The 57,671-nt window shown below is 40.3% G+C and carries 55 protein-coding genes, 5 pseudogenes and 3 riboswitches (2 of these 63 cut by a window edge); of the genes and pseudogenes, 32 read left to right on the top strand and 28 right to left on the bottom strand.

Annotated elements, in window-relative coordinates; genetic code table 11:
* From EDD69_RS07665 to EDD69_RS07645, 5 genes are all read right to left on the bottom strand, one after another.
* Positions 1 to 573, bottom strand: partial view of a DUF4179 domain-containing protein gene (locus EDD69_RS07665; RefSeq protein WP_132948361.1) — the 5' end (the start) only. It extends 981 nt beyond the left edge of the window; 573 of the gene's 1,554 nt are visible here — the first part of the coding sequence; it begins with the start codon at positions 571 to 573; its stop codon lies beyond the left edge, outside the window.
* The gene (locus EDD69_RS07660; protein WP_132948360.1) at positions 570 to 1,130 is read right to left on the bottom strand and encodes an RNA polymerase sigma factor; all 561 of its coding nucleotides are present in this window, start codon (positions 1,128 to 1,130) and stop codon (positions 570 to 572) included. The genes EDD69_RS07665 and EDD69_RS07660 overlap by 4 nt, the downstream gene beginning before the upstream one ends.
* A gap of 124 nt (positions 1,131 to 1,254) precedes the next feature.
* Positions 1,255 to 1,734 carry a DUF6141 family protein gene (locus EDD69_RS07655; RefSeq protein WP_243643063.1) on the bottom strand — a complete coding sequence of 160 codons (480 nt, stop codon included), beginning with the start codon at positions 1,732 to 1,734 and terminating at the stop codon, positions 1,255 to 1,257.
* 152 nt (positions 1,735 to 1,886) lie between these two features.
* Positions 1,887 to 2,777, bottom strand: a complete 891-nt coding sequence (locus EDD69_RS07650) for a DMT family transporter (protein ID WP_132948359.1) — start codon at positions 2,775 to 2,777, stop codon at positions 1,887 to 1,889.
* 135 nt (positions 2,778 to 2,912) lie between these two features.
* Complete coding sequence (locus EDD69_RS07645) at positions 2,913 to 3,131, bottom strand: hypothetical protein (protein WP_132948358.1); 219 nt, start codon at positions 3,129 to 3,131, stop codon at positions 2,913 to 2,915.
* 133 nt (positions 3,132 to 3,264) lie between these two features.
* Here EDD69_RS07645 and EDD69_RS07640 point away from each other — a divergent pair, with 133 nt between their 5' ends.
* The 4 genes and pseudogenes from EDD69_RS07640 (at position 3,265) to EDD69_RS07625 (ending at position 5,617) form a co-directional block, all read left to right on the top strand.
* On the top strand, positions 3,265 to 3,777 hold the full coding sequence (locus EDD69_RS07640) for a GNAT family N-acetyltransferase (protein ID WP_132948357.1): 513 nt from the start codon (positions 3,265 to 3,267) through the stop codon (positions 3,775 to 3,777).
* A 49-nt stretch (positions 3,778 to 3,826) separates the two neighbouring features.
* Positions 3,827 to 4,273, top strand: a complete 447-nt coding sequence (locus EDD69_RS07635; protein WP_132948356.1) for a DMT family transporter — start codon at positions 3,827 to 3,829, stop codon at positions 4,271 to 4,273.
* 179 nt (positions 4,274 to 4,452) lie between these two features.
* Positions 4,453 to 4,692 (top strand): transposase, encoded by a 240-nt coding sequence (locus EDD69_RS07630; RefSeq protein WP_132948355.1) that lies wholly within the window; start codon positions 4,453 to 4,455, stop codon positions 4,690 to 4,692.
* 34 nt (positions 4,693 to 4,726) lie between these two features.
* A pseudogene (locus EDD69_RS07625) lies at positions 4,727 to 5,617 on the top strand (transposase).
* Here EDD69_RS07625 and EDD69_RS07620 read toward each other — a convergent pair.
* From EDD69_RS07620 to EDD69_RS07590, 7 genes are all read right to left on the bottom strand, one after another.
* The gene (locus EDD69_RS07620; protein WP_132948354.1) at positions 5,609 to 5,791 is read right to left on the bottom strand and encodes a hypothetical protein; all 183 of its coding nucleotides are present in this window, start codon (positions 5,789 to 5,791) and stop codon (positions 5,609 to 5,611) included. The pseudogene EDD69_RS07625 and the gene EDD69_RS07620 sit on opposite strands and share 9 nt — an antisense overlap.
* Positions 5,792 to 5,872: 81 nt before the next feature.
* Positions 5,873 to 6,823, bottom strand: coding sequence for a response regulator (locus EDD69_RS07615; protein ID WP_132948353.1), 951 nt, complete (start codon positions 6,821 to 6,823; stop codon positions 5,873 to 5,875).
* Complete coding sequence (locus tag EDD69_RS07610; RefSeq protein ID WP_132948352.1) at positions 6,823 to 8,091, bottom strand: sensor histidine kinase; 1,269 nt, start codon at positions 8,089 to 8,091, stop codon at positions 6,823 to 6,825. Before EDD69_RS07610 ends, EDD69_RS07615 begins: the two co-directional genes overlap by 1 nt.
* 91 nt (positions 8,092 to 8,182) lie before the next feature.
* Entirely contained in the window at positions 8,183 to 8,833 is a 651-nt protein-coding gene (locus EDD69_RS07605; protein ID WP_132948351.1) for an amino acid ABC transporter permease, read from the bottom strand.
* A gap of 14 nt (positions 8,834 to 8,847) precedes the next feature.
* Positions 8,848 to 9,501, bottom strand: a complete 654-nt coding sequence (locus tag EDD69_RS07600) for an amino acid ABC transporter permease (RefSeq protein ID WP_132948350.1) — start codon at positions 9,499 to 9,501, stop codon at positions 8,848 to 8,850.
* A gap of 82 nt (positions 9,502 to 9,583) precedes the next feature.
* Entirely contained in the window at positions 9,584 to 10,432 is an 849-nt protein-coding gene (locus EDD69_RS07595) for a transporter substrate-binding domain-containing protein (protein ID WP_132948399.1), read from the bottom strand.
* Positions 10,433 to 10,467: 35 nt separating this feature from the next.
* On the bottom strand, positions 10,468 to 11,196 hold the full coding sequence (locus EDD69_RS07590) for an amino acid ABC transporter ATP-binding protein (RefSeq protein WP_132948349.1): 729 nt from the start codon (positions 11,194 to 11,196) through the stop codon (positions 10,468 to 10,470).
* Positions 11,197 to 11,744: 548 nt separating this feature from the next.
* On the opposite strand from EDD69_RS07590, the gene EDD69_RS07585 reads away from it, so the two are divergent.
* A complete protein-coding gene (locus EDD69_RS07585) occupies positions 11,745 to 12,074 on the top strand; it encodes a PTS sugar transporter subunit IIB (protein ID WP_132948398.1) in 330 nt (109 codons plus the stop codon).
* 47 nt (positions 12,075 to 12,121) lie between these two features.
* Positions 12,122 to 12,889: pseudogene (locus EDD69_RS07580) on the top strand (polysaccharide deacetylase family protein).
* A gap of 69 nt (positions 12,890 to 12,958) precedes the next feature.
* Here the strand turns inward: EDD69_RS07580 and EDD69_RS07575 are convergent.
* The 6 genes and pseudogenes from EDD69_RS07575 to EDD69_RS07550 all read right to left on the bottom strand — a co-directional run bounded on the left by EDD69_RS07575 (position 12,959) and on the right by EDD69_RS07550 (position 18,572).
* A complete protein-coding gene (locus tag EDD69_RS07575) occupies positions 12,959 to 14,038 on the bottom strand; it encodes an iron-containing alcohol dehydrogenase family protein (RefSeq protein WP_132948348.1) in 1,080 nt (359 codons plus the stop codon).
* Between the two features lie 63 nt (positions 14,039 to 14,101).
* Positions 14,102 to 14,935 (bottom strand): MetQ/NlpA family ABC transporter substrate-binding protein, encoded by an 834-nt coding sequence (locus EDD69_RS07570; RefSeq protein WP_132948347.1) that lies wholly within the window; start codon positions 14,933 to 14,935, stop codon positions 14,102 to 14,104.
* A 41-nt stretch (positions 14,936 to 14,976) separates the two neighbouring features.
* The gene (locus EDD69_RS07565) at positions 14,977 to 15,642 is read right to left on the bottom strand and encodes a methionine ABC transporter permease (RefSeq protein ID WP_132948346.1); all 666 of its coding nucleotides are present in this window, start codon (positions 15,640 to 15,642) and stop codon (positions 14,977 to 14,979) included.
* On the bottom strand, positions 15,632 to 16,645 hold the full coding sequence (locus EDD69_RS07560; protein ID WP_132948345.1) for a methionine ABC transporter ATP-binding protein: 1,014 nt from the start codon (positions 16,643 to 16,645) through the stop codon (positions 15,632 to 15,634). The genes EDD69_RS07565 and EDD69_RS07560 overlap by 11 nt, the downstream gene beginning before the upstream one ends.
* A 115-nt stretch (positions 16,646 to 16,760) precedes the next feature.
* Positions 16,761 to 16,869: riboswitch (SAM riboswitch) on the bottom strand.
* A gap of 161 nt (positions 16,870 to 17,030) precedes the next feature.
* Positions 17,031 to 17,625 (bottom strand): annotated as a pseudogene (locus tag EDD69_RS07555) (sulfite exporter TauE/SafE family protein); the annotation flags it as partial.
* Positions 17,626 to 17,684: 59 nt separating this feature from the next.
* Positions 17,685 to 18,572 carry a DMT family transporter gene (locus tag EDD69_RS07550; RefSeq protein ID WP_132948344.1) on the bottom strand — a complete coding sequence of 296 codons (888 nt, stop codon included), beginning with the start codon at positions 18,570 to 18,572 and terminating at the stop codon, positions 17,685 to 17,687.
* Between EDD69_RS07550 and pdxR the strand changes: the two genes are divergently transcribed.
* From pdxR to EDD69_RS07535, 3 genes are all read left to right on the top strand, one after another.
* On the top strand, positions 18,548 to 20,053 hold the full coding sequence (gene pdxR, locus EDD69_RS07545; RefSeq protein ID WP_165871748.1) for a MocR-like pyridoxine biosynthesis transcription factor PdxR: 1,506 nt from the start codon (positions 18,548 to 18,550) through the stop codon (positions 20,051 to 20,053). The genes EDD69_RS07550 and pdxR overlap by 25 nt on opposite strands.
* A gap of 194 nt (positions 20,054 to 20,247) precedes the next feature.
* Positions 20,248 to 21,768: an aldehyde dehydrogenase gene (adh, locus tag EDD69_RS07540; RefSeq protein ID WP_132948342.1), complete on the top strand. Its 1,521-nt coding sequence runs from the start codon at positions 20,248 to 20,250 to the stop codon at positions 21,766 to 21,768.
* A gap of 58 nt (positions 21,769 to 21,826) precedes the next feature.
* Positions 21,827 to 22,165 (top strand): DUF779 domain-containing protein, encoded by a 339-nt coding sequence (locus EDD69_RS07535; protein WP_132948341.1) that lies wholly within the window; start codon positions 21,827 to 21,829, stop codon positions 22,163 to 22,165.
* A gap of 5 nt (positions 22,166 to 22,170) precedes the next feature.
* On the opposite strand, the gene EDD69_RS07530 is transcribed toward EDD69_RS07535, so the two are convergent.
* Positions 22,171 to 23,379, bottom strand: a complete 1,209-nt coding sequence (locus EDD69_RS07530; protein ID WP_132948340.1) for an MFS transporter — start codon at positions 23,377 to 23,379, stop codon at positions 22,171 to 22,173.
* 111 nt (positions 23,380 to 23,490) lie between these two features.
* Complete coding sequence (locus tag EDD69_RS15670; protein ID WP_279388138.1) at positions 23,491 to 23,616, bottom strand: hypothetical protein; 126 nt, start codon at positions 23,614 to 23,616, stop codon at positions 23,491 to 23,493.
* Between the two features lie 292 nt (positions 23,617 to 23,908).
* On the opposite strand from EDD69_RS15670, the gene EDD69_RS07525 reads away from it, so the two are divergent.
* The 3 genes from EDD69_RS07525 to EDD69_RS07515 all read left to right on the top strand — a co-directional run bounded on the left by EDD69_RS07525 (position 23,909) and on the right by EDD69_RS07515 (position 28,253).
* Entirely contained in the window at positions 23,909 to 25,663 is a 1,755-nt protein-coding gene (locus EDD69_RS07525) for an ABC transporter transmembrane domain-containing protein (protein WP_132948339.1), read from the top strand.
* The gene (locus EDD69_RS07520; protein WP_132948338.1) at positions 25,660 to 27,438 is read left to right on the top strand and encodes an ABC transporter ATP-binding protein; all 1,779 of its coding nucleotides are present in this window, start codon (positions 25,660 to 25,662) and stop codon (positions 27,436 to 27,438) included. Before EDD69_RS07525 ends, EDD69_RS07520 begins: the two co-directional genes overlap by 4 nt.
* A gap of 167 nt (positions 27,439 to 27,605) precedes the next feature.
* Positions 27,606 to 28,253, top strand: coding sequence for an AEC family transporter (locus EDD69_RS07515; protein WP_132948337.1), 648 nt, complete (start codon positions 27,606 to 27,608; stop codon positions 28,251 to 28,253).
* Between the two features lie 38 nt (positions 28,254 to 28,291).
* On the opposite strand, the gene EDD69_RS07510 is transcribed toward EDD69_RS07515, so the two are convergent.
* Entirely contained in the window at positions 28,292 to 29,215 is a 924-nt protein-coding gene (locus EDD69_RS07510) for an MBL fold metallo-hydrolase (RefSeq protein ID WP_132948397.1), read from the bottom strand.
* A gap of 296 nt (positions 29,216 to 29,511) precedes the next feature.
* Here EDD69_RS07510 and EDD69_RS07505 point away from each other — a divergent pair, with 296 nt between their 5' ends.
* Positions 29,512 to 30,525: a 2-oxoacid:acceptor oxidoreductase family protein gene (locus EDD69_RS07505; protein WP_132948336.1), complete on the top strand. Its 1,014-nt coding sequence runs from the start codon at positions 29,512 to 29,514 to the stop codon at positions 30,523 to 30,525.
* Positions 30,525 to 32,813 carry a thiamine pyrophosphate-dependent enzyme gene (locus EDD69_RS07500; RefSeq protein WP_132948335.1) on the top strand — a complete coding sequence of 763 codons (2,289 nt, stop codon included), beginning with the start codon at positions 30,525 to 30,527 and terminating at the stop codon, positions 32,811 to 32,813. Before EDD69_RS07505 ends, EDD69_RS07500 begins: the two co-directional genes overlap by 1 nt.
* A 24-nt stretch (positions 32,814 to 32,837) precedes the next feature.
* Here EDD69_RS07500 and EDD69_RS07495 read toward each other — a convergent pair whose 3' ends face one another.
* On the bottom strand, positions 32,838 to 33,494 hold the full coding sequence (locus EDD69_RS07495) for an MOSC domain-containing protein (RefSeq protein WP_132948334.1): 657 nt from the start codon (positions 33,492 to 33,494) through the stop codon (positions 32,838 to 32,840).
* 277 nt (positions 33,495 to 33,771) lie between these two features.
* Here EDD69_RS07495 and EDD69_RS07490 point away from each other — a divergent pair, with 277 nt between their 5' ends.
* On the top strand, positions 33,772 to 34,707 hold the full coding sequence (locus EDD69_RS07490; protein ID WP_132948333.1) for an endonuclease I family protein: 936 nt from the start codon (positions 33,772 to 33,774) through the stop codon (positions 34,705 to 34,707).
* A gap of 20 nt (positions 34,708 to 34,727) precedes the next feature.
* Here the strand turns inward: EDD69_RS07490 and EDD69_RS07485 are convergent, their stop codons facing one another.
* Positions 34,728 to 35,387: a peroxiredoxin gene (locus tag EDD69_RS07485; protein WP_132948332.1), complete on the bottom strand. Its 660-nt coding sequence runs from the start codon at positions 35,385 to 35,387 to the stop codon at positions 34,728 to 34,730.
* A gap of 113 nt (positions 35,388 to 35,500) precedes the next feature.
* Here EDD69_RS07485 and EDD69_RS15535 point away from each other — a divergent pair.
* From EDD69_RS15535 to EDD69_RS07415, 14 genes and pseudogenes are all read left to right on the top strand, one after another.
* A pseudogene (locus EDD69_RS15535) lies at positions 35,501 to 35,647 on the top strand (GNAT family N-acetyltransferase); the annotation flags it as partial.
* 1,028 nt (positions 35,648 to 36,675) lie between these two features.
* Positions 36,676 to 36,871: pseudogene (locus EDD69_RS07475) on the top strand (YgaP family membrane protein).
* A 225-nt stretch (positions 36,872 to 37,096) separates the two neighbouring features.
* Positions 37,097 to 38,485: a hypothetical protein gene (locus EDD69_RS07470; protein WP_132948331.1), complete on the top strand. Its 1,389-nt coding sequence runs from the start codon at positions 37,097 to 37,099 to the stop codon at positions 38,483 to 38,485.
* A gap of 176 nt (positions 38,486 to 38,661) precedes the next feature.
* Positions 38,662 to 38,967 (top strand): ArsR/SmtB family transcription factor, encoded by a 306-nt coding sequence (locus EDD69_RS07465; protein ID WP_132948330.1) that lies wholly within the window; start codon positions 38,662 to 38,664, stop codon positions 38,965 to 38,967.
* A gap of 11 nt (positions 38,968 to 38,978) precedes the next feature.
* On the top strand, positions 38,979 to 41,045 hold the full coding sequence (locus EDD69_RS07460) for a heavy metal translocating P-type ATPase (protein ID WP_132948329.1): 2,067 nt from the start codon (positions 38,979 to 38,981) through the stop codon (positions 41,043 to 41,045).
* A 64-nt stretch (positions 41,046 to 41,109) separates the two neighbouring features.
* Positions 41,110 to 41,418 (top strand): metal-sensing transcriptional repressor, encoded by a 309-nt coding sequence (locus EDD69_RS07455; RefSeq protein ID WP_132948328.1) that lies wholly within the window; start codon positions 41,110 to 41,112, stop codon positions 41,416 to 41,418.
* A gap of 12 nt (positions 41,419 to 41,430) precedes the next feature.
* Positions 41,431 to 43,812, top strand: coding sequence for a heavy metal translocating P-type ATPase (locus EDD69_RS07450; RefSeq protein ID WP_132948327.1), 2,382 nt, complete (start codon positions 41,431 to 41,433; stop codon positions 43,810 to 43,812).
* Positions 43,813 to 43,865: 53 nt separating this feature from the next.
* Positions 43,866 to 44,072, top strand: a complete 207-nt coding sequence (gene copZ, locus EDD69_RS07445) for a copper chaperone CopZ (RefSeq protein WP_132948326.1) — start codon at positions 43,866 to 43,868, stop codon at positions 44,070 to 44,072.
* Between the two features lie 225 nt (positions 44,073 to 44,297).
* On the top strand, positions 44,298 to 45,620 hold the full coding sequence (locus EDD69_RS07440; RefSeq protein WP_243643061.1) for a right-handed parallel beta-helix repeat-containing protein: 1,323 nt from the start codon (positions 44,298 to 44,300) through the stop codon (positions 45,618 to 45,620).
* Complete coding sequence (locus tag EDD69_RS07435) at positions 45,617 to 46,069, top strand: nitrous oxide reductase accessory protein NosL (RefSeq protein WP_132948324.1); 453 nt, start codon at positions 45,617 to 45,619, stop codon at positions 46,067 to 46,069. The genes EDD69_RS07440 and EDD69_RS07435 overlap by 4 nt, the downstream gene beginning before the upstream one ends.
* Positions 46,066 to 46,875 carry an ABC transporter permease gene (locus EDD69_RS07430; RefSeq protein WP_132948323.1) on the top strand — a complete coding sequence of 270 codons (810 nt, stop codon included), beginning with the start codon at positions 46,066 to 46,068 and terminating at the stop codon, positions 46,873 to 46,875. Before EDD69_RS07435 ends, EDD69_RS07430 begins: the two co-directional genes overlap by 4 nt.
* The gene (locus EDD69_RS07425; RefSeq protein WP_132948322.1) at positions 46,868 to 47,569 is read left to right on the top strand and encodes an ABC transporter ATP-binding protein; all 702 of its coding nucleotides are present in this window, start codon (positions 46,868 to 46,870) and stop codon (positions 47,567 to 47,569) included. The genes EDD69_RS07430 and EDD69_RS07425 overlap by 8 nt, the downstream gene beginning before the upstream one ends.
* A 53-nt stretch (positions 47,570 to 47,622) precedes the next feature.
* Positions 47,623 to 48,246, top strand: coding sequence for a histidine phosphatase family protein (locus tag EDD69_RS07420; RefSeq protein ID WP_132948321.1), 624 nt, complete (start codon positions 47,623 to 47,625; stop codon positions 48,244 to 48,246).
* Complete coding sequence (locus tag EDD69_RS07415) at positions 48,243 to 48,779, top strand: thermonuclease family protein (RefSeq protein WP_132948320.1); 537 nt, start codon at positions 48,243 to 48,245, stop codon at positions 48,777 to 48,779. The genes EDD69_RS07420 and EDD69_RS07415 overlap by 4 nt, the downstream gene beginning before the upstream one ends.
* Before the next feature lie 30 nt (positions 48,780 to 48,809).
* On the opposite strand, the gene hcp is transcribed toward EDD69_RS07415, so the two are convergent.
* Both hcp and EDD69_RS07405 read right to left on the bottom strand, forming a co-directional pair.
* Positions 48,810 to 50,099, bottom strand: a complete 1,290-nt coding sequence (hcp, locus tag EDD69_RS07410) for a hydroxylamine reductase (protein ID WP_132948319.1) — start codon at positions 50,097 to 50,099, stop codon at positions 48,810 to 48,812.
* A gap of 138 nt (positions 50,100 to 50,237) precedes the next feature.
* Complete coding sequence (locus EDD69_RS07405; protein WP_132948318.1) at positions 50,238 to 51,704, bottom strand: amino acid permease; 1,467 nt, start codon at positions 51,702 to 51,704, stop codon at positions 50,238 to 50,240.
* 94 nt (positions 51,705 to 51,798) lie between these two features.
* Positions 51,799 to 51,982, bottom strand: a riboswitch (Lysine riboswitch).
* A 130-nt stretch (positions 51,983 to 52,112) separates the two neighbouring features.
* A riboswitch (TPP riboswitch) is annotated at positions 52,113 to 52,229 on the top strand.
* A 62-nt stretch (positions 52,230 to 52,291) separates the two neighbouring features.
* Here EDD69_RS07405 and thiM point away from each other — a divergent pair.
* Positions 52,292 to 53,098 carry a hydroxyethylthiazole kinase gene (thiM, locus tag EDD69_RS07400; RefSeq protein WP_132948396.1) on the top strand — a complete coding sequence of 269 codons (807 nt, stop codon included), beginning with the start codon at positions 52,292 to 52,294 and terminating at the stop codon, positions 53,096 to 53,098.
* Between the two features lie 3 nt (positions 53,099 to 53,101).
* A complete protein-coding gene (thiE, locus tag EDD69_RS07395; RefSeq protein ID WP_132948317.1) occupies positions 53,102 to 53,755 on the top strand; it encodes a thiamine phosphate synthase in 654 nt (217 codons plus the stop codon).
* Here the strand turns inward: thiE and EDD69_RS07390 are convergent.
* Positions 53,730 to 54,671 carry an LCP family protein gene (locus EDD69_RS07390; RefSeq protein WP_132948316.1) on the bottom strand — a complete coding sequence of 314 codons (942 nt, stop codon included), beginning with the start codon at positions 54,669 to 54,671 and terminating at the stop codon, positions 53,730 to 53,732. The two genes, thiE and EDD69_RS07390, sit on opposite strands and share 26 nt — an antisense overlap.
* Before the next feature lie 100 nt (positions 54,672 to 54,771).
* Positions 54,772 to 56,160: a peptide MFS transporter gene (locus EDD69_RS07385; protein WP_132948315.1), complete on the bottom strand. Its 1,389-nt coding sequence runs from the start codon at positions 56,158 to 56,160 to the stop codon at positions 54,772 to 54,774.
* 254 nt (positions 56,161 to 56,414) lie between these two features.
* Between EDD69_RS07385 and EDD69_RS07380 the strand changes: the two genes are divergently transcribed.
* Complete coding sequence (locus EDD69_RS07380; protein ID WP_132948314.1) at positions 56,415 to 57,176, top strand: enoyl-CoA hydratase; 762 nt, start codon at positions 56,415 to 56,417, stop codon at positions 57,174 to 57,176.
* A gap of 29 nt (positions 57,177 to 57,205) precedes the next feature.
* On the opposite strand, the gene alaP is transcribed toward EDD69_RS07380, so the two are convergent.
* On the bottom strand, positions 57,206 to 57,671 hold the 3' end of the coding sequence (alaP, locus tag EDD69_RS07375) for an alanine permease AlaP (RefSeq protein WP_132948313.1). Its footprint extends 935 nt past the window's final position; the window shows 466 of its 1,401 coding nt (coding positions 936-1,401); its start codon lies off the right edge, out of view — the gene reads right to left on this strand; its stop codon occupies positions 57,206 to 57,208.

The following is a 57,671-nucleotide window of genomic DNA, read 5'->3' as shown; positions in this document are numbered from 1 at the left end:
TACAAATCGTCCTTTTTTTGTTCCATAATTTGTGCTTCGCGATACAATATCACCATCCTTATCTGTAATGTAAAACGCATTTAAATCTTTCACAAAATATTCAGTTCTTCCTGGTGCCCATTGCTCGGATTCGAAAAGGATGGTTGGGTCGATGAATTCACCGTTTTCGTTTTCTAAGCTGTAGGTGAGAATGAGGCGGTTTGTGTCTGCCATCACTTCTTTTACTTTTAATGTAATGCCGTTATCAGTAACGGAGTATTCTTTTTTTTCGGAAAACCCTTCTTTTGCGGCTGTTTGCAATCCTTCATCGAGGTCAGGACGAACAAAAAACGATTTGATATATGCGGCAAACGTTGGAGACAGATAAGCGCCCGCTGAGATGCCAATCGTTACCGAAGCGGCAGCAATGGTTAACCACTTTTTCCACTTTGAATTACGTAGCAGTTTTGGTTTTGCCTGTTCTTCTATTTGATAAGGAAGTTCTTTCGCAAAAGTAAATATACTTTCCGGAACTTTTATTTGATCGATTGATTTTTGTACTTCTTGTTTTAAAAAATCATCTTGGAATTTCAATGGAGTTCCTCCTTTCGATCTAATTGGTAATAGCGATACAGCAAGTTCCGCGCTTGGAATAGCCGTGATTTGACTGTGCCTTCTTTTATATTTAACAACTTGGCGATGTCGCTAATTTTCATGTCGTGATAGTAATGCAGCACAATAACGATGCGATATTTCATATCGAGCCTTAAAATGTAGGAGATTAATTCGCCTTTATATTCCTTATCAATTAAGTCATCAATCGGTAAATTTTTATGATCGGGTATGAACGAAAGAATATCCGTTATTTCTGCATAATTTTTTTCTTTTAAGTGCTTTCTTGCCAAGTCGATGGATCGATGAACGATAAGTTGGTGAAACCATGCGGAAAAGTTGTGAATTTCCTTATTTTCCATGATGGCACGATATGCTTCCAATAAGCTATTCTGCACGGCATCTTCCGCATCATGATGGGAACGCAAAATCGTAAACGCAATGCGATACGCTTTTGCTAAATGAGGCGACACCAACTCATAAAAAGCGTCTTTTATGCCGCTTCTGCACTTGAGCAAAAGCTCTTGATCGCTATTCATACAGACCCCTCCTTTCTTTACCAAAATTGATTTCTACTATGTAGGCGAAGTGGAGGAGAAGATGGTTCATTTTTTCTCAAAAATACAGAAAAAAGGTTGCCGGAAATCAAGCAACCTGTTTTTGTTAATCCAATTTTATATAGTGCACAAGTTCTTCCGATTTTTCCGAACCGATTAAAACCTGTTTGCCGTTTTTGAATTCAATCAATATCCCTTTGTTTCCTCGCATATTGTAAGCCCAGCCTTTTGTTGGATGCCAGCGGATTCCCCAGCCGCCGTAAACGAAAGGGTTGTATGTACACGCTTTGACATGTTTTATTTCATGGTAAGCGAAAAAACGTTTGACAAATGGAACAAAGCGTACATAAATGCCGTCTTCGCGGATTTCTGTAACTAGCTTCATGTAGAGAAAGATAAAAGGAGTTAGAATTCCAAATGCAATCCAAATAATCCATATTTCTGTATTGCTGGCAGGGGTGTTCCCGAACGGAACCCTAAAAATAATTTGTTGGAAAAATTCGTACCATGATAGACAAGCGATCAAGATAACAGGAACGTAAAAGTACCATGGAGCACGTTGTACTTCGCGAATGTAAACCTTCATCTTTTTCTCCTCCCGTTAATCTATTTACGGAGTTAGGTCTGTAATAAAACGATGCGATGATTAGAAATATGGATGGCAGTTGCGGTGTTTTAGAAATAACGTTCATAAGAAAACTTTTTTAACTTTGTACTGATCAGGAAGTAGGAAAGATACTATTCATTGGAAAGTTCATTACGTTTTAATGCGATTTTTACATCGGACATTAGAAAGATGCTTGTTAAAATAATGATTAATCCAACCATCATCCCCGATGTTACTTTCTCATCTAAAAAAACAATTCCCCAGATTACACCAAATAATGGAACAAGAAACGTCACGCTCAACGTTTTTGTCGGGCCTACGTTGGCAAGAAGGTAGAAATAGAATAAGTATGCGATGGATGTGCAAAATACGGCAAGCCCAATAACAGAATATACAACGATGGAGGGAATCGGCTTTGTTGGAACATAGATGATGGCTAAAGGAAGCAACAAAACCGCAGCTCCAAGTTGTTGGCCGATCGCCATGGTTAAAGAGGATATGCCCGTAAATGCTTTTTTGGCATAGATCCCTGCACATCCATAGGATAATGCTGCCAAAATCGATAATAATGCTGCAAACGCTGTTTGTGTTGAAAAAGGCACTGGGCTCCATCCGACTAAAACGAAAACGCCCAATGTCCCCATCGCGATTCCTAACCATTTTTTTGCATTCAACGGTTCTTTTAAAAAAAACATTGAGGCGAGAGCAGTAAACAAAGGAGTCGTTGAATTTAAGATCGCCGCCAAAGAAGCATTTAAGTACAACGTTGCAGTGGCAATGAATGTGAACGGAATGGCTGCATTCAAAGCGCCGAGTATTAAATACTCCTTCCAATGCTCTTTCATATTCGTCGTCTTTTTGAATAGCCAGGCATAGAGTAAAAGGACGATGCCAGCAAGAAGCACTCTCAGTTCGATTGTTAAAACCGGACCGATCACAGGGGAGGAAATCCGCATAAATAAAAAGGATGCCCCCCATAGAGCAGCAAGAAGGAATAAAGCCCCTATTTCTTTCATTTTCATGTTTTCTCTCTCCCGAATACGGAATGTTTCTGTGAATGAATTGGTTGGTGATTCTTCCAAATGTTTTCTGAAAAATCGTATAGAATGAATATAACATATTTTGGTGTATATTTCTTCTTTCATTTTTCGTGTAAGTCAAGTTTTTGCGAGAGGTTTGAAGGAAGGTGGGGAGAGAAGAGAGAAAGAAGAGAGGGATAACATATTATTTTGGAGTATATATGATAAGCTTAATTTTCCGACATAAACAAGCTTTTCTGCCACTTCTCCGAACAAAAACGCCATCAGACAAATGAATTTGTCTGTCATGCGTTTTACGTTCGGAATCGGCATGCTTCTAGCATGCCGGGGCGGCAAGAAACATCTTGCCGCCTATGGCAGAAAAGCGGTCTTCTATTCATGATGAGATATGTCGGAAACTCAACTTGAATCTATATAGATGCGAAATAGATGCGAAAATCGAAATTCGATTTGAGGAGGAGGACTCAACATGATTAGACATATTCAAGAGAAGGATTTAAACGATATTTTAGAGATTTATAACGATGCAATCATCAATACGACGGCCGTTTATGACTATAAACCTTATACAATGGAATATATAAAGTCATGGTATAAACAGAAGATCGAAGGCGGGTATCCAGTTCTAGTGTTCGAGGAAAATAATAAGGTTATTGGTTTTGCTACTTTTGGTCCATTTCGAACACGCCCAGCATATAAATATACCATTGAGCATTCCGTTTATGTACATAAAGATTATCGAAAAAAAGGAATTGGCACCAAATTGTTAAAGAAACTTATAAGAATTGCCAATGAACAAGAATATGCCACACTTGTTGCTGGAATTGATTCGGCTAATGAAGAAAGCATAAAATTACACGAACGATTAGGTTTTACCTATTCAGGAACAATCAAAAAAGCAGGCTTTAAGTTTGGCAAATGGCTTGATCTTGTTTTTTACCAGTTGGATCTGAATGGTCCTGAAAAACCGACAGAAGAGTAAAGTCCCAAAACAATAGATTGTCATGAATCACTTATTAGGAGAGGATAAAATGAAAATATTGTATATCATTTTAGCTTTGTTAGGCGGAATGATGGCGGGGATTCAGGCTCCTATAAACGGAAGTCTCGGCAAAAAAATCGGCAGTGTTGAAGGCGCGTTTACTTCATTTTTTGTCGGAACGCTATTTTTAACATTTTTGGTTTTATTTATTGGAAAAGGGCAAATCACTCATTTGCTTCAAGTACCTAAATGGAATTTGCTTGGCGGTTTGTTAGGGGCCCTTTTCGTGACTTTCGCGATTATTTCTGTACCGAATATAGGGGTGGCATTAACCATTTTTGCAGCCATCATTGGGCAAGTGATCATCAGCATGATCATTGATCATTTTGGTTTGTTCGGCGTGCAAAAAAATCCGATGAATGTAAACCGTTTGCTTGGTTTAGGGTTCATGTTGACGGCTCTGTTCTTTATATATCGGGGGAGTGTTTCATCATAGAACAGAGAATAAACTTTTTTCTAAAAAGATGTCCTTGCATAGCGAAGAAGAGCCTTACGAATGGGCTCTTCTTTTTTAGTAAAATACTTGATCACTCATTAGCCCGCTAATGAATTTGGACACTCGATAAGGTGTTTTTTATAATCGAAGTGACCAAATGAAGGGGGCTTTTGATATACATGAAACGAAGAAAACATTCGAAGGAATTTAAGCTACAAGTAGTGAAAGAAGCATTAGAAGTCGGAAATAAAGCATTGGTAGCTAGAAGATACGAGCTTAGCCCTAATCTCGTACAAAGAGGGGTGAAGGCATACGAAGAAGGACAACTAGGGCAAGAAATCGTTTCCTCTCCTTCTTCAGCTGAAATCAAAAGGCTGGAGGAAGAAAAAATCCACCGTCTTGGAAATCATATACAGTGACCAAAAAACACATTTCCAAGGGATGGACACTATCATGATTTCCAATTTTGTTACTGAACATGCAATAAATAGCGAAATGGATCCTCTTTTACAGGCGTTATTTCAATACATCGATCAACTTTCTTTCCCAGAAACATCTTATATGACAGGACGACCACCGATTTCGAAAAAATCATTATTAAAATGTTTCTTTTTAAAAACCTATTTTTCCATTGACTCTTTACGCCAGTTAGTTGATACACTCGATCGATTTGGCTATCTCCGGTGGATTTGCGGCCTGAAAGAGGTTCCCCATCTATCTACGTTTTCACGTGCAGGTAAGTGGTTTCGAGAACAAGGCTTTTCCGTTTTTAACGCCCAACTTCTCAAAGATTTAGGAGTTCGGTATCCAAAAATCGTCATCATCGACAGTACCGTACTCCGAAGCAGTCTCTATGATTCTCAAGCGAGATGGGGAATTTCGACTCGGTATAACTGGTTCAAAGGATATAAGTTGCACCTTTGTACAACTACTAGAGGAATCATCTTATCCCATGTCTTCACGACGGCCAATCGAAATGATGCAGCCGTTGCGCTCAAATTATTTCCGTCTGTGAAGGAATGGGACATTGAGTTTGCCCTTGGAGATGCCGCCTACGACAGTGAAAAAGTCCGTCAAATGGCCAAATAAATCGGAATCTTTTTTGTTTCACCAATTAATCCTCGAAATAGTGATAAACGAAAAGATGCCTATGGTCGAGTGATTCCTCCGTTTTTGAAAACAGAATTCGGAAAGTGGTTGTTTCGTTTTCGCAACTCAATCGAGCAGACATTTAACCGTTTAAAGAATGATGGTTTAGAACAACCACGTTGGTATGGGTTTCATCGCTATTTACTGCATGTACAATTATGCATTCTTATGCACAATTTTGAGTTTTTACTCTAGTTTTGCAACACCATCGGTTCTTAAAAAGAGAACTATATATGATAAGCTTAATTTTCCGACATAAACAAGCTTTTCTGCCACTTCCCCGAACGAAAACGCCATCAGACAAATGAATTTGTCTGTCATGCGTTTTACGTTCGGAATCGGCATGCTTCTAGCATGCCGGGGCGGCAAGAAAAATCTTGCCGCCTATGGCAGAAAAGCGGTCTTCTATTCATGATGAGATATGTCGGAAACTCAACTTGAATCTATGTACTAATCATAAATGCTTTTCACTTCCATATAAAAGGCGGACAAAAATTTTCTCACATTGATTCGGCATTTCGTTGTTTTTTCGCCAGCTTCTAGTTCCTGCATGCGAAGGCGGATTTCCTCGAAATCAAACAAGCGTGGGGCGAAGTGCTCGAAGGTGGGATTCGCGTAGTCGGTTAAACCAAGCGAAGATAAGTGGGTAAAGGCTTGAAAGACCAACCGACGAATTCGCTGTTCCATGGCGCGCATTTCTTTTTGAAGCGAATGTTCATCTTGGGTACTGTGCATTTGACACAATATTTGCATATATAATTCTTTCAGCTGTGGCAAATCGTGTATCGTTTTTCCTCTCCGTTCTCTTTCTGACAACCACTTCATAATATGCAATAAATCAGATGACCCAGCTTCACCGGCAATGCCTAATACAAGAAGAAGTTGTCGTACCTTCTGTTCAAGACTATTTTTCTCGTAAGTATAAGTAATGGAACGATGCAATGAATAATTGCTGTCGAAATCATAGCTATTTTTTCTTTTGTCATCTACCACTTGCAAAAATCGGCGAATGGAATCAAGTGAAGAAACGAGAGAAAGATGATCAGCTACTCTTTTTAATACGGATATGACTTCATAACGGTTAATCGGTTTTTGAATATATGTATCTACGCCATGAAGGTAAGCTTGCCCCACCATCTCCTTGTTTTCTACCTGAGAAATCATAACAAACGGGCCAGTAAATCCTTCCGCCTTTAATTTTTTCATTGTTTGAATCCCATCAAGGCCCGGCATCAGCAGATCGATTAGCACTACATCGACTGAGTACAACTGGTCGATCGATACGTGAAGGCCGTCCTCTGCTTGTCCTACTACTTCACCAAGTCCGCTTTCCGTAATGATTTTCTCTAGCATTTTTCGAATAACAGCATCATCTTCAATTAGAAAAAAACGTAGCGACATTAGGTAGCCTCCTTTCGAAACAGTTGATCAGCCGGAATTCTGACTTGAAACTGTGTTCGATTGTACTCATCGTACGTTAACTGTATACGCCCCTTGAAACTTTGGACAATCTCCTGCGCATGGGTTAATCCAATCCCTGTTGATGGGTTTCCGTTTTCATCATATTTTGTCGTAAATCCCGGTTGAAACACCCAATCCCAGTCTTCTTTAGGAATTCCCGGACCGGAGTCGGTAACGTAGAACACGATTTCTTCCTGATCCAACTCAGCACGAAGTCCAATCCATCCTGAAGAGGAAATGGCTTCGACAGCATTTGATACTAAATTATTCAACACAGAAAGAAGTGCATATACATGGTTAGTGGACAAATTCACGCTGCATTCCTCACTAAAACGAATCGATTTTCCTAATAGTTCCGCATATTTTTGGTTGGCGCGAATGACCATTCCACAAAGCTCCGTTATCGGAAGACGCAAATTCAACTGTTCTTGCTTCATTAGTTTGGACAAACCAGCCAAAATTCGTTGCGAATCTTTTTTTACTTCGTGTACATGTTCTGCAATGTAGAGGGCTGTGCTCGGTTCCACTTTTTCTGATTCCATTAGTTGCATATAAAGTTCATAGCTTTTTCGTGTAATTTCTTCCATGTGGCTCATGGACTTACGCAAGTAGAACATTTCCTCATAGAGGCTCGTATTAATCATGACAAGACGCTCCAACTCCTGCCGACGCGCTTCTCCAAAAGTTCGTATTTGCTGAATCTTTAAAATATTGTACAATCCTACCACGCAGAAACTTCGAAAAGTGCCGAATAAAAGTAACATAAAAATGATCTCGCGTGTGACCACAAGAGATTCCCCAAGAAGCTGCCGAATGAGCAATTCAATGATATTAGAGGCGAAATCAATTGCTGCACCAAGCAACCCTACGCGAATTGGAAACTCCATGTATTGGAGAATCCTAGTTACATGCACAAATAAAGCAAAGCTAAAATAGTAAAAAGCGGCCGGTAAATGGGTCAATAGACTATCGAACCATAATGCTTGTCCCATCAGCATATCAATAGCGATTCGGAATCCCATAATAAACAGTCCCGTGCAAAAACCGGTGAGCAGGATCGGAATGGACTGAAACCAGATGAGACCAAAAAAGAACACAGCGCTCCCTAATGAAAAGCGGAAAAAGCTTCCGAACGGATTCACTTTCATTTCTCCGAAAAGGGCGGTAGCTAGCATAAGAATTACGAATATTAAAAGGCGTTCACGCATCGTTTTCTCCTTTTCCATTCTGAAACGAATAATCCCCATTTCCTATTATACAGGAAACGGAGATTAAGAAGATATTGGAATTTTTGTTGTTTTATAGGTATCTATTCTCTAATCGTCTAGAAATCAATGATAATGAGTAGTTTACGATAAAGTACATGATAGCAACTAGCAAGAAAATAGGAATCACATAATTCACATTTCTGCCGTTAATAATTTGAGCGTGATTCATCAGTTCCGGTAACGCAATGACGACCGCTAACGAGGTGTCTTTCAATAAAGAGATGAACTGTCCTACAATCGGCGGAACCATACGGCGCAGCGCTTGCGGCAGTATGATGTGCCATAACGTTTGCATATAAGTAAGTCCGGATGAGCGAGCGGCTTCAATCTGTCCTTTTTCGATTGAATTTAATCCGCTGCGGACAATTTCCGACAGCATCGCTGATTCAAAAATGACCAACGCTAAAATGGCCGCATAAAATTTGTCGAGTTTCAAACCGATCTCTGGAAGGGCAAAGTAGGTAAAGAAAATAATCAACAACAGCGGCAGGTTGCGAATCGTTTCCACTCCTACCGCTAGAACTTGGGAAACGACAGGAATTCGTCCATAGCGCAACACTCCAATCACGATGCCAATGGCAAAACTGAACACAATGGATATAAAAGCGACTTCAAGCGTAACCAAAAAACCTTCGAGCAAAAATTTCAAATGAGCAGGAGAGTATGCACCGATAAAATCCATTTGTCATCCTCCTTTTATCGGCTTCTGGCCAAGCGGCGCTCAAGAAAACCAACGCCGAGGCTGAGCGGAACGGTTAAAATGAGATAAAACATGGCGACGAAAATATACACGTCAAAGGTAACAAACGTTTCCGAGGAGATTAAGTCTCCAAAGTACATGAGGTCAAGTCCAGCAATCACGCCAAGGACGGAAGAGTTTTTGACGAGATTGATAAATTGATTGCCAAGCGGTGGTATAACCATTTTAATCGCTTGAGGCAAGATAATATAGCGCATCGTTTGCAGATAGGTAAGCCCTGATGAGCGTCCTGCTTCCATCTGGCCTTTCGGAACAGCGAGAATTCCTGCTCGAATGACTTCGGCGATGAAAGCGGCGGTGTAAACGGTAAGCCCTAAAGTTCCGGCCGTGAACGAATCCAAACGAATGCCGATTGTGGGGAGGCCCACAAAGAAAACAAATACGATTAGAATGAGCGGGATGTTTCGTATAAATTCGACGTATGCCGTCCCTAACCAATTTAACGGACGTACGGGTGCAATGCGAAAAACAGCAATGATTGTTCCGAGTGCTAAGCTGCTGATTAAGGCAAGGAAACTAGATTTCAACGTGTTTGTGAACCCTTGCATATACATATCCCAATGTTCAATAAGAATGGAATAATTAAGCATCTTGTTGTGATCCCCCTTTACGCTTTAGAAGAAGCAGATGAGCGGAAGGGAATCCGCTCATCTGTTTATATACCAAAATTTTTTATTGTTTCGGCTTTTCTCCGATCCATTTTTCATAAATTTTGTCATATTCACCGCTAGCTTTCAATTCTTTGAGATATTCGTTGATGACGTTTAGAAGTTCCTGATCGCCTTTTCGTACAGCGATTCCATATGGCTCTTCAGTAAAGGTTTCGTCGACAACTCGGTAATTAGGGTCTTGCTTCGCCATACCATAGAGTAGTGCATTGTCCGTCGTCAACGCATCACCTTGTCCAGCTTTTAAGGCTGTAAACGCTTCCGCGTAGTTTTCAAACTCCAAAACGGTTGCTTCTGGGGCTTTTTCACGAATGTTTTGAGCGGAGGTAGATCCCTTAGCCGTTAAAACGGTTACGCCTTTTTTAATATCTTTAATACTGTTGATTTTACTGTCTTTTTTGACGAGTAAGGATTGACCAGCCATGAAGTAGACATCAGAGAAGTCAACTTCCTTTTTCCGTTCTTCTGTAATAGTCATTGTCGCAATGATCGCATCGATTTCTCCATTATTTAGCATTGGAATGCGAGTTTTTGACGTTACTTCTTTTAACTCAATTTTGTTTTCATCGCCAAGAATTTTCTTTGCCAATCCTTTGGCAATATCGATATCAAATCCTTCTACTTCTCCAGTTTGTGGGTTTTTTAAACCAAAGAGATTCAAATCATACTTGACACCAACAATGAGTTTGCCTCTTTCTTTGATTTTATCCAACGTGCTTTCTGTTGCTGGCGCTTCCGTTGTTTTCGAGTCGTTTTCTTTGCTTCCTGTCGAAGTTTCGCTGCTGCTGCAACCAACTAAAGCAATTGCGCTAAGCATCGTAGCGAGGCCAATTCCAATGATTTTTTTCCACATGTTTTTTAAATTCACTTGAAAATCCCCCTTTATTATTAGTGGTTAAGAATGCGGCTGAGAAACAGACGGGCTCGTTCTTCGCGAGGATTGGCAAAAAACTGTTCTGGTGGAGCTTCCTCGAGAATTCTCCCTTGGTCCATGAATACAATGCGATCCGCTACTTCACGGGCAAATCCCATTTCATGGGTCACAACGACCATCGTCATGCCTTCTTTCGCAAGCTTTTTCATGACATCTAGCACTTCTCCGATCGTCTCTGGATCGAGTGCCGATGTCGGTTCATCGAACAACATAATTTTCGGTTTCATCGCTAGCCCGCGGGCAATGGCGACACGTTGTTGCTGTCCGCCTGACAATTCCGCCGGATAAGCATTCGCTTTATCCGGAATTCCTACTTTTTCTAAGTAGTACATCGCGGTTTCTTTTGCTTCTTTCTCCGAAACTCCTAATACTTTCATCGGTGCTAATGTAATGTTTTGAAGCACGGTTTTATGTGGGTACAAGTTAAAGTGCTGAAACACCATACCGATGTTACGCCGCAAGTTGTTAATATCCGTATTTTTGTCGTTTACTTTTACGCTATCGACAATCAATTCGCCGCTTGTGATGGTTTCAAGGCGATTAATACAGCGAACTAACGTACTTTTCCCAGAACCAGACGGTCCGATGATTACGACTACTTCTCCTTGATGAATCGAAAGGTTTATATCCTTAAGGACATGGAAGTTCCCGTAATGTTTATTGACTTGGCGAAAATGAATCAATGAAATCCCTCCTTTCCGTATTTAATTAAAAATATTTAATATTTTCGGAATTTATTGTAAGAACTAATCTACTAAAATCGACAAAAAACAACCATAAATGCTTTAAAAAATGAAAATTTTTGTTTTCTCGAGTGAATTGATTTCTGTTATCATAAAGGAAATTGAAAATGATAATGTTTATCAATAGAGCGTTAGAACCTTATTATGAGGTTAGTCATCGTCTCACAAAAAATTGCTAGGCAGTCTTGTCGATGATCATAAAAAGGTGCAACAATTGTTGAAATGTAAGACTTATCAAGAGTTTATCACCGTATTTCTAAAGAAAAAATAGACTGAACAAAGTAGATAGATACACTCATTAACCAGTATGTTTTGTTATTTGATCGAAACATACTGGTTTTTTTGTTTTACATATGCATTTTGATACTTATTAAAACTTTTCCTTTAGGTAACGGAAAAAGGATGTGTTTAGATGTAAGCGTTATTACAATACAATGAAAACACAGAAAGATGAATCCAATATCGTTGCAAAGAAGGGAGTATTGCATATGAATATCTTGCTTTGTTGTGCAGCAGGAATGTCTACAAGCTTATTAGTAACAAAAATGGAGAAAAGTGCAGCTGAGAAGGGGATGAAATGCAAAATTTGGGCAGTCCCAGGCGATGCAGTAAGAAATCATATCAACGATGCAGACGTTCTTCTCTTAGGGTCACAAGTTCGGTATATGTTACCAGAGCTTAAAAAACTTGGAGAAGCCAATCATGTTCCGGTTGGTGTGATTAACTATAAAGGCTGTGAAGAGCGTGCAGAAGAGAAAAGAAGTGGAACTACAATGGCAAATGGTGCGCTTGGAGACGGTGACGATCATCACTTTTAAGTCTTCGAATACAAACAACGAGTTCATACCAGAAAGTGTTGGTGCTGATGAAAAAGAAAAAGTTTTTTAAATGGTTAATCTTCATCATAAGTTGTTCTGTTGTTCTGTCGTTTATTTCTGTATTATCCATAAAAGCGAATCATAATAAAGGACGAAGGTTTTATGAAGAACAAGGAAAAGCGATTTGGGAAGTACCAACCAAAGAGAAAGTCATTGCATTGACATTCGATGATGGACCAAGTTCAACATATACTCCGCAAATTCTAGATATTTTAAAACAATACAAAGCCAAGGCCACCTTTTTTGTAGTTGGTTCCCGTGTAAAAGCTCACCCCGATATAGTAAAACGGGAAATTTTAGATGGTCATGAATTGGCTAACCACACATACAATCATTCAAATTTCAGAGGGCTTACAGAAGAAGAAATCAGAAAAGAATTAAGAAAAGCAAAACAAATCATTGTTGAATTGACTGGATTTTCTCCTAAATTATTTCGTCCGCCAGGAGGATATTATAATGAAATCATCATCAATGTTGCAAACCAAGAAGGCTATACAGTCGTGATGTGGTCATGGCATCAAGATACATATGATTGGAAACAACCGGGCGTCCGGAATATTGTAAAAAAGGTTTTGTCTAATGCTCGAAATGGAGATATTGTCTTATTTCATGATTAAGGTGGAAATCGTCGTCAAACGATCGAAGCCCTCAAAAAAATTTTACCTGAACTTAAAAAAAGAGGATACAAATTCGTTACCGTATCAGAATTGCTAAAAATGCATCCAAACTATAGATATCTTGACTTATCAGGATGACGTAAAATCTGTCTAGTGATCGAAAGCCAGCCGGAAGAATAAGACCTTCCTCCTGGCTTTCAAAATCGTTTATAAGGATCCAAACTTCTCAAGTTGATCAAATGCTTCTACGATTTTTTCGCGATCAACAGGGATATTCATGAGATGAATGGATTCATGTGGCTTGATGATTTCTTCAGCAATGTACATGAGTTTTTCTTTTTCTGTTGCATCAAGACCGAGTTGTTTTAACGTATAAGGCAGCTTTAAATCGCGATAAAATGGAAGCAAACGATGAATTTCATCCCAATTTTCTTCAAGGGCTAGCTGAACGAGAATCCCGTATGCCACTTTTTCGCCATGCAATAAATGATGGGTTTCGGGTATCTTCGTTAATCCGTTATGAACGGAATGCGCTCCAGCTATTCTTCCATATCGATCCCCAAACCCTCCAACCATTCCGCCGGCCATAATGATCGCTTCAATTACTTGGCGAAACGATGAGGTATCCCGTTTTTCTATTAAGTCGTTTATGGCTGCTCGACCGTGTTCGAGCAACACCGTTTTACAAAGATAGGCCGTTTGGTGAGCGATTTTTACGGAAAGGGGAGGGTTGTTTACTTGGCGAATGATGCAATCGGCTTCATACCATTTGGCAAGTGTATCTGCAATTCCCGCTCGAAGATAAGCGACTGGTGAATGTAACAATATTCTTGTATCTACTAAAACGATTGACGGAGATTTTGGAAAAACATCATAGCGAATAAATATTCCATTTTCGTCATAAATCACGCTAAGAGGTGTCCAAGCTGCACAAGTAGAAGCAAGGGTTGGGATTAGTACCACATCAAGATGCACTTGATTGGCAACAGCTTTGGCCAAATCTAGCACTTTTCCGCCACCAATTCCAATGACTACGTCAAAATGAGTACAAAGTGCAGATAATCGTTCAATTTCAGACAATGAACATTCTCCCTTATATGGGAAAAAGGAATAAGCGAATTTACCGCTTTTAGGGAAATATGGTTCAGCTGCTTGCCATGACCGTTCTCCGCAAATGACAAAACCATTTGTAAAGCCATGTCTTTGTAACAAAGCTTCAAGATGAGTTAATACTCCGTTTTCGCATACATAATAATTAGGAGCGCCGCGAACTTCGATGATGTCCATTATTATTCCTCCTTTTGTAGATAGGGAAAAACGCCGCAAAAGAGCGGCGTTTGCCATACGGATTTACTGTTTTCGTTTTAACATCCACTCCGGTTTGCCGAAACCTTTAAATTGTTCATCAATCACTTTTTCAAACTCTTCGGATTTAACTGCTTCTTTAATATCTTTTACAAATGGTTTGTTCAAATCTTTTGTATTAACTACAACACGGTTGCGGTATTGATCAGGCATCTTTTCTAATACCAGTGCGTCAAGAAGGTTCATTTTTGCTGCTAATGCATAGTTTCCAGGAACGGCAGCTAAATCAACGCTTTCGACCGCACGAGGCAATTGACCTGCTTCGATTGGCTTAAACTGAAGGTTTTTTACATTTTCCTTTATATCTTTCTCAGAGACCGTTAATGGATTGGCTGATGGGTCGAGCTTAATAAATCCTGCATCTTGTAAGATTAAGAACGCTCGTGCTGCGTTTGTCGGGTCGTTAGGAATCGCAATCTCACTGCCTTCTTTCACTTCGTCTAGCGACTTAAATTTTTTTGAGTAAATGCCCATTGGCGCAGTCGGAACGATAATCACTTCCGAAAGATCAAGATTATGTTCTTTCGCGAATGTCTCCATATAAATTTTGTGCTGGAATAGGTTAGCATCTAAATCACCATTAGCAAGAGCTAAGTTTGGTTGAATGTAGTCGCTGAATTCTACAACTTTTACTTTATAGCCTTTCTTTTCAAGAATTGGTTTAATCGCTTTATTCACCATATCGCTGTAAGGACCGGAAGTAGCTCCGATGGTAATTTCTTTTTTCTCTTGCGTATTCGATGTTGTTTTCTCTCCGCTGCAGGCGACAAGAAGCCCGAAGGATAGCAGTAAAACGAGAAAGATTGATCGTTTTTTCATAAAAAAACCCCCTATATATAAATTTTTTATTATCAAAGACCTTATCGCTTATCAACAAGACGAGCAATACGGTCTCCTGCAAACTGAATGATTTGCACAAGACAGATTAAAATGACGATGGTCGTAATCATGACAGTATCATCGTAGCGGTAATAACCAAAGCGAATCGCAAGGTCCCCAATTCCTCCGCCGCCAACAATTCCTGCCATCGCCGAATATACGACTAAACTGATCGTTGTAATCGTAATTCCGTGCACAATACCGGGACGTGCTTCAGGCAAGAGGACGTCTTTGATAATCATCCAAGGCGTGGCACCGACAGCAACAGCTGCCTCGATCACCCCTTTGTCAATCTCTCGCAAAGAAGTTTCTACAATTCTAGCAAAAAACGGAATTGCCGCAACGGACAGCGAAACAGAAGCGGCGGTAGGTCCGATTGTTGTCCCTGTAATGAGTTTAGTGAGCGGCAATAGTCCGACAAGCAAAATCACAAAGGGAATCGAACGAATCATATTGACGACAAATCCAAGAATGGATTTAACGGTCGTATTTTCTAAAAATAGACCGCGGTCGGTGACGAATAACAAAATTCCTAAAGGAAGTCCAGCGATAATCGCCACCGAAAGAGAAATAGCAACCATATAAAGCGTTTCTAAGAACGCTTTATTTAGTTCAGGAATTAAATTCATAAGCGAATCAAGCAGCACTTGCAATGACCTCCAATCCGTTTGTTCTTAGGGAAATATAATCAATCGCTCGCTGAATTTCATCAGGATCTCCTGTAAGTTCCATAACGAAAATTCCAAGCGGCATGTCTTGAATGTACTCAATTTTTCCGTGTAAAATATTCCCTTTTACTTTAAAGGTTTGGAGCATATCGGAAACAATCGCTTCTTCGGCAATCTCGCCTTTGAACTGAATTTTTACAATCGTTCCTGTACGTTTTTTCAGTAAATGATCCGGAAGATCAAATTGCAGAACGCTGTTAATAAACGATTTTGTCAGCTCTTCTTTCGGATTCGTAAAGATATCATATACTGTTCCTAACTCAATCACTTTTCCATCTTGCATCACGGCAATACGGTCACATATGTCCTTGACGACTTCCATCTCATGAGTAATTAAAACAATGGTAATTCCAAGTTCGCGGTTAATCTTTTTCAACAAGGCTAGAATCGACTTTGTCGTACTTGGGTCAAGCGCTGATGTTGCCTCGTCGCATAAAAGAACAGTGGGTTCATTTGCGAGTGCACGTGCGATTCCGACTCGTTGTTTTTGACCGCCGCTTAGTTGGGAAGGGTACGCATCCCGTTTATCAGAAAGACCTACCATTTCCAGTAGTTCATTCACTCTTTTCTCAATTTCGTCTTTTGATTTTTTCGCAGCTTTTAAAGCAAATGCGACATTTTCAAATACCGTTTTTGAACTAACAAGGTGGAAATGTTGAAAAATCATTCCGATCTTTAAGCGTGCTTGCCGCAATTCCTTTTTATTTAGCGTGGTTAAATCGACACCATCAATAATGACTTGACCGGATGTTGGGCGTTCTAAAAGATTTAAGCATCGTAAAAGCGTGCTTTTTCCGGCGCCGCTATAGCCGACAATGCCGAAGATTTCACCATTTTTAATTGTTAAAGACACATTGTCTACGCCAATGACTTTATTTTTTTTAGTGGAATATACTTTTACCAAATTTTTTACTTCAATCATCGAATCCCTCACTCCTATTTTTTGTTTTGGAGTACATTTCATGATTACTCTTGAAAATGTTGCAATAAAAAATGCCTCTTCCATTCAGAAAGAGGCATCGGGTATCTATGTACACGACTTATCTTTCAGAATGGAAACCATTCTGCAGGATTTGGCACCGTTCCTTTTATAAGGAGGTTGCCGGACGTCATAGGGCCTGTTCCCTCGGTCACTCTTGATAAGCGGTTGACTGTATTCAATTTTTACATAAATCATAATTCTTAAAAAAAATAATTGTCAATATATTTTTTCTATTCGCCCAAAAAGATAACGCTTACATCCTTGGTGTATATAGGGAAAATTTTTTTAAATTGTTAAAAGTAAAAGCTTGCGATGCCGCAAGCTTTTACTTTTTAATGATTAGAATTTGTGAAGATCTTGTTTCGTTAAGCTTGACAAGTTTTTTGTTATTCCGTACTGCCAAGATAATCGTAACTACCCAAACAACTGATATAACTAAGTAAATAATAGGGATCCATAAATGATTAATAGACCAAGCATTGAGCAATGTTTGGGCATTGGTTAATATAATAAAACCTCCTACAAGGACACCTAATAAATGAGACGGCAATTTTTTTACTAACCACGCAGCAATGGGGGCTGCAATAATCCCACCTAACATAAGGGCGATTACCCAAAACCAGTTGACTTCTTTCCAACCTAGCGAAATAAGAAATCCGATAGAGGCAGAAACAGCAATGGCAAACTCACTTGTATCCACCGTACCAATTACTTTTCTAGCCGAAGTTCCTTTTCTGGATAATAGCACCGGGGTCGTGATGGGGCCCCATCCGCCCCCACCAGTTGCATCTGCAAATCCGGCAATGAATCCTAATGAAATCGATTGCTTTCTAGATAAGTTAATCGATTTTTTTTTCACTGCCTTGATTGAATTGAAAGAGAAAGCGAAACAGGACATATACTCCAAGCATTAATAAAAAAAGAAAAAGCAGCCCGTTTATGGACTGCTTTTGGAACGATTTCCATTTTTGATGCTCATTTATGAAGCGATACTTTTTGGCTTCTTTGCAAACGCTTCTCGTAAAGTTTGCCTGTTGATTAAATACACTCCGGCTATAATGACAAAACCACCAATAATCGATAGAGGATGAAATGACTCTTTTTTTATCCATATATCAAGCACAAGTGAAATAAACGGAGAAACATAGAGCCATGTAGAAGGAAAGGATGGATTTGTCTTTTTAATGAGCCAATAATATAAACCGTGTCCTAAAATAGAACCAATCACAATCAAATATAAAAGAGACATCCATCCATTATAACGAATTCCTGAAAAACTAGGACTTTCAAACACAAAGGAAATGATGACTAAAAACAAACCCCCGAATAACATTTGATAACCATTTAGCATCAGCGGGGATGTACCTTGCTTTAACACCATTTTGGAATAAATCGTGCCAAATGCGTAAAAAATTTCACCAACGATAATGACGAAACAAGCAATAAACCAAAATAAATGGAATTGGACTGAGAGCGAAGGTCCCGTAATCAATCCGATTCCGAGGAACCCTAGCGCTAACCCGACAAACTGCGCTTTTGTAATTTTGATCTTTTCTATTCTTGAATGGAACAATGAGACAAAAAGCGGACCTGTTGCTGATAATAGAGCGGCAAAACTAGAAGGAATATACTGTTCTGCCCAATACAGTGCTCCAAATGTTATACCTGTCATACATGCGCCCGTAATAAGAAATTCAATGATATTCTTCTTTGTAGGAATTCGAAATTGTTTTGTAACGGTACCATATAACACAACAAGCAATCCAGCAATAAAAAAGCGGAATCCTGCAGAAAAATAAGGTGTCCATCCCGCTTCTAAACCGATTTTAATAGCTAAAAACGTTGTTCCAAAGATCAGACACATCATTAGATAACCTACTAAAGAAACGAAACTATAATATTCCCATTCATGAACAAATATGCCAGTATTTTATTGATCGTATCTCTTCGAAAATGATGAAGCATGGTGAGAAGCTGCCGTCTGTTCGTCAGCTTTCTAAAGAGTTAGGGGTATCTCTTGTAACGGTGCAGAAGGCGTATCAACAGTTGCAGCAACGAGGGTATGTCGAAAGTTTTCAAGGAAAAGGAATATTTGTGAAATCCACTAATCAAAAAGAAGACGTTGACGATCTACACACGAGTTGGCATATGCTTGTCCCAGATTACGTACCGCGAGCGCAATCATTGTCCATCTCACAACCGATGCGAAATATTCGCTATAATTTGGGGACTGCCAGTATTCATGGGAACCTTTTGCATACAGAGTGGATGAAAAAGACTGCCATGCAAGTGATTGAAGAAAATCCGCACATGCTAGGACAATCCAGCAGTGCCAATGGGGATCTCGAATTTCGAAAAGCAGTAAGCGATTATCTTCAATCAAAACAGCTTTCGATTGCACCGGAGCATATTTTAGCGGTCAGCGGTGCGCAACAAGGAATTGAACTCGTTGCAAAAACCTTTATTGGTCCAAATGATGTTGTATTGATGGAAGCTCCTACTTATCCAGGAAGCATCGATATTTTTAAATCCAGAGGAGCGCAAATCATTCCGATCCCCGTTGAGCAGGATGGGATTGATACAAAAATGCTGTTGAAGCTTTGTGATCAATACCATCCGAAATTACTTTACATTAACCCAACATTTCAAAACCCAACAGGTACGACTTTAAGCGTGAAGAAACGAAAAGAACTTGTCGATATTGCTGAAAGCTATCATTTTCTCATTTTAGAGGATGATCCTTGGAGCGAGCTGTACTTTGAAGAAAAACCTCCAGCCCCGATTAAAAGTTTTGATACGTCCGGGCATGTCATTTATTTAAAAGGCTTCAGCAAATTTTTATCGCCATCTTGCCGCATCGGTGCTTTAGTTGCTGAAGGACCATTATTAGAAAAGCTCGTCGCGGCTAGAAGTATTTCTGATTTAGGGTCGCCGCTGTTAACACAAAAAATCATTGCTGGACTGTTGCAATCGAAAGAATTAAACAAAGTTTTGCAAAACTTGCGTACAGATTTAAAAAATCGCGCAAAACAATGCGTCCAATTATTGCATCAATGCTCTTCGCTTCTTACTTATCGCTCGCCGAGTGGGGGAAATACCGTTTGGGTGAAACTCCCGCAAAATGTTCATGCTGATCTTCTTTTGGAATATTGTCATACGAAACAACTGACGTTTTTACCTGGAAGTGCCTGCTTTCCAACGCACGTCCCGAATCAGTATATTCGTATCAGTTTTGCTGGGCTCCCTCTAGATGGATTAAAACAATCTATGAAAATTTTATGTGATACCATCAACAGTCTATCTAGCACACGTAATCAATATTCGCTTGAAAATTACCCGATTTTCTAATCGTATTAATCTGTCGAATCTTTATAAAGAAAAAAGAGATTAGAAAGCATACTGTTGTCATTTTCCGAACACTGAATGAATATATAAACATTGAAAAGGAGGGGATTGGTCGGTTATTTTTGATAACGTTTACAATAAAGGTTTTTGTCGTCTTTAGTTTCTGGTGATCACGCCATACGAAGGGGGAAAATGACATGATTTATGCTCAACCAGGACATTCGAATTCGCTTATTACTTTTAAGAAGCGGTATGAAAACTTTATTGGCGGAAAGTGGGTGCCGCCGGTTGATGGAGAGTATTTTGAAAATATTTCGCCAGTAACCGGAGAGGTGTATTGTGAAGTGCCTCGCTCTAAAGCAGCTGATATTGAGCTTGCGTTAGATGCGGCTCATGCAGCAAAAGAAGCTTGGGGGCGTACATCGGTTGCGGAACGGGCACGCATTTTAAACAAAATTGCCGATCGTATGGAAGAAAACTTAGAAATGTTAGCGGTTGCCGAAACATGGGAAAACGGCAAACCAATTCGTGAAACGTTAGCGGCGGACATCCCATTAGCTATTGACCATTTCCGTTATTTTGCTAGTTGCATTCGGGCACATGAAGGATCGCTTGCCGAAATAGATCATGATACGGTTGCTTATCACTTCAAAGAGCCGCTTGGTGTTGTTGGCCAGATTATTCCATGGAACTTTCCGATTTTAATGGCAGTATGGAAGCTAGCGCCAGCGCTTGCAGCGGGCAATTGCGCCGTCTTAAAACCGGCGGAACAAACTCCTACCTCCGTTCTTGTATTAATGGAGTTAATTGAAGATCTCCTCCCACCAGGAGTCGTCAATATTGTTAATGGTTTTGGCTTAGAAGCAGGAAAACCACTCGCCTCTAGTAACCGCATCGCTAAAGTTGCCTTCACTGGTGAAACAACAACAGGACGACTCATCATGCAGTATGCATCGCAAAACATTATCCCAGTCACATTAGAACTCGGTGGAAAATCACCTAACATTTTCTTTGAAGATGTATTGGAAAAAGATGATGAATTTTTTGATAAAGCGCTCGAAGGATTTACAATGTTTGCGTTAAACCAAGGGGAAGTGTGTACATGCCCTTCACGTGCGCTCATTCAAGAATCGATTTACGATGAATTTATGGAACGAGCACTCAAGCGCGTTCAACAAATTAAGCAAGGAAATCCGCTCGATACAGAAACGATGATCGGTGCCCAAGCGTCTTCGGAACAGCTTGAAAAAATTTTAGCTTATATTGATATTGGAAAACAAGAAGGGGCTGAGCTTCTTATCGGTGGAGAACGCAATTTTCTCGAAGGAGATTTAAGAAACGGCTACTACGTGAAACCGACTGTTTTTAAAGGCCATAATCGCATGCGGATTTTCCAAGAAGAAATTTTTGGTCCGGTCGTTGCCGTAACGACGTTTAAAGATGCGGAAGAAGCGTTGGAGATCGCCAATGATACGTTATACGGCTTAGGTGCAGGCGTTTGGACGCGTGATATCAATACGGCTTATCGCTTCGGACGCGGCATTCAAGCGGGGCGTGTTTGGACGAATTGTTATCATGCCTATCCAGCTCATGCAGCATTTGGCGGATATAAAATGTCTGGAATCGGCCGAGAAACGCACAAAATGATGCTTGAACATTATCAACAAACGAAAAACTTACTCGTCAGCTACTCACCTAAAAAATTAGGATTCTTCTAATTACACAGGCAGCGTTCGTATTGGAACGCTGCCTATTTTACAAGAAAGGGGAAGGACAATGGAACCGAAAGTCATTGCCACTGATTCAGCATTACAGCTGATCGAAAAGCTGAAAAGAAAATACGGCCCACTCATGTTTCATCAATCAGGTGGGTGTTGCGATGGCAGTTCACCGATGTGTTACCCGGCTGGTGAACTTCTTATTGGAGACCATGATGTTTTTCTAGGTGAAATCGGTGGCTGCCCTTTTTATATGGCGAAAGCGCAATACGAGTATTGGAAACATACGCAGCTCATCATTGACGTTGTTCCTGGACGAGGCGGTATGTTTTCGCTCGAAGGAGCAGAAGGTGTACGTTTTTTGACAAGGTCAAAAGTGTGTGACACCTTTGAATAAATGATTCAATGGTGTGAAATCTTGTCTGATGGAAGCAACCACGTTAATACTCCGAGCAGCGGGAGAAAACTGCAAATGAACATGAGAAATGTTAGACTGTAATGATCGGCAACGTTCCCCCAAAAAACAGAACCAATGGCCCCCAACCCAAAAGCAAGACCTACAATTAATCCAGAAGCCATGCCGATGTTGCCTGGCAACAATTCTTGTGCGTAAATGACAAGGGTCGAAAAGCTAAGCGACAAAATAAAGCCAACCAAAAAAACGACAAGCCATGCCCATGTTAGTGAAAGATGAGGCAATATGATTGAAAATGGAGCAGTTCCAAGCGTAGAAGCAAGAATTAAATTTCTTTTTCCGAAGCGGTCCGCTAACGGTCCGCCAAAAAACGTACCGATTGCACCAGCGATCATAAAAATGAACAAATAGAATTGCGCCTCTTTGATCGATAAATGATAATGTTCAATTAAATAAAATTGATAATAGTTTGAAATCCCTGCATGGTACCATGATCTTGCGAAAACTAAAAAGATTAAAAGTGAAAGCGCAAATATAACGTTTCTTCGTTTTTTCGTATGAGCGGTTGCCTTTGTTAATTGTTTTTTCAACGTTTCATATGTAGATAGTTGCAGTGAATACCATTGCGAAACAGAGAAGAGCAATACGAGACCGAGAGCGGCTAAAGCAGTAAACCAAATGGCACCAAATTGCCCAAACGGGACAAAAATGAGTGCGGTAAAAACGGGAGCAAGCGCATTTCCCGTATTTCCACCAACTTGATAAATCGATTGAGCAAAACCTCTTCTGGAGCCAGCGGCTAAAAAAGTGACTCGTGAACCTTCGGGATGGAAAATGGCTGAACCAAGCCCGACAAACAGGATGGATATTAATATGAAAAGATAGTTGGATGAAAATGCTAAACCAATCATCCCAATTAAACTGGCTCCCATGGCGAGAGGAAGAAAATAAGGGGATGGCTTTTTGTCAGTAAAAAAACCAACAACGGGTTGCATGACGGAAGAAGTCATATTGAGCGTAAAGGCCATCCACCCAATTTCTGTATAAGACAAATGCATAGATCGCTCCAAAATTGGAAACATAGCAGGGATTACTGCTTGCATTGAATCGTTGAGCATATGTCCAATACTAATGGCAATTAAAATACGATAAACAGTGCTTTGCAATGTCGTTTGATTTTGAACGCTTATTTGCATCACAAAGACCTCCGACTGAATATTTCGAAAATGAACTGGCAACATATTAACATTATAAACCAATAAACTATTTTTTCAACAAAGATGTTTATGATCTACATATGATAAGCTTCATTTTCCGACGTGCACAAGCTTTTCTGCCATTTCCCCGAACGGAAACGCTATCAGACAAATGAATTTGTCTGCCATGCGTTTCACGTTCGGAATCGGCATGCTTCTAGCATGCCAGGGCGGCAAGAAAAATCTTGCCGCCTATGGCAGAAAAGCGGTCTGCCATTGATGATGAGATATGTCGGAAATTCAACTTGAATCTCTATAAAAAGTTTTATATGTGTTCATTCGTTATGCTGTCACCATGATGGCAGCGTTTTTTATTGAAAATAGCTTTCATAAATATAATTAACTTCTTAATAATGAACATTATATTAAAATAGAGATTCATCATGATAACAAAAAACTTTCTTATTTTTGGAATATTTGATAAAATTAAACGCAATCACGTGAATTTGGGGAAGCGGAGGACTGTCCCATGAAAGTGTTTTTCGACTTGATGTGGTTTTTTAAACAAGAGAAAAAAGCGTATATAACAGGAATAATCCTTTTAACAATCGTGGCATTGATGGAGCTTATTCCTCCGAAAATCATTGGTCTCGTTGTCGATGCAATTAAAGAAGATCGGTTGACGGGCGATATGCTGTTACGATGGTTAGGGATTTTAGCGTTTATTGCTGTACTGATGTATGGTTGTCGCTATGTTTGGCGAACGATGATTTTCGGATCAGCTGCGAAATTATCTCGTCTATTGCGTGATCGTCTTTATCATCATTTTACAACGATGACGCCTTCTTTTTATCAGCAGCGCCGAATTGGCGATTTAATGGCTCATGCGACGAATGATTTGCAAGCGATTCAACAAATGGCCGGGGTCGGCATTCTCACTCTTGTTGATTCACTCGCGATGGGCGGGTTTGTCATTTTCACAATGGCGGTGACAATCAGTTGGAAATTGACGCTGATTAGTTTAATTCCGATGCCGATCATGGCCTATTTAACAAACTATTATGGATCTTTATTACATAAGCGATTTCATCAAGCACAAGAGGCGTTTTCTTCTTTGAATGATAAAGTTCAAGAAAGTATTGCAGGAATCAAAGTGATCAAAACATTTGGGCAAGAAAAAGAAGAGATTGAAGCATTTCGCCAGCAGTCGGGAGATGTTGTGCAAAAAAATCTTGCCGTCGCCCGAATCGATTCGTTATTTGATCCAACGATTTCCCTCATTGTCGGAATTTCTTTTTTCTTAGCCATTGTGTTTGGATCACAGTTTGTCATTCGCGGGGAACTTACGCTCGGTCAACTCGTTTCTTTTACGACGTATTTAGGTCTTCTTATTTGGCCGATGTTGGCGTTTGGATGGTTATTTAACATTGTGGAGCGTGGACGTGCTTCATACGACCGCGTTTCTCGTTTGTTAAATGAAAAGCCAGAAATTGAAGATCAAGAAGGAGCCATCGATCAAATCCCGACAGGTGACATCACTTATGCAATTCGTTCCTTTACTTATCCAAATGAGACAAAACCGACATTAAAAAATATTCACTTTACATTAAAAAAAGGTGAAACGTTGGGAATTGTTGGGAAAACTGGAGCAGGAAAGACAACGTTATTAAAAATATTATTGCGGGAATTTAAAGGGATCGACGGTAAGATCTTCTTTGGGGATCATTCGATTGATGAATATCGATTGGAACGGCTGCGCGAAGCGATTGGGTATGTACCGCAAGATCATTTTCTTTTTTCCGCTTCCATACGAGAGAATATTGCGTTTGCGCGTCCAGACGCTAGTCAAGAGGAGATCGAAAAAGCGGCGAAACTTGCCCATATTCATGAGGACATTTTACAGTTTACGGAAGGTTATGACACGGTCGTCGGTGAACGGGGGGTATCATTATCAGGAGGACAAAAACAGCGAATTTCGATTGCGCGGGCGTTAATGTTAGACCCAGAGCTTCTTATTTTAGATGATGCTTTATCAGCGGTTGATGCAGCAACAGAGGAGCGAATTTTGCAGTCATTGAAAGAAAATCGCGCTGGGAAGACAACGATTATTACCACTCATCGTTTAAGCGCGGTTCAACATGCGAATCTTATTTTAGTTTTAGAAGATGGGCAAATTGTTCAACGTGGCACCCATGAGCAGTTAATCGCCGAAGACGGATGGTATCGTGAAATGTATCTTCGTCAGCAGCTGGAAGAATTAGTTGAGCGCGGAGGTTCAGCATGAAAACGGAAATCAATCAAAGGCAAGTGTTTTTTCGATTAATGAAATATGCCAAACCATATTGGAAGTCCATATTGTTCGCATTTTTTCTCCTGTTGTTAACGACGGCTGGGGAAGTGCTCGGGCCGATTTTAGTGAAAATGTTTATTGATGATTATTTGACCCCTAGAACATTTCCGGTTGGTCCGATTACCGCTTTAGCTGTTGCTTATTTAACGATTCATATTGCGAAGGTGGTTGTTTCCTATTTTCAACTATTGAAATTTCAAGAAATTGCGTTAAACATCATTCAACAATTGCGAATCGATGTGTTTTCAAAAGTTCAATCATTAGGAATGCGATATTTCGATCGAACTCCGGCCGGAAGTATTGTATCGAGAATTACAAACGATACAGAAGCGATTAAAGAGATGTTTGTCGAGGTGCTCGTCAATTTTATTCAAAGCGGCTTTTTTCTCATTGGTGTGTTCGTTGCCATGTTTTCGCTCAATGTGAAGCTAGCGTTATTTTGCACGTTCATTTTACCAATCATTTTTCTCATTATACGGACGTATCGAAAATACAGTTCTGTTTTTTATAGCGATTTGCGCGAGCGGTTGAGCCAACTGAATGCAAAACTAAACGAATCATTACAGGGAATGGCTATTATTCAAGTTTTTCGCCAACAACAGCGATTGCGAAATGAATTTGCACAAATTAATGAAAAGCATTATAAAGCTGGAATAAGAAACATTAAACTAGACAGTTTATTGCTCAGGCCAGCGACCGACGTCGTCTATGTCTTTTCTTTAATTCTCGTTTTAAGCTATTTTGGTATTTCTTCATTGAATAGTCCTGTGGAAATTGGTGTATTGTATGCGTTTATCAATTATTTAGATCGCTTTTTTGAACCTGTCAACCAAATGATGATGCGATTATCGATGTTTCAGCAAGCGATTGTGGCATCTTCGCGCGTCTTCAATTTATTAGATGAAAAAGAACATGAACCGAAACAGGGTGAAGCGAACATTGAGATAGAAGCAGGGGAGATTGAATTTCGAAACGTTTATTTTAGTTACGACGGAAAACGAGATGTGCTAAAAAACATTTCGTTTAAAGTAAAACCAGGGGAAACGATTGCGCTTGTTGGGCATACAGGAAGCGGAAAAAGCTCCATCATTCATTTACTGATGCGTTTTTATGAATTTGATCGCGGAGATATCTTGATTGATGGTCGTTCGATTAAAGAATATCCGAAAGCAGAATTGCGGAAAAAGATCGGCCTCGTCTTGCAAGATCCGTTTTTGTTTTTCGGAACGATTCGCGACAACATTCGTCTCCACAATAAAGAAATGACAGAGGAAGAAATCATTCGCGCTGCTCAATTTATTCAAGCTCACTCGTTTATTGAAAAGCTGCTGGGGCAATATGATCATCAAGTCGTTGAGCGCGGGACAACGTTTTCAAGCGGACAACGACAACTCATTGCATTTGCGCGGACGATCGCAACCAATCCAAAAATATTGCTGCTCGATGAAGCGACAGCGAATATTGACACAGAAACAGAAGAAGCCATTCAGCTCGCGCTGGAAAAAATGAGAAAAGGACGCACAACCATCGCCATCGCTCATCGTCTGTCAACCATTCAAGATGCCGATCAAATTCTCGTCTTACACCAAGGAGAAATCGTTGAACGAGGCAACCATCAGCAACTATTAGCGAAACGAGGATTGTATTATAAAATGTATTTATTGCAAAATGGATTGGTGGAGGATGTTGAACATATTCAACATCGCTAGAAAGCAAATAATTCCGAAAAGAGGATTCTATGTAAGTGATGGAGGTAAGTAAGGGGATGTTTGGTCATTGACGAAACATCCCTTATTCAATTCATTGAGATGCTAGAAAGCAATAAAAAAAGGAATTTCGTACAAATTGTTGAATCTTCACTTGAGGGGGATTCGATGTGAAGATTTTATTCCTAATTATTCTCAATGTCATTGTACCTGTATTTATTTTGATTGGAGCAGGGGTGTTTCTGCATAGAAAATTCCATTTCGATTTGAATACATTATCAAAGTTAATCACCTATTTTCAAAGCTTTCTTACCAATACTTATGGGGTATTTAATTCGGTGTCAGCGAATCATAAAGGCTCTGCTGCGATCGTTCAATTTTTAAAAGTTCCTGTCATCTATGCGCTTTTGCTTGGTTTATTGCTTCATTCATTTGAAGTGAAAATTCCTTCGTTCATTTGGAAGCCGATTGAAAATGTAGCGGATGCTTTTCTTGCCATTGCCCTTTTGACGCTTGGTGCGCAAGTAGCGCACTTAAAGATTACTCGTCCATCGTTGCCTCTTTTGATCAGCATATTCGGTCGATTAGCCCTTTCTCCAATGATCGCGCTCATTTTCATCTTTATTTTAGGAATTAAAGGAACAGTGGCTCAAGCATTATTCATCGCAAGTTCATACCCAGCTTCGAGAAACATGGCTCTTTTAGCTTTAGAATATGATAACTATCCGGAATATGCAGCACAAGCTGTTTTACTTTCCACTCTTTTTAGCAGTATTACTGTGACCATTGTTGTCTACCTATCGCGTATTTTGTTTTAGCAAGGAACGATGCTATTCATAATGAACAGCATCGTTTTTTATGAATCACAACGTAAAATTTCACCAAGTTTAAGCACTTTTAAGCGTTCATCAGCAAGGTCACGTCGTTTCCATTCGGCAAATAGGCGATCCAGTGCTTCTTTTGGGGTATCGTCAGCAAGAGGGAATGTCCCGTAGTGCATAGGGATAAATGTTTTCGCTTGGCAGTCAATAAAAGCTTGGATCGCTTCTTCAGGAGTGACGTGTTGTGGTCCCATGAACCACTCTGGCTCGTATGCGCCAATCGGAAGAAGGGCATAGTCAATGGAAAAGCGAGCACCGATTTCTTTAAAGCCACGAAAATAACCGCTATCTCCAGCGAAATAAAATGTCGGTTTTTCTTCTGCCTCGATGACCCAACCACCCCAATGGGATGTATTTGTATCGAATAACCTTCTTTTTGTCCAATGCTGTGCAGGAACAAATGTGAATGTCACTCCTTTGTATTGTTTTTGTTCCCACCACGCATATTCTGTAACGTTGATCAACCCTTTTTTGCGAAATAAAGATGCAAGCCCAATTGGCACAAAAATATGCGGGTTTCCTTTTAGTTTTTTAATGCTTGAAAAATGTAAGTGATCATAGTGGCTGTGTGAGATTAAAATGACATCTACATTCGGCATATCATGAAGCAAAATGCCCGGGTCGCTTAAACGTTTAATCGTTCCTAAACGCTTTGCCCAAATGGGATCCGTTACAATGGTCAGTCCATTTACTTGAATGACAAATGTGGAGTGACCAATCCAAGAAAGAAGAGTGTGTGTACGGTTTGTATGCAGCAATGCCGTTTCGTAATGCTCGACATGCGGAATTTGATAGGACCAATCTTTTTGTTTTCTTTTTCTTTCTCGATACCAGCGGTGAAGATCAACCAATCTTTTTGTTGTTTGAACGGAATCAAGATTTTCGTAGCGTTTTCGAATCATTGCTTTTTACCCTTCTTTCCTTGCAGATGTTCAGTCATGTTCAAAATAGCAAATATTTTCTTTGTTTTGCAACAAATAGTGCTTTTTAAAACTGTTATAACGCAAAATTACTCCTGTTATATAATTGTAAAAGTATCTTAATCTGTTATAATACAAGAGGTTTTAAAAATTTTTCTTATGTGTACTATAAATAATTCGCAAATGTTTGATTTTTGTCACATCTTTTTTTTGTGTTTTTTTATAAAATAATATAAGCCTATCGATTGATTTTTAGGTTTCATAGGGGGGATAACATGTCGATTTTGCCAAAAAAGAATCAATTAGGTTTTTTTGAAATACGTCTCGAATCCATTGGAGGACTTGGAGCAAACCTAGCAGGGAAAATGCTCGCGGAAGCAGGGGTGTTGGGGCTTGGGTTAAATGGTTCAAATTTTTCCACATATGGTTCAGAGAAAAAAGGCTCTCCAGTGAAAAGTTATATTCGCTTTTGCGATCCAGATACAGAAATTCGGGCGCATAGTCCGATCGAAGAACCTCATGTCATCGGAGTATTTCATGAAGCGCTTTATAAAATGGTGGATGTCGTTAGCGGTTTAGCTCCCGATGGAATTGTATTGGTCAACTCTGTAAGAAATTTCGATGACATTCGGCGCGATTTACAACTAGATTACGGAACTCTTGCGGTTGTCGACGCCCTTGGAATTGCGGTTGAAGAAAAAACAAAAGTCAATACAGCGATGCTTGGAGCGTTATTCCGCGTTTGTGACTTTCTTGATCCGGAAGCGATGAAGGAAGTCATTCGCAAAACATTTGAAAAAAAATATCCGCATCTCGTCGAGGCGAACATTCGTACATTTGAAAGAGGCTATCATGAGGTGCGCTTTCAAACGTATGAAGCGCCTGCGAATGCGGAAAGAAAATCGTTTTCTCGTCCTGAACCGCTTTTAGGCTATGAAACACAAGAAATTGGCGGGATTATCACAGCGAACGCCAATAGTATTTTCAAAGATTTAAGCGGATCGCGTCAAGGATTTTTGCCAAAGTGGGAGATGGAAAAGTGCATTCACTGTGCTGCCTGTGATACAGTTTGCCCTGACTTTTGCTTCGTATGGGAAGAAGGAGAAGATAAAAAAGGAAGAAAACAAATGTTTTTAAAAGGAATTGATTATCAATATTGTAAAGGTTGTTTAAAATGTGTTGAAGCGTGTCCAACAGCTGCCTTAACAGAATGTCGTGAGGAAATTGGGTTTGCGGAAAAACATACAGTGAAGCAAAAATTCCCAATGGTATTAGGGGGGAACTATTAATGGCATTATTAGAAGAAAAAGTGACAACGAAAGCAGAACAAGTGACAGCGTTTCAATCCGGAAACGAAATGGCGGCGCTCGCAGCTGCACAAATCAACTATCATATTATGGGTTATTTTCCAATTACTCCTTCAACGGAAATTGCGCAATTGTTAGACCAGATGAAGGCGCGCGGTGAACACGATATTCAACTGATTCCTGCAGACGGGGAACATGGATCAGCGGGAATTTGCTATGGGGCTTCTGTCATGGGGGCGCGTGTTTTTAACGCTACAAGTGCGAACGGTTTAATGTATATGCTTGAACAATTGCCAGTGCAATCAGGAACGCGCTTTCCGATGGTGATGAATTTAGTGACTCGCTCCATTAGCGGCCCTCTTGATATTCGTGGGGATCATTCCGATTTATATTTTTCGCTCAATACAGGATGGGTGATTTTGACCGCTCGTACCCCACAAGCGGTTTACGATCTGAATATTATGGCGTTGAAAATTGCCGAACACGAGGACGTTCGTTTGCCTGTCATTGTTGCGTATGATGGATTTTTTACATCTCACCAAAAACGGAAAGTCCAATATTTTAAAGACCGAAAAGTCGTACAAGCTTTTGTCGGCGAACGTCCAACTCACTTTCCAAACGCAGCGGATCCGAGAAAGCCAATAACGATCGGAGCACATATGAACGGTGATGATTTAATTAACAACCATTATCAACAGTCTGAAGCGCTATATCGAGCAGGAGACGTATTTAAACAAGTCGCACGCGAATACGCGCTTCTATCTGGACGAGAATATCCTGTCCTTGATTTATATCAAATGGACGATGCAGAAGTGGCTCTATTTTTGATTAACTCCGCAGCAGAAACGGCAAAAGATGTTGTCGACAAGCTTCGTGCAAAAGGAATTAAGGCAGGAGTGATTAGTCCAAACATTATTCGTCCGTTTCCAAGCGAAGAAATTCGCAAAGCGTTAAAAAATGTGAAAGCCCTTCTTGTTGGAGAGCGCGCGGATTCCTACGGGGCAAACGGTGCAAACATGACGCATGAAATTAAATCAGCTTTGCAAGAAGATCCAGATAATCGCACGATTGTATTAAGCCGCGTATTTGGACTTGGTGGAAAAGATTTTTACGCTGATGATGCGGAAGCCTTTTTCAATTTAGCCATTGAAGCGATGGAAAAAGGATATGCGGAAAAGCCGTTTGATTACTTCGGACACGTGCCAGGACGACCAGAAAATAAATTAAAACAAGCGATTGAGCCGATGCATGGGGACGCCTTTAAGACAGGATTGATTCAAGTGACACAAGACGAAGAAACGAAGAGATTAAAAGTAAAAATTCCACCGCTTCGAGCGTTAACAGCGAAACCGAAACGAATTGCTTCCGGTCACGGTGCATGTCCTGGTTGCGGCATTTTCCCAGGATTAGAGCTCTTTTTCAAAGGAATCGAAGGGGATGTCGTTGTTTTATTCCAGACGGGTTGTGCGTATGTTGTAACAACGGCTTATCCATATAGTTCTCATAAACAAACGATGATCCACAATTTATTCCAAAACGGTCCTGCCACATTATCAGGGTCGGTTGAAGCCTTTTTGGAATTAAAACGCCGTGGGGAAATCGATGTTTCTGATGATGTAACGTTTGTTATGGTCACGGGAGACGGTGGAATGGACATTGGCATGGGTTCTGCGATTGGCACAGCCCTTCGCAATCATAAATTGATTATTTTGGAATATGACAATGAAGGGTATATGAATACAGGATCGCAAATGTCGTATTCGACTCCGATGGGGCATATGACAAGCACAACCGGCGTCGGTAAAACACAAAGAGGAAAAGCATTCCACCATAAAGATACGCCACAAATTATGGCGGCGACAAATATCCCTTATGTATTCACGGGAACAGAAGCATTTCCGCAAGATTTAATTAAAAAAGCAGCAAAAGCGCAATGGTATGCCAAACGTGAAGGAACGGTTTACGGAAAGCTCTTGATTACTTGCCCATTAAACTGGAAGTCGGAAGAGAGATACGGCGAAAAAATTATGAAAGCAGCGGTTGATTCTTGTTTCTTCCCGCTCTATGAAGTGGAACGAGGAAAAACAACGATTACGTATGATCCAGAGGAAAAAAACAAACGCATCCCATTGAGCGAATGGTTAAAATATATGGGGAAAGCGAAGCATTTGTTGAAAGAAGAAAACCGTGATCTTTTAGAAGAATTCGAACAAGAAGTAGAACGGAGATGGCGCCGCCTTAAAGCCATGCATGAACACCCATATTTGTAAAGCGTGTCGATCAAAACGACACGCTTATTTTTTGAGTAAGTTTTGCAGTTTTTTGAGAAAGGAATTTCGCCACGCTTCTGACAACGCTGGTTCTTCAATGATTTCTTGCAATGCCTCAACATTCGTTTGTTCTCCATATTTCGCTTTGTTTACATATTGAATCGACAAAGGATTTTTGCTTCGATCCAATAAATGTAATTCATCTCCACGCTGGATCATGCCTTCTTTGATCACGCGCAAGTAAAAACCGGTGTAACCTGTTTGTTGAACTTTCAATGGGAGATCTTTGATCCCGTGCCGTTTCGCTAATTTAAAACATGGTTGCCTCGGTTGAGACACTTGAACAATCGCTGTACCGATTTGAAACACATCGCCAATGCAAATTTCTTCTTCCGTTCGTCCGAACAGCGTTATATTTTCACCAAAGGCTCCAGGTTCAAAAGGACGTTGATATAAATGTTCCCAAAATGAAAAATGTTCTGAACAATACACGCATACCGCTTGATCAAAACCACCATGATGAACTAAGTCCGCTTGACCATCTCCAACAATATTCGTTTTCGTTAAGAGAAGGGGAGAATCAACAGGAGACTTATAAATGGCGGTTGTCATTTCTGTTCCATCGAGCATCACTGTTTTAGGTTGGCCGATATTTAAGGAAACAACTTTGGCGACCGGCATAAAGATTGGCTCCTTCCTTTTATAAACTATGAAAATATTACCATGTTTTCTTTCTCCTCTCAATTTATTATTTTGTAATCTTGACAAAAAATGTGAAATTATTCACATTTTTATTATCAGAAATATCTAAATATAGGTTAGATTTTATACAAAAAACATTATAATCTATTATTATAAGTAACAAAAACTGTGCATGACAGGGGAATGGATTCCCTTAAGAAAGAAAATTGAATAAAATGTAAAAATAGCACTTTTGAAGATAGAGGGGAGAGGAATCATGAATGACGTATTACTTCAACATGCCGAACAATTAAAGCATTGGGAAGAAAAACAACAAGAAGTTTTATTAGAATTAGCAGAAAATCAACAAAAGCTGAAAACAAACGACGAACTTTACTATAACGAACAAGAAGATCAACAGATTATGAAGCGATACTATGAACATGTATTAGACGAAAATGGAGATGGAGCTCAATTATTTACTCGATATCATGAGTTGGTGAAACGAACACATATTCGACGACTTCCGTACTTTTTAAGCAAAGACTGTTATTTATACACATGGGTTGATCTTCAACCGGATGGTACGGTGAAAAGCATCTATTCGGGGGAAAAGAAAGATCCCCGCGCCATCATTTTACAAGATTACGAGACCATTCAAAAAAGATACCAACAATTTTTGCAGTTATTGAAAAAAGCAAAAAAAGGAGATTTTGATGATTTAGAGCAAAAAGTGAGGAAGATTGAGAAAGAATTGAAGTTTAATACAGAACATATTGTTCCACAGTCTTGGTTCGGGGCGAAAGAACCAATGAAAGGGGACTTGCATCACTTATTCGTTTGTGAGCCAAAATGCAATTCGACCCGTTCAAATTTTCCGTATGCGGATTTTCCGTTTTATGAGCCGGAATCTCCACTGGAGGTTATTCAAAATCATTGTGGGGTTGCTGCCTATGAATATTTTGAACCTGAACACGGAAAAGGCGCGGTTGCTCGAGCGATGTTTTATTTCATTCTCCGTTATCCAAAAGCGATCAAAAAACCGTTTCGTGAAAAAATCAATCTTTCCTTACTGATTCAATGGCACGAACAATTTCCGGTAACCACGTACGAAAAGCATCGAAATGCAGCCATTTTTCGCATTCAAGGAAACCGCAATCCGTTTATCGATCAACCTGATCTTGTCCATCGTCTTCGATTTCCAATTCATTAAAAGTAAGCGGCAGTTGAACGTTATTGCTCAACTGCCCGATAGCAAAACCACCAGTCTAAACATTGAATTTTTCCTTCTTTCTGTTGTTTGTAACGATTATTAATTTTTTCAACCGTATCAGCTGGCGGAATGATGACATGGCTTCCAAGAAAGGGATTGTTGGGCCAATTTTCTGGTGTGGAAATCTTATAAGCGGTAGCAGTTTGTAAGGCATAAACGGAACGCCAAATCTCACTAACATTCCGCCCAATTTCTTGCGGATAATAAAGAATTTGTCGAATGACCCCTCGCCCATCAACGATAAATACTCCTCGAACCGTTCGAGTTCCTTTCTTAGGGGAAATCATTCCAAGCTGCTTCGCGATCTCTCCTAATGGATCTGCGATAATCGGAAATGTAATGTGAACGCCTGTCTTTTCTTTTATCCACTCGATCCATTTCAAATGAGAAAATACTTGATCGATTGATAAACCGATAAGTTCTGTATTCAATTGTCGAAACTTCCCACTCCATTGTTCAAAGGAAATAAACTCGGTCGTACATACAGGCGTGAAATCTCCTGGATGGCTAAAAAGAATGAACCATCGTCCTTTATAATCATCAGGGAGCGCTTTTTTTCCAAGTGTTGTATGCGCGATTAATTGCGGAAAACGATCACCGATTTTGAGGCTTTGTTCCATCGCTAGTTCTCCTTTCATGCACCATTCGTCATATTATATTCGCCTATGACTACTTCGGTACATGGAAAGAAAATTTTTCACGGTTTTATCCAGCATCATGTTGGTGTCACACTGGGTACAAAGTTGTTCGGACAAAAACAAAAAATAAATGGCGAAATATGCTAATACTGAATATTAAACATGGTTTTGATGTAATTGGAACATATACAGATGAAAAGGGGGAGCCCAAAATCATTCTTGAAAAACGTTTGATGAACTAAAGAGGGCGTAAGTTGAAGAACTAAGGTCAACATCTGAAAAGATGTTGACTTTTTTATGTTGTTAGCAAAATGATCATGAGATATGGTTTGATTAGCTTGTTTACTACAAAGGAATTAGAAGAGAAAACCGAAAACGTTTGTCTAAATGACGAGTATTTTTCTGAATAAAGTATGTTCTAAATGCAAAGCTAGATGAAAGAAACGAAATGACATAAGGAGAAAGAAGAAAAAGGGAATACCACTGCCGCTATATAGTGAAAAAAGGTTTTGTTGCAAAGAAGCCATAATTTTTTTATTATTTTTGTCATTTTTGGTTCATTTCGTGTATAAATATATAACCGTGAAAATAAAAAAATCACCCGGTATGGCAGTACCAGGTGGAGGAATGAATTTCTAACCGACAAGAACTACGATTAGAGCAAGAAAGGTAATGATAAAAAATAAGAAAGTAGAAAAAGCTAAATACAGTTTTCTCATCATTTTCACCTCCCTTTGTTATCGTTATATTTTTAACAAAGGAACTTTATGTCAATTTTTTTGAGAAAGTTGAACATTTTTGCACCTAGCAGGGTGCTTTTCTTTTTGTACACAAAAATGAAATCTTAATGATGATTCATTGGTTTTTGTCAATATTTGATGAATAAAAAATGTAAAAAATGTAGGAGAATGCCTCCTTTTCTCTTATTGAGTATATAGATTCAAGTTCAGTTTCTGACATATCTCATCATAAATAGAAGACCGCTTTTCTGCCATAGGCGGCAATTTGGTCCCAGAGAGTCATGATCGATATGAAATCATAAACATTGACACAAGTTATGGGACGGACATTTATCATAAAATTTTCCTTATTCACCAAACCACCCTGTTAGTTAGGTTATTTGTGTCATTTCTAGCCCATATTGAATACATTGTATCAAATTGTATTAGGAAGGGTGGACAATAGAAACAATGTGACTTTGTCACTGAACAAATACGTTTCTTTCCTTATCATAAAAGTATAGAAAATTATATAAGGGGTGAAGAGAAAAATGAAAGCAAATGTTGGTCCTGTCGATCGTACTGTTCGCTTTATTCTAGGCTTTGCTCTACTCTGTCTGTTTTTTTCTTGAAGGGAGCATCAAATATTTTGGTATCATTGGAATAATCTTAATTGTAACAGCACTTATAAAATTTTGTCCTCTTTATCCACTCTTTCGCATAAACACGATGAAAAAAGCAAAATAGCACAAGCGAACGCTTGAGCTATTTTTAGCTTGTCGACTTTGTCTACAAGATGAAGCACCAAGTGTGGTGCTTTTTTATTTTGAGTGATTTTATGCCGGGCAGATCTAAACGACTTTGTGTTTATCTCGCTGTTCTAATCTGACTGAAAATTTTTGAGGCTTTCGCACACCCAAATGAACTTTTCATATGCTGTATTACAGTTTGCTAGAAAAGGGGAAGAAATCGATGGGTGTGGAATTAACGGCGCTGCATTGGATTTACGTTTCATTTATTTTGCTCATTATCGCGTTCATGGTGATGAGGAAAGACACATCGCTCGTTTGTATGATCGGGATCTTTTTGTTAGCGGTTACAGCAACAGGTTCGCTCACAGCATCTATTAGCAGCATTTTTCAAAGTTTTATTTACGCGATTACCGAGCTGCTTCCGACGATTCTTGTCATTTCAATTATTGTTGCGATGAGTAAATTGCTCACGGTAACAGGAATGAATGATGTGATGATTGAACCGTTTACGAAATGGATTCGTACACCAGCTTTAGCGTATTGGACGATCGGTATATTGATGATGGTGATCTCTTGGTTCTTTTGGCCATCACCAGCCGTAGCGTTATTAGGAGCTGTATTGTTGCCGGTTGCTGTTCGCGTCGGTCTTCCAGCATTAGGGGTAGCGATGGCGATGAACTTGTTTGGCCACGGGATTGCTTTGTCCGGCGATTTTGTCATTCAAGGAGCTCCGAAGTTAACAGCAGATGCAGCTGGGATTCCAGTATCTGAAGTCGTCTCTGCAAGTGTACCGCTTGTGTTTGTGATGGGAGCTATAACCGTCACAACAGCTTTCTTTTTGTTGCGGCGGGATATGAAGAGGGGAAAATTTATACAAACGACATTGCTTTCGATGTCACAAACAGAAACGCAACCTCATTTGTTATCAAAACGGATGAAGGCCATGCTTGCGTTACTCATTCCTCTCTTATTTGTTTTAGATGTCATCGCTATGTCGTATTTGGACTTACAAGGAGGAGAAGCTACCGCATTAATTGGAGGGACCGTTATCTTCATTTTATCTCTCCTTTCCGTTTTAGCTTACAAAAAGAAAAGTTTGGAACAAATTACGGATCTCTTTATTCACGGTTTTCAATTTGGGTTTAAAGTATTTGGTCCAGTGATTCCGATTGCCGCCTTTTTCTACTTAGGGGATTCAGGATTTCATGCGATCATCGGTGACTTTTTGCCAAAATCATCACATGGAATTGTCAATGACTTAGGAGCAGCACTTTCTCAGATCGTTCCATTAAATGAAGAAATTGGAGCTGTGACATTGGCAGGAGTTGGTGCCATTACAGGATTAGATGGATCCGGTTTTTCCGGCATTTCGTTAGTTGGTTCTATAGCGAAATTGTTCGCAACGGCAATCGGAACAGGTGCGGCGACACTGACAGCGCTCGGACAGATTGCGGCGATTTGGGTTGGAGGAGGAACGCTTATCCCATGGGCGCTTATACCAGCCGCGGCGATTTGTGGGGTTGATCCGTTTGAATTAGCGAGAAGAAATCTTCTTCCTGTGACCATTGGTTTAGTCGCCACAACGATCGTTGCAATGTTTTTAATTTAAATTAAACCCTTCATGATTGATATGCGTTGTTCAGTCAACATTGATTCCTTCATTTGGAATTCGTGTTGATTTTTTTTGTTTATCCAAACATTTGCATTGACAATTTGTTTTTCTTTTTCTACAATTTACATAACAAATATGAACATATATTCATATATTGAAAGAGGGGCGAGAAAATGGAAAAAGAATATGAATCGCTAGATGAAGAAACGCTATTCATTGTATCTCAAACGTTCAAAGCATTATCAGATCCAACACGAATTCGCATTTTACATTTGCTTTCATCGGGAGAATACTCTGTCACGGAAATTGCCAATCGTCTTTCTCTTTTGCAGTCGACGGTATCACATCAACTTCGGTTTTTAAAAAATTTGCGTCTCGTTAAGTATCGTCGTGAAGGAACAACCCTTTACTATTCTTACGATGATGAACATGTATTAAATATTCTTGAACAAACGATTCGTCATGCGCGTGATCATTAAGAGGTGAAAAAATGAAAGAGTATCGTGTCAAAGGTTTAACGTGCGCAAATTGCGCTCGAGCTTTAGAGGAGCAAATTCACTCCATTCCTTATGGAAAAGGGGCAACATTAAGTTATCATACAGGAAAATTACGTGTTGATGAACGAGTAGATTTAGAGGAAGTTCGCAAAATTTTAGCTACCGATGGCGCTTATATTGAAAATGATCCGAATCATGAACATTCCAATCCGCTTAAACGTTTCATTGCGATATCGGTATTTTTATTGATTCTTGCTTTACTTGTCGAGCGAACCATCAACCAAGAAACGGCCATCCTATTTTATCTTGCATCAACAGCCTTAAGCGGTTATAAAACCTTTATAAAAGGAATGAAAAACTTAGCCCGTCTACAATTTAATATGGATACATTGATGACGATTGCACTCATTGGTGCATTCGGAATTGGTGAATGGAAAGAAGCGACCGTTGTGGCCATTTTATTTGGGATTAATGAATATTTAGAGGGGCTAGGAATGGAGCGGGCGCGTCGTTCGATGGAAATGTTGCTTCAAAACGCTCCAAAAGAAGCAACGATCATGGAAGATGGACAGACACGTATCGTCCCAATTGAGTCGCTCAAAGTCGGAGATGTCGTTTTCGTTCGACCGGGTGAAAAAATTCCATCAGACGGGATTGTTGTAGCTGGGAAAAGTTCCGTCAATGAAGCGGCTATTACGGGAGAATCGCTACCGATTGAAAAGGAAGAAGGAATGAGCGTTTATGGCGGAAGTATCAATAATGAAGGAATATTGAATGTTCGAATTACAAAAGCTTATAAAGACTCTTCTTTGGCTAAAATTTTACATTTAGTTCAAGAAGCACAAGAAACGAAAACACCGCTTGAATTGTTTATTCATCGATTTGCAAAATACTATACGCCGTTCATTATGTTCATTTCGTTGCTGGTCATTACGATTCCGCCGCTCTTTTTTCAAGCTGATTGGCGTGAATCGCTTTATCAAGGGTTAGCGGTGTTAATCGTCGGTTGTCCGTGCGCGCTCATTTTATCTTCACCAATTGCGCTTCTTGCGGGAATTACGCGGAATGCAAGAAACGGCGTGTTGATCAAAGGCGGCGTCTATCTAGAACAACTCGGTAAAATTGATACGATTGCTTTTGATAAAACAGGAACGATTACAAAGGGGAAGCCGCATGTTGCGCATATGATTGCTTATGAAGACGAAAAAGAAGTGTTATCGATTGCCGCTTCTTTAGAATCTTCATCTTCCCATCCGCTTGCGAAAGCGATTGTTGAAAAAGCAGAAGAATATGGAATTGTTCCAGAACAGCCCGAACAGTTTGAAACGTTGACAGGAAGCGGAATTCAGGCGACGCTGCGCGGAAAAACATACCGAATCGGCAACGAAAAAATGTTTCAGGGTTTTTCTTTCCCAGGACATGTTCAAAACGACTTACGCATGTTAAAAAAAGAAGGATGGACGGTCGTCATTGTTGCGGATGAACAGCGAATTCTCGGTTTATTCGGCATAGCCGATGAAATTCGCGAAGAAAGCAAAGAAGTGATCGCTCGCCTTCATCAAGCAGGCGTTCGCCAAACTGTTATGCTAACAGGTGACCATGCGAAAACAGCGGAAAAGGTGGCGAAAGCGGTCGGGGTTACAAGTTGGATGGCTGAACTTCTTCCGGAGCAAAAAGTTGAAAAATTAAAGGAATTGATGAAAACAGGAAAAGTCGCGATGATTGGCGATGGTATGAACGATGCGCCCGCATTAGCCACAGCTGATATCGGAATCGCAATGGGAAAAGGAACGGATAGCGCCATCGAAACTGCGGATGTGGTTTTAATGCAAAACCATCTCGGAAAACTTCCAAATGCCATCGCGATTGCGAAACGTGTCAATCAAACGATTCGCTTTAATATTGCTTTAGCGCTCGGTTTAAAACTATTTGCTTTATTGCTAACGATCCCAGGATGGCTCACCCTGTGGATTGCGATTCTTTCCGACATGGGAGCAACGATTTTGGTTAGCTTGCTTAGCTTAACAATTTTATGGGAACGGAAAGCTGTCTCGTCATGAGGCGGCTTTTTTTGTTGCTTTTTATACTATTCGGGGGTATAGTATAAATAAAGAGGTGATTCGTATGGAAAAATGTTCTCACGGACAAGAGATCCGAACGACCAAACGAGACGAAAAAGAGAAAAAAGAACTGATGAATCGCTTAAAACGGATTGAAGGGCAAGTGCGTGGAATTCAAAAAATGATTGAAGATGATCGTTATTGTGTTGATATATTAATTCAAATGTCAGCCATTCAAGCAGCGTTAAAAAAAGTTGGTTTTCAGCTGCTTGAACGCCATACAAACCACTGTGTCCGCGAAGCGATTGAAGCTGGAACGGGCGATGAAGCCATTAAAGAATTGATGGAGGTTTTCAAACAATTCTCCAAATAATGGGGTGAAAAAATGGAAGAGCTACAATTGCAAATCACAGGAATGACATGTGCCGCTTGTTCAGCCCGGATCGAAAAAGCGTTAAACAAAATGGAGGGCGTTGAAGCTACCGTCAACCTAGCAACAGAAAAAGCAACCATTCGTTATGAACCGAATCGAGTAACAGCCAAAGAAATTGTGGAACGAATTGAAAAACTCGGCTATGGCGTTGCAAAAGAAAAAGTGGAGCTAGATATTACAGGGATGACGTGCGCCGCTTGTTCAGCTCGGATCGAAAAAGCGCTAAATAAAATGGATGGGGTGCGAGCAACGGTCAATTTAGCAACTGAATCAGCGGTGGTTTATTATCCATCGGGGCTGATGACCCAAGAAATGATCTGCGAAAAAATTAAAAAGCTTGGTTATGGAGCGAGTGTAAAAGCAGGACAAGAAGCAAAGAAAGCTCATAAAGAAGAAGAAATCAATGAGAAAAAACGAAAGCTCATTCTTTCCATTTTCTTATCTCTGCCGCTTCTTTATACAATGGTCGCACACGCACCGTGGCAATTACCGCTACCGATGCCGAATGTATTAATGAATCCATGGTTTCAATTTTTGTTAGCCACTCCTGTGCAATTTTATATTGGCGCCCCTTTTTATATTGGCGCATGGAAAGCGTTGCGCAATAAAAGCGCCAACATGGATGTATTAGTGGCACTCGGTACATCCGCTGCGTACGTTTATAGTTTGATCGAAAGCATTCGCTCATTGCAACCCGGCTATATGCCGCATCTATATTATGAGACAAGCGCGGTATTAATCACGCTTATTTTAGTCGGAAAGTGGCTTGAAGCGATCGCAAAGGGAAGAACGACAGAAGCCATGACGAAATTGCTTAGCTTACAGGCAAAGGAAGCCACCGTTTTACGCGATGGAAAAGAAGTAAAAGTTCCGATCGACTCGGTTGTGGTTGGGGATCAACTCATTGTCAAACCAGGAGAAAAGATTCCGGTTGACGGCATCATTATTGCTGGACAATCGGCTGTGGATGAGTCAATGATTACAGGGGAGTCGATCCCAGTCGAAAAAAAAGAAGGGGATACGGTCATTGGAGCCACCATCAATAAATACGGTACATTGACGATCGAAGCGACGAAAGTTGGAAAAGATACCGCCCTTTCCCGCATTATTCAACTCGTGGAGGAGGCGCAAGGGTCCAAAGCGCCGATTCAACGGCTGGCGGATGTCGTTTCGAGCTATTTTGTTCCGATCGTTGTGGCTATTTCGGTCGTTACGTTTATCATCTCGTATTTCTTTGTTGCTCCAAACGATTGGCCGCGCGCGCTCGAAACAGCCATTGCCGTGTTAGTCATTGCCTGCCCTTGCGCATTAGGGCTTGCGACGCCGACATCGATTATGGTCGGCACTGGCAAAGCGGCTGACCATGGTATTTTATTTAAAGGCGGCGAACATTTAGAGATGGCTCATAAAATCAGTGCGATTATTTTCGACAAAACGGGAACGATTACCAAAGGAACGCCGGTGGTGACCGACTGGGTTGCGGCCAATGAGCACGTATTATCTTACGTATACTCCGCAGAGAAATATAGCGAACATCCGCTTGCTGAGGCGATTGTTCGTTATGCAGAAGAACAAGGGGAAATGTTAAAAGAAGTGAGTGAATTTGAAGCCATTCCAGGACACGGAGTCCATGCCATCGTGGATGGCCAAGATGTGTGGATTGGCACGCGCAAACTATTGAATGATCACGGAATTGATTATTCTACCTATTCATCAGAATTAGAACAATTTGAACAACAAGGAAAAACAGCGTTGCTCATTGCCATCAATGGTCAAGCATGCGGTGTCGCCGCTTTAACGGATGCATTGAAAGAAAGTGCGAAAGAAGCTATTGAATCATTAAAAAAGCGCGGGTTGTCTGTCTATATGTTAACAGGGGATAACATTCGAACGGCACAGGCGATTGCGGCACAAGTCGGGATTACCAATGTGTTTGCGGAAGTGCTTCCTGAAGAAAAAGCGAATTATGTTAAACAATTGCAACAACAAGGCCATATTGTGGCGATGGTAGGAGATGGAATCAATGATGCTCCGGCTTTAGCCGTTGCCGATGTCGGCATTGCGATTGGTACAGGGACAGATGTAGCCATTGAAACCGCCGATGTGACGATTTTAGGACAGGATTTAACATTAATTGTCAAAGCGATTGAAATGAGTCGTCAAACGATGAAAAATATCCGGCAAAACTTATTTTGGGCGCTTGCCTATAATTCGATCGGCATTCCTGTTGCTGCCGCAGGACTTTTAGCACCATGGATGGCTGGAGCCGCGATGGCGTTTAGTTCTGTGTCGGTTGTGCTTAATGCGTTGCGTTTAAAACGAGTTAAATTGTAATCACTGCCATTAGGCAATGATATAGAAAATTTTATACGAAAGGATGAGGAGTAATGGAAAAAATCACGCTTACTGTACTTGGAATGAGTTGTGGTCATTGTGAGAAGGCGGTGAAAGGAGCATTAGCAGAACTGGATGGCGTTGGCGATGTTTCTGTATCACTTGCCGATAAAACGGTGACGATCGAATTTGATGCCAATAAAGTGAAAGTGGACCAATTGAAAGAAGCGATTGAAGACCAAGGATATGATGTCCAATAAAAGGGATTGCATGCGATGCAGTCCCTTTTTTTCGTTGTTCTACTGAATCGAAAAATCGCTTGAAGTGCAGTAGCTTGTAGGTCATCATTCAAATGAGGAAAATTCACGAATGCCGCGTTTTTTCTTTTTCGTTCATGATTTTTTCAAAAAGATTTCCTTTTTTTCTCACATTTTTTGCTTATTCTTAACAGATGAAGCAAGATTACATAGCAGGGAATGAAAAAAATGATTCGTTTTTTTGTCGTATTGGCAATGATTTATTTTGGATTGTTTGTCAGTCATGAAGCATACGCGAAAACGTATGAAATCATGCCGAATGAATCGTTGCAACAGGCGATTGATCGTGCGAATGATGGAGATACGTTGTTCATGAAAAAAGGAATTTATAAAGGGGCGATTCACCTTGACAAATCCCTTCATCTTGTGGGGGAAAAGGGAGTGATCATTGATGGTGAAAAGAAAGGGAATGTCGTGACGATTACCGCTTCGAATGTGACGATTGAAAATGTGACGATTCGAGGAAGCGGTGGAAAAGAAGCGGGCATTTTATTGCAAAACGCTTCTCAAGTTGTGGTGAGAAACAACCGTATTGAAGATGTTCATTACGGAGTTTATGTTGAAAAAGGAGAGCAAACGCGTCTAATCGACAATCACATTTCTGGACGAAATGTTCATTTTTCAAAGCGGGGCAACGGCATTCACCTTTTTCGAACAACAAAAAGCGAAGTGAATGGGAATACAATTACAAACGTTCAAGACGGAATTTATCTCGATTGGGCGAAAAAAACGACCATCACAAAGAACCATATTACATCCTCTCGTTATGCGATTCATTTTATGTATGCAGATGGTGGGGAAGTAACAGAAAATGATCTTACTGAAAATATTACTGGTCTGATGGTGATGGCGACCAAAAACATTAACATCATAAAAAATACGATCGAAAAGCAATTAGACTATCGAGGATACGGCGTTCTGATTTATGATAGCGACGCGATTGTTGTGAGCGATAATGAGCTTTTCTATAACAGCACGGCTCTTTCATTGCAAAATGCACGTAACTGTGTCATTCAGGGAAATCTCATTTCCGCTAATCATACAGCTGTTCATAGCTTATATGAAAACAAGGGTACGACCATTAGTGAAAACGCTTTTTTAGGGAATGTGACAGAGACAAAAATTCAAGGCGCTCCTCTTCATTTTGATAATGGAATAAAAGGGAACTATTGGGATACTTATCGTTTTTACGATTTGAATGGTGATGGAATTGGCGATTCGCCGCACAAAATTCGTTCGCTTTATAACCGGCTGTTACGGCAATGGCCATCTGTTCAATTTTATTTTCAAAGTCCAGCTCTTGCTTTGCTTGAAACAACGGAGTCCTTCTTCACACAAGCTCCAGCGCTAGGAGAAGATCGTTTTCCGCTTGTTTCTTCTCCGTATGTCCGCCAAACAGAAGAAAAGAGATCGTGGGGATTGTTTGCATTCGGTAGCATTCTACTTACTTTTAGTTTATGGATGTTTCAATATGGGAGGAGAATGAGATGAGAAAAACATTTCTATTCATATGCATCTTGCTTATGCTTACAGCTTGCCAGCGAGAACAAGCATACGAACCAGAAGAAATTAATCCGGATATTGATGTTTGCATGATTTGCAATATGAGCATTACAGCAGAAAACTATGCAACAGAGGCGATTTTAAAAGATGGAACGGTTCATAAATTTGATGATATTGGCTGCATGTTTGAGTTTATGAAGCAAGAAGATAAAGAAAACATCGCGAAATTATATGTTCGTGACATCGAAACGGGCGAGTGGATTGAATTAGAAAAAGCATTCTTCGCTTATGATCGTGACTATTGGACACCAATGAATTATGGCGTTGTTTCTTTTGCAAGCGAAGAGAATGCGAAAAAGTACATAGAAAAAGAAGGAAAAGGACAACTTTGGACGTACGATCAATTATTACAACATAAATGGGGATTTGAGCAATGAAAACAGCAATGAAGTATCAATGGATGATGATGATTCGCAGCAAGTGGCTCATTAGCTTTGGCGTTTTGTTTACCATTTTAGCTGCGATTCTCGTAGGCAGCAGCGGTAATGAATCGTTTTCTGGTTTTGCTCGTTCTACCGCTGCATTGTTGAATCTTTCTTTACTTCTCATTCCACTTGTCACATTGTTGACGGGAAGTTTGTTTCTTTCAGGAGAAAAAGAGGATGGACGTTTAGCGCTTTTGCTTACATATCCGATCTCTACTCGCGCACTCATTGGCGGTCTTTACATCGGAAGCTTTTTATCGCTGCTTACCGTCATTAGCTTCGGTTATGGCGGGGCAAGCATTGTTCTCTTTCTCATTGGTGGAGGATGGTCATCATTCTTTTTTCTCTCTTTCTTTTTGACTGTGCTTCTAGCGGGAATATTTTTAGCCATTTCGATGTTTATTGGCTTATATACCTCCAACCGTTTACAAGCGATTGGTGTTAGTTTGCTTATTTGGGCGTTTTTCGTGCTTTTCTATGAATTTTTCATAGTAGGAATTTTATCGATGGTCCCAAAAGGATGGGTGCTTCCGTTATTCGCCTTGTCAATCATCATGAATCCCGTTGAACTTGTGCGTGTTTGGACGATTACAGCTATGAAAAGCGGAACGATTTTCGGGCCTCAGCTATATGAATGGACAAAATGGGCTGAAAGCATGAATGGTCAGTTTGTTTTTTTCGGTGTTGCGTGCATCTGGATGGTCATTCCGCTTATTTTTGCAAACTTTTTGATTAAAAGAGGGAATCGCGATGCTTGAAGTGAAAAATTTAACAAAAATATACAATGAGTCCAATCAAATTAAAAATATTTCATTTTCCGTGAAAAAAGGAGAATGTTTTGCGCTATGCGGTGGAAACGGGGCAGGGAAAAGCACGATTATAAAAATGTTGATCGGGCAATTATTGCCGACGGCAGGGGAAATTTTAGTGAATGGAAAAAAGATAACGCGAAATGACAGAGCGTGGTTTTCGTTTATGCCCGATCATCTTCAATTTCCGCCATTGTTGACAGGGTACGAAATACTATCTTTATTTGCTGAATGGCAACAGGTACCGCAATCACGCGTTTCTGAATGGTTAGAGGCGGTCGGACTGACAGAAGATCAACATAAACAAGTCAAATACTATTCAAAAGGAATGCAACAACGACTTGCTTTTGCGCAAGCGCTTCTTGCTGATGCTCCTCTTCTCATTTTGGATGAGCCGACAAACGGTTTGGACCCGTATTGGGTCATGAAGTTTAAACAAATGATTCGCGACCAGAAAGAGAAAGGGAAAGCGGTTATTTTCACAACGCATATTTTGTCGATTGTGGAAGATATTGCTGATACGGTTGCTTTTATTCATCAAGGCGAGATGATTCTTTGCGATTCCGTTTCTGCGTTGTGCACAAACGGAAAAAATTTAGAAGAATTGTTCTTTGCACAAATCTCACAATCTATGTCATACTAAAAAAGTAAGCGTGTAGAAGCTTACTTTTTTAGTTTGCAAGAAAGGAGATTCATATGCTAACATTGTATGTTGTTCGACATGGGGAAACAAAGTGGAATACGGAAAGAAGAATGCAAGGATGGCAAGATTCACCGTTAACGGAAAAAGGGAAAAACGATGCGCGCTTGCTTCATCATCACCTCGCATCTGTGCCATTTGTTGCGATTTATTCAAGTCCAAGCGAACGAACGAAGGAAACAGCGAAAATCATTCGTGGCGATCGGGATATCCCGATGTATTTTGATGAGCGTTTACGCGAAATTCATTTAGGGGACTGGGAAGGAAAAACGATTGATGAAATTGCCGAGATCGATCAACAAAATCATTATCACTTTTATCATGCTCCGCATTTATATCAACCTTTGCGAGGGGAAACGTTTGGCGATGTGCAACAACGCGCAATCGCTGCGATTGAGCAAATGATCCATCAGCATCATGAGGGTAATCTGTTAGTCGTTACACATGGAGTCGTTATTCGTACATTGCTTGTTTATTGGAAACAACAATCCATTGAGCGCCTCTGGGACAGTCCGCGCGTTTACGGAACAAGCGTAACAAAGGTCCGCGTTCAACCAGAGAAATTTATCATAGAGCTTGAAGCGGACATTTCTCATCTTAAGGAAGAGGTGAATCAATGAGAAGGCTTTTTCTCGTTTGTTTTCTTTTTTTGATTCTATTCATTAGCACAGCTTGTACAGTTGAAGAAAAAGGAAAGACGTTTTCAGCGACGATCGTTCAAGTAGTCGATGGCGATACGGTCAAAATCAAACAAGATGGAAAGCTTGTGACCATTCGAATTTTAAATATTGACACTCCGGAAACGTATCGCGAAAAACAAGCATATGGAGAAGAAGCGAAACAATTCGCGAAAAAAGTGCTGCTCAATCAAAAAGTGACGATTGAATTAAGCGCCAAAGAAAATCCATACGATCGTTATGGACGTTTGTTAGCATACATATGGGTTGATGAAGACACGCTTTATGAAGAAATGGTTTTACAAGAAGGATTGGCGCGAGTGGCGTACTTGTTTGAACCGGATACCAAATATGCCAAAAGGCTATATGAGGCAGAAGAAAAAGCGCGCAAAGCGAAACGGGGCGTTTGGAGTGTCGATGGATATGTCACGGAAGAAGGATTTGATATGAGTGTTTGGTTAGAAAACGCTTCGTAATGAAAAGGCTGACTTACGGTCAGCCTTTTCTTAATGGGCAAGCATCGCTTTCATATCTTCTTCGACATTGCCAATGAGTTTTAAGCCGAACATGTCTTGTAATACGCGTAAGACTCCTTCAGAAATAAAGTGCGGTGCTTTTGGACCGATGCGAATATCTTTAATTCCTAAACTGAAAAGACCAAGTAGAATCGCAACCGCTTTTTGTTCAAACCAAGAAAGGACGATGCTTACTGGAAGTTCATTCACTTCGCAGCCGAACGCTTCCGCAAGAGCCATGGCAATTTTTACTGTTGAAATCGAGTTGTTGCACTGCCCTAAATCAATGTAGCGAGGAATGTTCGTTCCAGGCACCACTCCGTAATCAACATCGTTAAAGCGGAACTTTCCGCATGATGTCGTTAAAATAACGGTTTCTGGCGGCAGTGACATAGCTAATGAGCGATAGTATTCTCCGCCTTTTCCAGGCGCATCACAGCCGGCGATAACAAAAAATCGTTTGATTTTACCGTCTTTTACTGCTTCAATAATTTCTGGCGCAATGCTGAGGACGGTTTCATGGTGGAATCCAGTCAACAATGTTTCATCAGAATCAATATTGGCTTCTGGAAGTTCTAATGCTTTTTCAATAAGCGGAGTAAAATCATCATTTTCAATTTTCCGAACGTTTTCTAATCCAGCTACATCATATGAGAACATTCGATCCGCATACGATCCTTTAATCGGCATCACGCAGTTGGTTGTCGCTAAAATCGCGCCAGGGAACTTTTCAAATAAGCGACGTTGATCGTACCATGCTTTACCGACATTTCCTTTTAAATGCGGATATTTTTTTAACTCAGGGTAACCGTGAGCTGGCAACATTTCAGAATGAGTATAAATGTTAATTCCTTTTCCTTCGGTTTGTTTGAGCAATTGTTCTAATGCAAATAAGTTATGGCCTGTCACGAGAATACATTTGCCCTCAATTTTATTTTGTGTGACGCGAACAGGTTGAGGAATACCGAGTTTTTCAGTATGCGCTCGGTCTAACAATTCCATGACGCGAATGGCTGCTTTTCCAACCTTCATCGCCATATCGAAATGTTCTTGAACATTAAAGTTTGAGTTGGTTAATGTCATATAGAGCGCTTCGTGTGTCGTTGTGTCAACGAAAGGATCGGTGTAACCAAGTTGATGAGCGTGAGTGCGATACGCCGCAATTCCTTTTAAAGCAAAAACAATGGTGTCTTGTAAACTTGCAATGGTTTCATCCTTTCCGCATACGCCAACGACTGTACAGCCTCCCATTGGCGTTTGTTCACATTGATGGCAAAACATCATTTTCCCTCCCTAAATTGTTGATACTGTAAAAATATAAGAAAAGGTTTCCAGTGTAAGTGATCTGTATCACACTTCAAATAGGAAATGTGGAGAAAAAATGACAAAAACGGCTGCCTTTTTCAGACAGCCGTTCATTTATGGACGATCAAAATCGCATTCGTGAAGCGGGACAACTTTTGTTTTCTTAATGAATTTATAGCCAAGCCAAACAGCGATAAATAAAGGTAAGCCAATATAAGAAACAAGCACGCCGTTCCAGTCGATTTCTCCACCTGTAAATGCGGTATAGTTTTGCCCTAAAATGACGATCAGGCAAAGCGCAAAAGCGAAAAGCGGGCCAAATGGAAACCATTTTGCTTTATAAGGCAGAGCGTTTAAATCACGACCTTGCGCAATATAGGCTTTGCGGAAGCGATAGTGACTAATCGCGATACCGAGCCAAGCGATAAAACCAGACATACCAGAAGCGTTTAACAGCCACGTATATACAACTCCGTCACCAAAAAACGAAGCTAAAAAGGCAAGTGTGCCGACGAGAGAAGTAACAACGAGAGCACGAACAGGCACGCCGCGATGATTTAATTTAGCTAACCATTTTGGTGCTTTTCCATCCCGAGCAAGTTCCCAAAGCATTCGTGTGGATGCGTACATTCCTGAATTTCCTGCTGAAAGAACAGCGGTCAAAATAATCGCATTCATCACGGATGCAGCAAAGGCGATGCCTGCGCGATCAAACACGAGTGTGAATGGACTAACCGTTACATCATCGCTTGCTAAACTTTCAGTTGTATACGGAATAAGAAGCCCGATTGCTAAAATCGCCAATACATAAAATAATAAAATGCGCCAAAACACTCGACGAACGGCACGTGGAATATTGCGTGCAGGATCATCGCTTTCTCCAGCAGCGACCCCAAGCAATTCTGTTCCTTGGAACGAAAATCCCGCTGCCATAAAAATGCTAAGCATCGCCATAAAGCCGCCATGGAATGGAGCATCGCCGATTGTAAAATTTTTAAACCCAACGGCTTCTCCGCCCATAATTCCGAAAATCATCGCAAAGCTGACGATGAGAAAGACGACAACGGTCGCAACTTTAATTATAGAAAACCAATATTCTGCCTCGCCAAATCCTTTAACAGATAAATAGTTTAAAAGAAACATAATGGCTAAACAAAGTGCACTCCAAAGAATGGATGGGCTATTTGGAAACCAAAACTTCATAATCATCGTGACAGCCGATAGTTCTGCGGCAATCGTAATGGCCCAGTTGTACCAATAGTTCCAACCGAGCGCGAACCCTAAAGCAGGATCGACAAATTTCGTAGCATACGTACTAAATGATCCAGCTACAGGCATGTAGGCGGCCATTTCTGCAAGGCTTGTCATTAAAAAGTACACCATGATTCCAATGGCGATATAAGCGACAAGAGCGCCTCCAGGCCCAGCGGTATGAATGGCACCTCCGCTTGCTAGAAAAAGCCCCGTACCAATGGTTCCACCGAGTGAAATCATTGTTAAATGTCGAGCTTTTAATTTTCTTTTGAGTTCTGTTGGTGCCTCTGTTGTTGTGATTGTTGTTTTTTGTACTGCGTTTTGCATGATTTCCACTCCTTTTTGTTTTTTATTGGAAGGAGTGACGAATAAAAAAAGCCGTCGAAGGAAATTCGACGGCAATTATCCGTATCATTCCTTCCGTGAAGATAGCGCTCCACGTTGTTAAACAACGTGGCAGTGCTGTCCCTATTCGGAAACAGCCCCAGCTTGTCTATGCAGAGAACATAGACAAACTTCGGCAACTTTTCCTTTCCGCCGGAGTCTTTGACGTTCTCTGCGCCTCGTCCGACGTACTCTTAAAAGTTGCGACCTCTACCTCATCGGGTGAATGAGGAAACTATGAACTTGTTAACGTGTACGATTATAATCGATAGATAAAAATATGACAAGAAGAAAATATATTTTTATTGCAAAACGTTCAAAAATTGCGTAAGATGAAGAAAAAATATAAATATGCACTACTAGGGGTGCCTGATATGCGACGGCTGAGAGGAAAACGCGCAAAAAGTTTTCCAACCCTTTGAACCTGATCTGGTTAATACCAGCGGAGGGAAGTAGACTTCGTTTTGTGTACAAAAACTAGTCAGGTTCTTTATGGCTAGTTTTTTATTTTTTAAAGGAGGATATGGATGATGAGAAAAATGGGATGGTTACTTGAACAAGTAAGAAAAGAAGCACCGCTTGTCCACAACATGACAAATGTGGTTGTGACGAATTTCGTCGCGAATGGTTTGCTTGCGCTTGGAGCATCACCGGTTATGGCGTATGCGAAAGAAGAAGTGGCGGAAATGGTTCGTTTGTCTCGCGCTCTCGTATTAAATATCGGCACGTTGACTCCAGAAGAAGTGGAAGCGATGATGGTTGCTGGAAAAGCAGCAAATGAAGCAAATGTTCCAGTCGTTTTCGATCCAGTTGGCGCAGGAGCAACGTCCTATCGGACGGAAACAGCAAAGCGTATCCTAAGCGAAGTGAAAATCTCTATTTTACGTGGGAATGCATCAGAGATTGCGAGTACAGTTGGAGAAACCGTGCAAACAAAAGGGGTTGATGCAGGAGAAGTTCAAGGAGATCTCGTTGCGTTAGCGGAAAAAGCAGCCCGTTTATTTCAGTGTACGGTCGTTATCACTGGAAAAGAAGATATCGTTACAGACGGAAATGAAACTTGGGTGATTGCAAACGGGGACGCCGTTTTAACAAGAGTAACAGGAACAGGGTGTTTGCTTAGTTCCGTTCTCGGTGCGTTTGCAGCAGTCGAAAAAAATTTCGTTCATGCTTCTGTTGCGGCACTTGCCTTTTATGGGGTTGCTGCGGAGAAAGCAGCAGAACGTACAAAGCTTCCAGGTTCGTTTCAACTCGATTTTTTAAATGCGCTTTCTGAAACGACAGAAGAGGATGTTGAGATTCATGCGCGCATTCGTTATATTACGAAAGGGGAATAGAGGATGAGCGATGTTCGTGACTTTCTTTCCTTGTATTTTGTCATGGGAAGCGTAGACTGCAAAAAAGATCCGCTTGATGTGTTAGATGAGGCCATTCAAGGAGGCATTACGATTTTTCAATTTCGTGAAAAAGGAAAAGGAGCGTTAACGGGTTTAGAGAAATATCGTTTAGCAGAAAAATTATTCGAACGTTGTCGTTTACATCATATTCCGTTTATCGTTAATGATGATGTTGATTTAGCTTTATCATTAGAAGCAGACGGCGTTCATGTCGGACAAGAAGATGAAGCAGCGAAACGCGTTAGGGATAAAATTGGAAATAAGATACTAGGTGTATCTGTTCATAACTTGAAAGAAGCGCAAGCCGCTCTTGCTGATGGAGCAGATTACCTCGGATTAGGCCCTATTTTTCCAACGAAATCGAAAGAAGATGCAAAAGCGGCATGCGGGATAGAAATGATTCAATATCTTCGCGAAAACAAAATTGATGCTCCGCTCGTCGCCATTGGCGGAATTACCGAACAAACGGCGGCTGATGTGATTCGTGCAGGTGCAGATGGAATTGCCGTGATCTCGGAAATTTGTCATGCGGATCATATTACAGAAAAAACGAAGCGTTTATATGCACATGTCATTCATGCGAAACATCAGAATTGAAAAATGTTTGCAAAGCCTGCTTATTTTTTAACATATCGATTTTCAAGACAGCGCCTGCACGCGGAACTCGTTCATTTTTGAAACTTCTGCTTACAGGAATGCGCAGCGTTTTGACCGTTTGAACATGCGAAAGATCGTTCGCCATGATCAACATTTCTGAAAGCGGTACATCCGTTTGAACATGTTGAAAACTGTGTTGAATAACGAATGGGAGCTTACGAATCCCTTCCCATGAACTCATTTGTTTCTCCAGTTCCTTTTTTAACAATAAAAGCACTTCTTGTTGACGCTGAACGCGTCCAAAGTCGCTTTCGGCATCATGGCGAAAGCGAACATAAGAAAGCAAATCTTGACCTTTTAAATATTGTTGACCGGGGGCAACGTTCATTCGTCGGTCATTTACGATTTTTTCGCTTACGTTTACTTTAATTCCGTTTGGGGCGATGAGATCCACCAACTTAGCAAAACCGTTAAAATCAACAGAAATGGTGTAATCAATGTCGAGATCAAAATTATGTTTTAATGCCTTTTTTAATAACGTTTCACCACCTAAAAAATAAGCGGTATTTAGTTTGTGAGAACGATGACGATAAGTCGGAATCTCAACATAAATATCACGCATAAATGAAACGAGATGAATGGAACGATGTTCTGGATTGTATCGGGCAACGATTATGGTATCGCTTCGAGCTTTTTCTTTCAGATGCGCATCGTTCCCAATCAACAAAAAGGTAATGGGCTTCGTTTTCGTTTTTCGTTCAAGTAAAGGTAAAGGAAAGAGAAGGGGTGATTCTTGAACATGCTCCTTCTCTATTTTTTTATTCGGTTCTATTCGCTTGCCTGAAGAAAATGTTGGAGCATCAACCAAACGGGGAGTGAGCAATAAAAAAATGATGAAAAGAAGAAAAATTCTCATTTGTGTTCTCACTCCTTTTTTCTTTATCTTTCTCAATGAGGGGATCTTGTATCGCGGAACATAGTGGAAATAAAAAAAGGCGTCTCACGACGAGACACCTTTAATCCATCAAGCGCATTAATGGTTTGGTGAGAAGAAGTAAAACGATACCAAGTCCGATTGTTAATGCGCCAATTAAACTAAATACTTGGAAGAAACCTAATGATTCAGTAAATGCTGCTAATTGTCCAGCTAAAACGTTTGCTACCCCTACACCAGCAAGCCAAACTCCCATCAATAAGGAAGCTAATTTCACAGGCGCTAATTTGCTCACCATTGACAAACCAACCGGTGATAAGCAAAGTTCACCGAGCGTATGGAGGAAATAGGTGAATACAATAAACAATACATTTGCTTTTTCAACAATTTGTTGTTCATCGCTGCCTGTTTGTAATACGGCAGGAATGAGTACGACAAATCCTAAACCGAGCAAGATCATACCGAGCGCCATTTTTGCTGGAATTGGCAAGTCACCGCGCTTCGAGTTTGCTAATTTAATCCATAGTGCGGATAAAACCGGCGCTAAAATAACGATAAAGAGCGGATTTAATGATTGGAACCATGAAGTTGGAACTTCCCAACCTCCAACCGTTTTGTCGACAAATTTGTCAGTATAAAGAGTTAATGAACTTCCTGCTTGTTCAAATCCAGCCCAGAAGAAAATGACGAAGCAAGCGAGAATAAGAATGGCCGTTGTTCTCCGTTTTTCTTCTTTCGTTAATTTTTGATTTGTCTGAATTGTTTGTGCGGACTTCTGTTGTTTTCCAACTGGTTTTTTTCCAATTTCACCAAGATAGCGTGGACCGAATATGTTAAAAATCAATTGTCCGATGACCATACCGATTGCTGCTGCTAAAAAGCCGTATTTAAATCCATATTGGACAACGCCATTGAACGTTGTTTTAAACAAGTCCTCAGCTAAAAATCCAACCACAAGCGGAGCAAAGAAAGCACCTAAGTTAATTCCCATGTAGAAAATTGTGAATGCAGCGTCTCGACGTTTGTCGTTTGGTTCGTATAATTCACCAACGAGTGTGGAAATGTTCGGTTTAAAAAAGCCATTTCCGATAATGAGAAGGGCAAGGCCAATATATAAGCCCATTTTACTATGCATGGCAAAAAGCACAAAGTTTCCAAGCGCCATTGCTATTCCGCCGATTGTAATGGCAAGTCTTCTGCCTAAAAAACGGTCAGACAAATATCCACCCACAATTGGTGTCCAATAGACGGCTCCTGTAAAAAATCCGTATAAACTCATTGCTGCTGCTTCAGACATTCCTAGACCGCCGCTTACAAAAGCAGTTGTCAAGTAGAGAACCAAAATAGCGCGCATTCCATAATAGCTAAATCGCTCCCACATTTCGGTGAAAAACAATAAATATAAGCCGGGAGGATGCTTTTTTTTCGCTGCTTTTTCTTCTGTTTGCTGTGCTTCTAAAGTTGCTTGCATACATCTTCCTCCTTAAAACTTTTTTAATTTTTTTGAAAAAATTTTTAAAAAAATAATTAATGAGATGTAACGATTTTAAAATTAAATGAAAACATAGTCAATATTATTTTTAAAAGTAAGTTTTGTAAAATAAATCAGAAATAATTAAAAATTTATATATTTTTTTAAAAAAATATTTTAAATAAACAGGATTTTTTGATCAAAATGATGAATTTAATGGTGAAATCACGAAAAGTGTAAAGGAGGAAAATAAAATGGAGCATGTACTTTTAACTATTGAGGATCGAGTAGCTACGCTTGAACTGAATCGTCCTGAAACGTTAAATGCACTGAATGAGCAAATGTTAGCAGAACTTTTGGATAAATTAAAAATCGTTGAAGAAAGCGATGTTGCTATTTTGTTAATAAAAGGAAAAGGAAGGGGATTTTCGTCAGGAGGAGATATTAAATCCATGTTGCAATCAACGAATGAATATTCATTCACAAAAATCATGGAAACGATCAAGCAATTAATCATGACTTTATACCGTTTGCCAAAGTTAACAATCAGTTATCTCCATGGTCCTGCCGCTGGATTAGGTTTTAGCCTAGCATTGGCATGCGACTACATTATAGCAACGGAAGAGGCGCGTTTAGCCATGAATTTCATCGGGATCGGATTAATTCCTGATGGTGGCGGGCACTTCTTTCTAGAAAAAAGACTAGGGGAGGCGAAGGCTAAACAAGTCATTTGGGAAGGAAAAGTAATGACGGCCGAAGAAGCGTTACAACTAGGTTTAATTGATGAGATTGCAAATGCGAATACAATTGAAAACAAAGTGAAAGAGTGGTTGAATAAACCTATTCAAGCGATGATCGCAACGAAACAAATTTATGTTCAATTAAGTGAGGAAAAACTTATCCAAACGCTTGATTTAGAAACGAAGAATCAGAAAAAGATGCGCCAAACAAAAGATCACGCCGAAGGAATTCGCGCGTTTCTAGAAAAGCGTCAGCCAAACTTTATTGGACAATAAGAAAGGACAGACGCCGTCTGTCCTTTTCATTAGCTAATTTTTTTGTTTTCTTGAGCGAATGGTTTGTTGCGTTTATGCAGTCCTTTGATGTAATAGAACGCGATTAAAATCGCATACCAAATCGGCCCGACAATGAGAGCGATTCTTGTATCAGGGAAGTACGCCATAAGACCGACAACACCGATTAAAAATGCAAGTGCTACATACGAGCTGTATGGGAATAATGGCATTTTGTATTTTAATCGTTTTTGTTGCTCCGCGCTTAAGCGTTTGCGGAAACGAATTTGCGACAATAGGATAATCGCCCAAGTCCAAACGGCACCAAATGTAGCGATACTTGTCACCCATGTAAATACTTTCTCAGGAACGACGTAGTTCATGCAAACACCGATTAATAACGCTCCTGCGGAAGCGAGGATCGCTGTACCAGGTACTCCGCTTTTCGTTAACTTAGCGTATTGCTGCGGAGCTTCGCCTTGTTGCGCCAAGTTAAAT

The sequence above is a fragment of the Thermolongibacillus altinsuensis genome (assembly GCF_004341205.1).
Classification (GTDB): Bacteria; Bacillota; Bacilli; order Bacillales; family Anoxybacillaceae; genus Thermolongibacillus; species Thermolongibacillus altinsuensis.
Note: the sequence above shows the minus strand (reverse complement) of the source record. Positions and strands in the feature narration are given on the sequence as shown.

Excerpts from the sequence above, each read along its gene's own strand:
- EDD69_RS07420 (WP_132948321.1), top strand. The coding sequence starts at position 47,623 with ATGCTAACATTGTATGTTGTTCGACATGGGGAAACAAAGTGGAATACG.
- EDD69_RS07585 (WP_132948398.1), top strand. The coding sequence starts at position 11,745 with ATGAATATCTTGCTTTGTTGTGCAGCAGGAATGTCTACAAGCTTATTA.
- EDD69_RS07465 (WP_132948330.1), top strand. The coding sequence starts at position 38,662 with ATGGAAAAAGAATATGAATCGCTAGATGAAGAAACGCTATTCATTGTA.
- EDD69_RS07635 (WP_132948356.1), top strand. The coding sequence starts at position 3,827 with ATGAAAATATTGTATATCATTTTAGCTTTGTTAGGCGGAATGATGGCG.
- EDD69_RS07470 (WP_132948331.1), top strand. The coding sequence starts at position 37,097 with ATGGGTGTGGAATTAACGGCGCTGCATTGGATTTACGTTTCATTTATT.
- EDD69_RS07630 (WP_132948355.1), top strand. The coding sequence starts at position 4,453 with ATGAAACGAAGAAAACATTCGAAGGAATTTAAGCTACAAGTAGTGAAA.
- EDD69_RS07600 (WP_132948350.1), bottom strand. The coding sequence starts at position 9,501 with ATGCTTAATTATTCCATTCTTATTGAACATTGGGATATGTATATGCAA.
- EDD69_RS07660 (WP_132948360.1), bottom strand. The coding sequence starts at position 1,130 with ATGAATAGCGATCAAGAGCTTTTGCTCAAGTGCAGAAGCGGCATAAAA.
- thiM (WP_132948396.1), top strand. The coding sequence starts at position 52,292 with ATGAGAAAAATGGGATGGTTACTTGAACAAGTAAGAAAAGAAGCACCG.
- EDD69_RS07385 (WP_132948315.1), bottom strand. The coding sequence starts at position 56,160 with ATGCAAGCAACTTTAGAAGCACAGCAAACAGAAGAAAAAGCAGCGAAA.
- EDD69_RS07495 (WP_132948334.1), bottom strand. The coding sequence starts at position 33,494 with ATGCCGGTCGCCAAAGTTGTTTCCTTAAATATCGGCCAACCTAAAACA.
- EDD69_RS07615 (WP_132948353.1), bottom strand. The coding sequence starts at position 6,823 with ATGTCGCTACGTTTTTTTCTAATTGAAGATGATGCTGTTATTCGAAAA.
- EDD69_RS07605 (WP_132948351.1), bottom strand. The coding sequence starts at position 8,833 with ATGGATTTTATCGGTGCATACTCTCCTGCTCATTTGAAATTTTTGCTC.
- EDD69_RS07530 (WP_132948340.1), bottom strand. The coding sequence starts at position 23,379 with ATGCAAATAAGCGTTCAAAATCAAACGACATTGCAAAGCACTGTTTAT.
- EDD69_RS07535 (WP_132948341.1), top strand. The coding sequence starts at position 21,827 with ATGGAACCGAAAGTCATTGCCACTGATTCAGCATTACAGCTGATCGAA.
- EDD69_RS07435 (WP_132948324.1), top strand. The coding sequence starts at position 45,617 with ATGAGAAAAACATTTCTATTCATATGCATCTTGCTTATGCTTACAGCT.
- EDD69_RS07550 (WP_132948344.1), bottom strand. The coding sequence starts at position 18,572 with ATGATGTGTCTGATCTTTGGAACAACGTTTTTAGCTATTAAAATCGGT.
- EDD69_RS07655 (WP_243643063.1), bottom strand. The coding sequence starts at position 1,734 with ATGAAGGTTTACATTCGCGAAGTACAACGTGCTCCATGGTACTTTTAC.
- adh (WP_132948342.1), top strand. The coding sequence starts at position 20,248 with ATGATTTATGCTCAACCAGGACATTCGAATTCGCTTATTACTTTTAAG.
- EDD69_RS07490 (WP_132948333.1), top strand. The coding sequence starts at position 33,772 with ATGAATGACGTATTACTTCAACATGCCGAACAATTAAAGCATTGGGAA.
- EDD69_RS07570 (WP_132948347.1), bottom strand. The coding sequence starts at position 14,935 with ATGAAAAAACGATCAATCTTTCTCGTTTTACTGCTATCCTTCGGGCTT.
- EDD69_RS07610 (WP_132948352.1), bottom strand. The coding sequence starts at position 8,091 with ATGCGTGAACGCCTTTTAATATTCGTAATTCTTATGCTAGCTACCGCC.
- EDD69_RS07520 (WP_132948338.1), top strand. The coding sequence starts at position 25,660 with ATGAAAACGGAAATCAATCAAAGGCAAGTGTTTTTTCGATTAATGAAA.
- EDD69_RS07460 (WP_132948329.1), top strand. The coding sequence starts at position 38,979 with ATGAAAGAGTATCGTGTCAAAGGTTTAACGTGCGCAAATTGCGCTCGA.
- EDD69_RS07500 (WP_132948335.1), top strand. The coding sequence starts at position 30,525 with ATGGCATTATTAGAAGAAAAAGTGACAACGAAAGCAGAACAAGTGACA.
- EDD69_RS07450 (WP_132948327.1), top strand. The coding sequence starts at position 41,431 with ATGGAAGAGCTACAATTGCAAATCACAGGAATGACATGTGCCGCTTGT.
- EDD69_RS07575 (WP_132948348.1), bottom strand. The coding sequence starts at position 14,038 with ATGGACATCATCGAAGTTCGCGGCGCTCCTAATTATTATGTATGCGAA.
- EDD69_RS07595 (WP_132948399.1), bottom strand. The coding sequence starts at position 10,432 with ATGTGGAAAAAAATCATTGGAATTGGCCTCGCTACGATGCTTAGCGCA.
- EDD69_RS07415 (WP_132948320.1), top strand. The coding sequence starts at position 48,243 with ATGAGAAGGCTTTTTCTCGTTTGTTTTCTTTTTTTGATTCTATTCATT.
- EDD69_RS07525 (WP_132948339.1), top strand. The coding sequence starts at position 23,909 with ATGAAAGTGTTTTTCGACTTGATGTGGTTTTTTAAACAAGAGAAAAAA.
- hcp (WP_132948319.1), bottom strand. The coding sequence starts at position 50,099 with ATGTTTTGCCATCAATGTGAACAAACGCCAATGGGAGGCTGTACAGTC.
- EDD69_RS07430 (WP_132948323.1), top strand. The coding sequence starts at position 46,066 with ATGAAAACAGCAATGAAGTATCAATGGATGATGATGATTCGCAGCAAG.
- EDD69_RS07425 (WP_132948322.1), top strand. The coding sequence starts at position 46,868 with ATGCTTGAAGTGAAAAATTTAACAAAAATATACAATGAGTCCAATCAA.
- EDD69_RS07560 (WP_132948345.1), bottom strand. The coding sequence starts at position 16,645 with ATGATTGAAGTAAAAAATTTGGTAAAAGTATATTCCACTAAAAAAAAT.
- EDD69_RS07650 (WP_132948359.1), bottom strand. The coding sequence starts at position 2,777 with ATGAAAATGAAAGAAATAGGGGCTTTATTCCTTCTTGCTGCTCTATGG.
- EDD69_RS07640 (WP_132948357.1), top strand. The coding sequence starts at position 3,265 with ATGATTAGACATATTCAAGAGAAGGATTTAAACGATATTTTAGAGATT.
- EDD69_RS07405 (WP_132948318.1), bottom strand. The coding sequence starts at position 51,704 with ATGCAAAACGCAGTACAAAAAACAACAATCACAACAACAGAGGCACCA.
- copZ (WP_132948326.1), top strand. The coding sequence starts at position 43,866 with ATGGAAAAAATCACGCTTACTGTACTTGGAATGAGTTGTGGTCATTGT.
- EDD69_RS07505 (WP_132948336.1), top strand. The coding sequence starts at position 29,512 with ATGTCGATTTTGCCAAAAAAGAATCAATTAGGTTTTTTTGAAATACGT.
- thiE (WP_132948317.1), top strand. The coding sequence starts at position 53,102 with ATGAGCGATGTTCGTGACTTTCTTTCCTTGTATTTTGTCATGGGAAGC.
- EDD69_RS07390 (WP_132948316.1), bottom strand. The coding sequence starts at position 54,671 with ATGAGAATTTTTCTTCTTTTCATCATTTTTTTATTGCTCACTCCCCGT.
- EDD69_RS07455 (WP_132948328.1), top strand. The coding sequence starts at position 41,110 with ATGGAAAAATGTTCTCACGGACAAGAGATCCGAACGACCAAACGAGAC.
- EDD69_RS07440 (WP_243643061.1), top strand. The coding sequence starts at position 44,298 with ATGATTCGTTTTTTTGTCGTATTGGCAATGATTTATTTTGGATTGTTT.
- EDD69_RS07380 (WP_132948314.1), top strand. The coding sequence starts at position 56,415 with ATGGAGCATGTACTTTTAACTATTGAGGATCGAGTAGCTACGCTTGAA.
- EDD69_RS07485 (WP_132948332.1), bottom strand. The coding sequence starts at position 35,387 with ATGGAACAAAGCCTCAAAATCGGTGATCGTTTTCCGCAATTAATCGCG.